The sequence below is a fragment of the Acinetobacter sp. YH12120 genome (assembly GCF_013418795.1).
GTDB lineage: Bacteria > Pseudomonadota > Gammaproteobacteria > Pseudomonadales > Moraxellaceae > Acinetobacter > Acinetobacter towneri.
Genome location: NZ_VPBI01000021.1, coordinates 1 through 43,267, shown reverse-complemented (window position 1 = coordinate 43,267; position 43,267 = coordinate 1). Strand labels below are relative to the sequence as shown.

General features: G+C 41.8%; 41 protein-coding genes and 1 pseudogene. 25 read left to right on the top strand and 17 right to left on the bottom strand.

Annotated elements, in window-relative coordinates; genetic code table 11:
* Positions 1 to 122: 122 nt before the first annotated feature.
* A complete protein-coding gene (locus FTU58_RS11800) occupies positions 123 to 1,055 on the bottom strand; it encodes an AEC family transporter (protein WP_167845805.1) in 933 nt (310 codons plus the stop codon).
* A gap of 123 nt (positions 1,056 to 1,178) precedes the next feature.
* Positions 1,179 to 2,315, bottom strand: coding sequence for an NADH:flavin oxidoreductase/NADH oxidase (locus FTU58_RS11795; protein ID WP_180062466.1), 1,137 nt, complete (start codon positions 2,313 to 2,315; stop codon positions 1,179 to 1,181).
* A gap of 288 nt (positions 2,316 to 2,603) precedes the next feature.
* Here FTU58_RS11795 and mutM point away from each other — a divergent pair, with 288 nt between their 5' ends.
* Positions 2,604 to 3,464 (top strand): bifunctional DNA-formamidopyrimidine glycosylase/DNA-(apurinic or apyrimidinic site) lyase, encoded by an 861-nt coding sequence (mutM, locus tag FTU58_RS11790; RefSeq protein WP_004972419.1) that lies wholly within the window; start codon positions 2,604 to 2,606, stop codon positions 3,462 to 3,464.
* Positions 3,461 to 3,739, top strand: coding sequence for a peptidylprolyl isomerase (locus tag FTU58_RS11785; RefSeq protein WP_004972420.1), 279 nt, complete (start codon positions 3,461 to 3,463; stop codon positions 3,737 to 3,739). Before mutM ends, FTU58_RS11785 begins: the two co-directional genes overlap by 4 nt.
* 91 nt (positions 3,740 to 3,830) lie before the next feature.
* Here the strand turns inward: FTU58_RS11785 and mscL are convergent, their stop codons facing one another.
* Positions 3,831 to 4,265 (bottom strand): large conductance mechanosensitive channel protein MscL, encoded by a 435-nt coding sequence (mscL, locus tag FTU58_RS11780; protein ID WP_004972423.1) that lies wholly within the window; start codon positions 4,263 to 4,265, stop codon positions 3,831 to 3,833.
* A gap of 199 nt (positions 4,266 to 4,464) precedes the next feature.
* Positions 4,465 to 6,303 (bottom strand): translational GTPase TypA, encoded by a 1,839-nt coding sequence (gene typA / locus FTU58_RS11775; protein WP_180051483.1) that lies wholly within the window; start codon positions 6,301 to 6,303, stop codon positions 4,465 to 4,467.
* 172 nt (positions 6,304 to 6,475) lie between these two features.
* Between typA and FTU58_RS11770 the strand changes: the two genes are divergently transcribed.
* The 3 genes from FTU58_RS11770 (at position 6,476) to FTU58_RS11760 (ending at position 10,409) form a co-directional block, all read left to right on the top strand.
* Complete coding sequence (locus FTU58_RS11770) at positions 6,476 to 7,846, top strand: uracil-xanthine permease family protein (RefSeq protein ID WP_004972426.1); 1,371 nt, start codon at positions 6,476 to 6,478, stop codon at positions 7,844 to 7,846.
* Between the two features lie 65 nt (positions 7,847 to 7,911).
* Positions 7,912 to 8,949, top strand: coding sequence for a methyltransferase (locus FTU58_RS11765; protein ID WP_131260729.1), 1,038 nt, complete (start codon positions 7,912 to 7,914; stop codon positions 8,947 to 8,949).
* Positions 8,946 to 10,409 carry an amino acid permease gene (locus tag FTU58_RS11760; RefSeq protein ID WP_131260730.1) on the top strand — a complete coding sequence of 488 codons (1,464 nt, stop codon included), beginning with the start codon at positions 8,946 to 8,948 and terminating at the stop codon, positions 10,407 to 10,409. The genes FTU58_RS11765 and FTU58_RS11760 overlap by 4 nt, the downstream gene beginning before the upstream one ends.
* 476 nt (positions 10,410 to 10,885) lie before the next feature.
* Here FTU58_RS11760 and omp38 read toward each other — a convergent pair whose 3' ends face one another.
* The gene (omp38, locus tag FTU58_RS11755) at positions 10,886 to 12,007 is read right to left on the bottom strand and encodes an outer membrane protein Omp38 (RefSeq protein ID WP_180062465.1); all 1,122 of its coding nucleotides are present in this window, start codon (positions 12,005 to 12,007) and stop codon (positions 10,886 to 10,888) included.
* A 375-nt stretch (positions 12,008 to 12,382) separates the two neighbouring features.
* Here omp38 and FTU58_RS11750 point away from each other — a divergent pair, with 375 nt between their 5' ends.
* Together FTU58_RS11750 and FTU58_RS11745 are read left to right on the top strand one after the other, a co-directional pair.
* Positions 12,383 to 12,901: a GspH/FimT family pseudopilin gene (locus FTU58_RS11750; protein WP_151836340.1), complete on the top strand. Its 519-nt coding sequence runs from the start codon at positions 12,383 to 12,385 to the stop codon at positions 12,899 to 12,901.
* Positions 12,902 to 13,028: 127 nt separating this feature from the next.
* Positions 13,029 to 14,204, top strand: a complete 1,176-nt coding sequence (locus FTU58_RS11745; RefSeq protein ID WP_180062464.1) for an acetyl-CoA C-acyltransferase — start codon at positions 13,029 to 13,031, stop codon at positions 14,202 to 14,204.
* A 129-nt stretch (positions 14,205 to 14,333) separates the two neighbouring features.
* Here the strand turns inward: FTU58_RS11745 and FTU58_RS11740 are convergent, their stop codons facing one another.
* From FTU58_RS11740 to FTU58_RS11725, 4 genes are all read right to left on the bottom strand, one after another.
* On the bottom strand, positions 14,334 to 15,320 hold the full coding sequence (locus FTU58_RS11740; protein WP_004972441.1) for a diaminopimelate dehydrogenase: 987 nt from the start codon (positions 15,318 to 15,320) through the stop codon (positions 14,334 to 14,336).
* Positions 15,321 to 15,627: 307 nt separating this feature from the next.
* Positions 15,628 to 16,113, bottom strand: a complete 486-nt coding sequence (locus FTU58_RS11735; RefSeq protein ID WP_004972443.1) for a DUF934 domain-containing protein — start codon at positions 16,111 to 16,113, stop codon at positions 15,628 to 15,630.
* Positions 16,106 to 17,749, bottom strand: a complete 1,644-nt coding sequence (locus tag FTU58_RS11730; RefSeq protein ID WP_004972445.1) for a nitrite/sulfite reductase — start codon at positions 17,747 to 17,749, stop codon at positions 16,106 to 16,108. Before FTU58_RS11730 ends, FTU58_RS11735 begins: the two co-directional genes overlap by 8 nt.
* A 237-nt stretch (positions 17,750 to 17,986) precedes the next feature.
* Positions 17,987 to 19,147: a CaiB/BaiF CoA-transferase family protein gene (locus FTU58_RS11725; protein ID WP_178319464.1), complete on the bottom strand. Its 1,161-nt coding sequence runs from the start codon at positions 19,145 to 19,147 to the stop codon at positions 17,987 to 17,989.
* A 210-nt stretch (positions 19,148 to 19,357) separates the two neighbouring features.
* Here FTU58_RS11725 and FTU58_RS11720 point away from each other — a divergent pair, with 210 nt between their 5' ends.
* The 4 genes from FTU58_RS11720 (at position 19,358) to FTU58_RS11705 (ending at position 24,454) form a co-directional block, all read left to right on the top strand.
* Complete coding sequence (locus tag FTU58_RS11720) at positions 19,358 to 20,368, top strand: AraC family transcriptional regulator (RefSeq protein WP_004972448.1); 1,011 nt, start codon at positions 19,358 to 19,360, stop codon at positions 20,366 to 20,368.
* A gap of 229 nt (positions 20,369 to 20,597) precedes the next feature.
* On the top strand, positions 20,598 to 21,803 hold the full coding sequence (locus FTU58_RS11715) for an acetyl-CoA C-acetyltransferase (RefSeq protein ID WP_096901568.1): 1,206 nt from the start codon (positions 20,598 to 20,600) through the stop codon (positions 21,801 to 21,803).
* A gap of 11 nt (positions 21,804 to 21,814) precedes the next feature.
* Complete coding sequence (locus tag FTU58_RS11710) at positions 21,815 to 23,950, top strand: 3-hydroxyacyl-CoA dehydrogenase NAD-binding domain-containing protein (RefSeq protein WP_180062463.1); 2,136 nt, start codon at positions 21,815 to 21,817, stop codon at positions 23,948 to 23,950.
* 171 nt (positions 23,951 to 24,121) lie between these two features.
* The gene (locus FTU58_RS11705; RefSeq protein WP_004972453.1) at positions 24,122 to 24,454 is read left to right on the top strand and encodes a hypothetical protein; all 333 of its coding nucleotides are present in this window, start codon (positions 24,122 to 24,124) and stop codon (positions 24,452 to 24,454) included.
* A 112-nt stretch (positions 24,455 to 24,566) separates the two neighbouring features.
* Here the strand turns inward: FTU58_RS11705 and FTU58_RS11700 are convergent, their stop codons facing one another.
* Complete coding sequence (locus FTU58_RS11700; protein WP_180062462.1) at positions 24,567 to 24,989, bottom strand: GNAT family N-acetyltransferase; 423 nt, start codon at positions 24,987 to 24,989, stop codon at positions 24,567 to 24,569.
* 23 nt (positions 24,990 to 25,012) lie between these two features.
* Positions 25,013 to 26,243 (bottom strand): annotated as a pseudogene (locus FTU58_RS11695) (SAM-dependent methyltransferase).
* Positions 26,244 to 26,350: 107 nt separating this feature from the next.
* Between FTU58_RS11695 and FTU58_RS11690 the strand changes: the two are divergent.
* Together FTU58_RS11690 and FTU58_RS11685 are read left to right on the top strand one after the other, a co-directional pair.
* Positions 26,351 to 26,998, top strand: coding sequence for a hemolysin III family protein (locus tag FTU58_RS11690; RefSeq protein ID WP_004972459.1), 648 nt, complete (start codon positions 26,351 to 26,353; stop codon positions 26,996 to 26,998).
* A 185-nt stretch (positions 26,999 to 27,183) separates the two neighbouring features.
* The gene (locus FTU58_RS11685) at positions 27,184 to 28,497 is read left to right on the top strand and encodes an MFS transporter (RefSeq protein WP_096901571.1); all 1,314 of its coding nucleotides are present in this window, start codon (positions 27,184 to 27,186) and stop codon (positions 28,495 to 28,497) included.
* A gap of 67 nt (positions 28,498 to 28,564) precedes the next feature.
* On the opposite strand, the gene FTU58_RS11680 is transcribed toward FTU58_RS11685, so the two are convergent.
* Positions 28,565 to 29,575: a metallophosphoesterase gene (locus tag FTU58_RS11680; protein ID WP_131260738.1), complete on the bottom strand. Its 1,011-nt coding sequence runs from the start codon at positions 29,573 to 29,575 to the stop codon at positions 28,565 to 28,567.
* A gap of 176 nt (positions 29,576 to 29,751) precedes the next feature.
* Between FTU58_RS11680 and FTU58_RS11675 the strand changes: the two genes are divergently transcribed.
* Positions 29,752 to 31,362, top strand: a complete 1,611-nt coding sequence (locus FTU58_RS11675; RefSeq protein WP_257222365.1) for a phospholipase D family protein — start codon at positions 29,752 to 29,754, stop codon at positions 31,360 to 31,362.
* Positions 31,363 to 31,459: 97 nt separating this feature from the next.
* On the opposite strand, the gene FTU58_RS11670 is transcribed toward FTU58_RS11675, so the two are convergent.
* Entirely contained in the window at positions 31,460 to 32,278 is an 819-nt protein-coding gene (locus FTU58_RS11670) for a 1-acyl-sn-glycerol-3-phosphate acyltransferase (RefSeq protein WP_096901584.1), read from the bottom strand.
* 292 nt (positions 32,279 to 32,570) lie between these two features.
* Here FTU58_RS11670 and hflX point away from each other — a divergent pair, with 292 nt between their 5' ends.
* The 6 genes from hflX to FTU58_RS11640 all read left to right on the top strand — a co-directional run bounded on the left by hflX (position 32,571) and on the right by FTU58_RS11640 (position 36,740).
* On the top strand, positions 32,571 to 33,911 hold the full coding sequence (gene hflX / locus FTU58_RS11665) for a ribosome rescue GTPase HflX (protein ID WP_131260739.1): 1,341 nt from the start codon (positions 32,571 to 32,573) through the stop codon (positions 33,909 to 33,911).
* Positions 33,912 to 33,946: 35 nt separating this feature from the next.
* Entirely contained in the window at positions 33,947 to 34,318 is a 372-nt protein-coding gene (locus FTU58_RS11660; protein WP_004972466.1) for a hypothetical protein, read from the top strand.
* A gap of 9 nt (positions 34,319 to 34,327) precedes the next feature.
* The gene (locus FTU58_RS11655; RefSeq protein WP_004972468.1) at positions 34,328 to 35,002 is read left to right on the top strand and encodes an LrgB family protein; all 675 of its coding nucleotides are present in this window, start codon (positions 34,328 to 34,330) and stop codon (positions 35,000 to 35,002) included.
* 86 nt (positions 35,003 to 35,088) lie between these two features.
* Positions 35,089 to 35,535: a DUF2147 domain-containing protein gene (locus FTU58_RS11650; RefSeq protein ID WP_104853073.1), complete on the top strand. Its 447-nt coding sequence runs from the start codon at positions 35,089 to 35,091 to the stop codon at positions 35,533 to 35,535.
* Between the two features lie 201 nt (positions 35,536 to 35,736).
* On the top strand, positions 35,737 to 36,183 hold the full coding sequence (locus tag FTU58_RS11645) for a DUF2147 domain-containing protein (protein ID WP_004972472.1): 447 nt from the start codon (positions 35,737 to 35,739) through the stop codon (positions 36,181 to 36,183).
* 104 nt (positions 36,184 to 36,287) lie between these two features.
* On the top strand, positions 36,288 to 36,740 hold the full coding sequence (locus tag FTU58_RS11640; protein ID WP_004972473.1) for a DUF2147 domain-containing protein: 453 nt from the start codon (positions 36,288 to 36,290) through the stop codon (positions 36,738 to 36,740).
* An 83-nt stretch (positions 36,741 to 36,823) separates the two neighbouring features.
* On the opposite strand, the gene FTU58_RS11635 is transcribed toward FTU58_RS11640, so the two are convergent.
* The 4 genes from FTU58_RS11635 to FTU58_RS11620 form a co-directional block, all read right to left on the bottom strand.
* Positions 36,824 to 37,672, bottom strand: a complete 849-nt coding sequence (locus tag FTU58_RS11635; RefSeq protein ID WP_096901578.1) for a symmetrical bis(5'-nucleosyl)-tetraphosphatase — start codon at positions 37,670 to 37,672, stop codon at positions 36,824 to 36,826.
* Positions 37,672 to 38,484 carry a 16S rRNA (adenine(1518)-N(6)/adenine(1519)-N(6))-dimethyltransferase RsmA gene (gene rsmA / locus FTU58_RS11630; protein ID WP_004972477.1) on the bottom strand — a complete coding sequence of 271 codons (813 nt, stop codon included), beginning with the start codon at positions 38,482 to 38,484 and terminating at the stop codon, positions 37,672 to 37,674. The genes FTU58_RS11635 and rsmA overlap by 1 nt, the downstream gene beginning before the upstream one ends.
* 19 nt (positions 38,485 to 38,503) lie before the next feature.
* Positions 38,504 to 39,472 (bottom strand): 4-hydroxythreonine-4-phosphate dehydrogenase PdxA, encoded by a 969-nt coding sequence (pdxA, locus tag FTU58_RS11625; RefSeq protein WP_180062461.1) that lies wholly within the window; start codon positions 39,470 to 39,472, stop codon positions 38,504 to 38,506.
* 62 nt (positions 39,473 to 39,534) lie between these two features.
* On the bottom strand, positions 39,535 to 39,945 hold the full coding sequence (locus FTU58_RS11620; protein ID WP_180062460.1) for a hypothetical protein: 411 nt from the start codon (positions 39,943 to 39,945) through the stop codon (positions 39,535 to 39,537).
* A 265-nt stretch (positions 39,946 to 40,210) separates the two neighbouring features.
* Here FTU58_RS11620 and rplM point away from each other — a divergent pair, with 265 nt between their 5' ends.
* The 5 genes from rplM (at position 40,211) to FTU58_RS11595 (ending at position 43,047) form a co-directional block, all read left to right on the top strand.
* A complete protein-coding gene (gene rplM, locus FTU58_RS11615) occupies positions 40,211 to 40,639 on the top strand; it encodes a 50S ribosomal protein L13 (RefSeq protein ID WP_004909012.1) in 429 nt (142 codons plus the stop codon).
* Between the two features lie 12 nt (positions 40,640 to 40,651).
* Entirely contained in the window at positions 40,652 to 41,038 is a 387-nt protein-coding gene (gene rpsI / locus FTU58_RS11610; RefSeq protein WP_004972483.1) for a 30S ribosomal protein S9, read from the top strand.
* A gap of 249 nt (positions 41,039 to 41,287) precedes the next feature.
* Complete coding sequence (locus tag FTU58_RS11605) at positions 41,288 to 41,941, top strand: glutathione S-transferase N-terminal domain-containing protein (RefSeq protein WP_096901581.1); 654 nt, start codon at positions 41,288 to 41,290, stop codon at positions 41,939 to 41,941.
* Positions 41,942 to 41,951: 10 nt separating this feature from the next.
* A complete protein-coding gene (locus tag FTU58_RS11600) occupies positions 41,952 to 42,380 on the top strand; it encodes a ClpXP protease specificity-enhancing factor (RefSeq protein WP_004972487.1) in 429 nt (142 codons plus the stop codon).
* Positions 42,381 to 42,396: 16 nt separating this feature from the next.
* A complete protein-coding gene (locus FTU58_RS11595) occupies positions 42,397 to 43,047 on the top strand; it encodes a hypothetical protein (RefSeq protein WP_004972488.1) in 651 nt (216 codons plus the stop codon).
* Positions 43,048 to 43,267 lie beyond the last annotated feature (220 nt).

Here is a 43,267-nt window from a genome sequence, read left to right as displayed (position 1 = left end):
GGGTGGATGCGGTAAAGGTCGCCCTAAGAAGCAGAAAGCAAGCGAAATCCGTGAGGAAGTCGCCTAAGAGCTTTGCTTTTAGAATCCCCCACTTGAGTGAAAACGAAAGTGGTGGGAGTATGTCAAAAATACTTACCCGATTGTGTCAATAAAATCGCCACCATCACAAAACCAAAAACTGTACTCAACACCAAGGGGGCTAAGGCTTTTTCATGTAAACCATAGTGCTGCCCGAAAATACCAAAGGCAATTGGCATTGGTAAAGCCGCAAGCAAAGTCCCGACAAATAGCATTTCTCGGTTCACATCTAATGCCCATAAAATTCCAAAAATCGTGAGTGGCATCAGCAATACTTTGAATGCAACCAAAACAATACTTTGCAAATTCACCGACTTGATTTGCATGCCGACCAAACTTCCACCTATCACAAATAAAGCCAAAGGTGAAGCAGTTTTGCCCAACATTTCCAGCACTTGTGCAATAGCTTGCGGCAGTTTGAAATTCAACAATACGCACAGCATACCCAATAAAATAGATAAAATTACTGGATTTTTCAGTAAGCGCTGCACAGTTTCGGCATACACCTGCCAACCTGATTTCGCTGAAGATTGTAGCCCTCGTTCTGCCAAAATCAGCATCAATGCCACAATAATTAAATTTTCGACAATTAAAGTTAAAGACAAATAAATTGCCGATTGACTGCCAATCAACAAAGTCAAAATAGCAGTGCCAATAAACCCTGTATTTGACATTGATGCACCCATTGCCAAGACACTGGCATGGGTTAAGTTTGAATTAAAATAATGCCGATACAGTAAAAAGGCAAAGATAAACAGCAGAATAGAACCGCCACCGTAACCTAAAAAATAAGCGGGATGCCAGATTTCTGACAAACTTTTACTGGCCAATGCCTGCAATAGAAATGCAGGCAACGCCACTTTCATGACAAATTGACCTAGAAACTGAATCGCACTGGTCTCAATAAATTGGCTTCTGACGGCAAAATATCCCAACAGTACTACGGTACAAATGGGAAATAAAATACTCAGTAACACCCTGACATCCTTTTTCAGTGTTGCCCATGATCGACATGGTTTTACTGATTTAGCTTACACCGAAGCTCCCGATAAAGCACGGCAAAATAGTGTAAGTTTCACTTATTTTAAGCAGATAAAATATTAGGATTCCACTTCCGTATCTGTTGATTTAAACGGCGCAAATAAAGTACGGAACCCATGCGGCTGACATCGTAAATATTGCGGGGCAATTTCAATTTTTTCGCCCAATTCTGCCGCAGCATGCCATGGCCAACGTGGGTCATATAAAATGGCACGTGCTATCGCAATTGCATCGGCCTGTTCATATTGCAAAATACCTTCTGCCTGCATCGCTTCGGTAATCAAACCCACCGCAATTACAGGAATTTTTACAGCTTGCTTAATGGCATGTGCAAATGGTGTTTGATAACCCGCATGTAAATCAATTTTTTGATCGACATGCAAACCACCGCTCGACACGTGAATATAAGCCGCACCTAAATGCTCCAGTGCTTTTGCCAAACCCACAGAAGATTCCACATTCCAGCCATCTGCATCATCCATCCAGTCTGTTGCAGAAATTCGCACCCCAATTGGATAGCCTTGTGGAACAGCATTTTGAATCGCTTGAAATACTTCCAATGTAAGGCGAATCCGATTTTCCAAACTGCCGCCATATTCATCTTGGCGGTGATTAGACAATGGCGACATAAATTGATGCAATAAATAGCCATGTGCGGCATGAATTTCGATTAAGTCAAAACCTGCATCCACCGCTCGTACTGCGGCGCTGGCAAAGTCTGCAATGACCTGTTGAATTTCATCTTGCGTTAAAGCATGCGGTGGATGTTCGTGCGATTGAAATGGCAACTCACTGGCCGATACCGTCTGCCAACCATGTTCTTCATTCGGTGCAAACTGTCCTTTGCCCTGCCACGGTTTATCGGTTGAAGCTTTACGACCCGCATGTGCCAACTGCACAGCAAATGGCATAGGCGATAAACTTTTAACTTTATGCAATAGTGCTTTCATCTGCGCACGCTGCATGTCATTCCATAAGCCTAAATCTGCATAACTAATACGTCCTTCTGCCTGCACTGCCGTGGCTTCTACTATACACATCCCTGCGCCGGACAAGGCATAATTGGCCCATTGCTGCTCATGCCAATAGCTCAATTCACCTTGTTCATTGGCAGAATATTGACACATCGGGGCGATAACAATTTTGTTGGCAAGTTGCAGTGATCCAAATTGAATCGGCTGAAAAAGTAATGTCACGCTGCAAGCCCTCATACAGTGCGATTCACCAAAAGCGAATCATTAAATAAAAAAGAAGTAATCACTCAGAATCTGCCATCTGTTTTAGATGGTTTTTCTATAATAGATGTTTAAAAATGATTTATTTATAACGTGTTGTATGGTTTTTGCAAAGCCTGCTTTTGTTTTACACAGAATAATTTTGCGACAGCACACTATGGCTTGTATTCTATGGATAATGCCCAATATTAAGCGCATTACTGTATGTCCTTGCCTGCTTAATTTCTAAAAGCGGATTGAATTTGTACCATGCCAGAATTACCAGAAGTTGAAACTACCAAAACTAGTCTATTGCCGCTACTTGATCAAAAAGTCCTGAATGTAGAAGTACGTCAAGCCAATTTACGCTGGCCCATTCCAGAAAACCTACATAAACTCACAGGACAAAAATTACTGCAATTGACCCGCAGATCCAAATACATTCTGGCGCAATTTGAACAGGACAGCATGTTGTGGCATTTAGGCATGTCGGGCAGTTTTCGTCTTTGCGATGCGCAGGAAGATTTACGCAAACACGACCATTTGATTATTCAGTTTGAAGATATACAATTGCGCTACCACGACCCACGTCGCTTTGGCTGTATTTTATGGCTAAATGAAAGCTCTCAACGCAAACTGATAGATCCACTTGGCCCTGAGCCGTTGAGTGATGCCTTTAACCCCGACTATCTTGCACAGAAGCTCAAAAACAAAAATGTTGGCATCAAAGTTGCAATTATGGATAACCATGTCGTGGTGGGTGTGGGCAATATTTATGCCACGGAAAGTCTGTTTAATTTAGGTATTCACCCTGCACAACCTGCATCATCACTCAGTTTGAAACAGATTGAAAAACTAGTGCTCGAAATCAAACGCATTTTAAAACAAGCGATTGATTTAGGCGGTTCGACCTTACGTGATTACAGCAATGCGATGGGCGAAAATGGCTATTTCCAACAAACCTTGTTGGCGTATGGACGTGCAGGTGAAATGTGTGTGAACTGTGAAACCACACTAGAAAATTTAAAACTGGGCCAACGTGCCTCGGTATTTTGTCCTGAATGTCAGCCTTTGAAAAAAGTACTCACTTCGACTAAAGCTGCAACAAGCAAACGAGGTAAAAAAGTATGAGAACCGCTATTGTGCGTCATATTTTAGTGAAAGATAAAGAAACCTGTGAACAACTGAAAAAGCGGATTCAATCAGGTGCTGATTTTGCCAAAATTGCCAAACAATTTTCGACCTGCCCTTCAGGAAAAAAAGGTGGGGAATTGGGTGAGGTCAAAAAAGGACAATTGGTACCCGTCATTGATAAATTAGTGTTTACCGCAGCAGAACGCGTACTACACGGACCTGTAAAAAGTCAGTTTGGTTTTCATTTGGTAGAAGTAAAGTTTCGGATGTAATTTTTATGCCTTCAGCGCCTCTCCATCCTAGAGAATAGGGTGCAAACAAACGGCGCATAAAGCGCTGTTTGTTTTGATTGCGTATTAAAAATTATTGACGTTTTTTCAATTCATCACGAATTTCACGTAGCAACGCGATATCTTCTGGCGTTGCTGCTGGTTCTGGCGCTGCTTCTTCTTGTTTACGGCGCATACGATTAATCATTTTCACCATTAAGAACACCACCCATGCCAAAATAATGAAGTTAATTAAAATCGTAAGGAAGTTACCATAGGTCAGGACATTTACACCTGCTTTGGTTAACTCATCTAAAGACTGTAAATTGTTTGGGTTATCGCCCAAAACAAAGAACTTTTGTGTGAAATCCACACCACCGCCAGTGATCACAGTAATCAATGGCATGATGATATCTTTCACTAATGAGTCAACAATTTTACCAAATGCCCCACCAATAATCACACCGACAGCCAAGTCGATCATGTTACCTTTTACCGCAAATTCGCGGAACTCTTGAATAATACTCATTTAAATCTCCAGTTTTTTTGACTTTAATTTATGTGACGAAGTATACATAAATTTTATAGCTTCATTTCCACGTAATTTACTCGGAAATCATCTGCTTTTATATATTGGTTTGCTAATTTTAAACAAAAAATGCCATCAATAAATTGATGGCATTTTTAAATTTTGCTGCCCCGCATGAGGACAACATCATTTTTAAAACTTATTTACCAGAACGGTTACGTTTACGTTCGTTTTCAGTCAAGTAACGCTTACGGATACGAATTGACTTTGGCGTTACTTCAACCAGCTCATCATCTTCAATAAATTCAAGCGCTTGTTCAAGCGTGAATTCAATTGCAGGTACCAGTGTCAACGCATCATCAGTACCAGAAGCACGTACGTTTGTTAACTGTTTCGCTTTGGTTGGGTTAACCACCATATCATCTGAACGAGAGTTAATACCAATGATCATACCTTCGTAAACTTCTAACTGAGGCTTGGCGAATAAACGACCACGGTCTTGCAAGCTGAACAATGCATAACCCAAGCACGTACCTTGAACCATAGAGATCAACACACCGTTTTGACGTTTGGCAACTTGACCTGCTTTCATTGGGCCATAGTGTGAGAAGCTTGACGTCATGATACCTGTACCTGAAGTCATGGTCATGAATTCAGAACGGAAACCAATTAAACCACGTGAAGGCACAGTGGCTTCAATACGGATACGGCCTTTACCGTCTACTTCCATATTGGTCATCTCACCTTTACGGTTACCCATTTGTTCCATCACAGCGCCTTGGTGCTGTTCTTCCACGTCAAAAGTCACGTTTTCGTATGGTTCTTGCATTTCGCCATCAATCTCTTTCAAGATGACTTGCGGACGAGATACACCCATTTCGAAGCCTTCACGGCGCATGTTTTCAATCAATACAGAAAGGTGAAGCTCACCACGACCAGATACTTTGAAACGGTCTGGACTGTCAGTATCTTCTACACGAAGTGCAACGTTATGAATCAATTCACGGTCAAGACGTTCACGGATGTTACGTGAAGTCACAAACTTACCTTCTTTACCCGCAAAAGGTGAGTTGTTAACTTGGAAAGTCATCGATACGGTTGGTTCGTCTACAGAAAGCGGCGGTAAAGCTTCTACATTTTTCGGATCACAAATCGTGTCAGAAATATGCAGTTCGTCCATACCTGTTACACATACGATGTCGCCTGCAGAAGCAGATTCAACATCAACACGCTCTAAACCATGGTAACCCATGATTTTTAAGATACGACCGTTACGTGTTTTACCTTCTTGGTCAATCACGGTTACAGGTGTATTTAATTTCACTGAACCACGTTGAATACGACCAACACCAATAACACCTACGAAGCTGTTATAGTCAAGTGAAGAGACTTGCATTTGGAATGGACCATCAACATCAACTGCTGGTGGCTCGACGATATCTACAATTGTTTGGAATAACGGTGTCATATCTTCCGCTAATTCGTCTGGTGCAGGACCAGCAACACCACGTAAGCCTGATGCATATACGATTGGGAAGTCTAATTGGTCATCAGTTGCACCCAAGTTATCAAACAAGTCAAATACTTGATCAATTACCCAGTCTGGACGTGCGTTTGGCTTATCTACCTTGTTGATGATCACGATTGGCTTCAAACCACGTGCAAAGGCTTTTTGCGTTACAAAGCGAGTTTGTGGCATTGGGCCTTCTTGAGAGTCTACAAGAAGTAATACGCAGTCAACCATCGACATTACACGTTCAACTTCGCCACCGAAGTCGGCGTGTCCCGGGGTGTCCACAATGTTAATGCGGTATTCAGTATCAGTACGTTTGTCTAACCATTTGATTGCAGTGTTTTTTGCAAGAATGGTAATACCACGTTCACTTTCAATAGCGCCTGAATCCATGACACGCTCAATCTCGCCCGCTCGTTCACCGAGTGCGCCCGATTGTTGTAAAAGTTTATCCACAAGAGTTGTTTTTCCGTGGTCAACGTGCGCAATAATTGCGATGTTGCGGAGAGTTTTAATATCAGACATTTAAATTCAATACGCTATAAATTTGAGGGCAAATTATACAGAAAAATACTAAAGTTTTATAGTGACACTTTATTGACACACACAATTTTTTTTGATGAGTGGCGTGCTTTGGGTTTTGTAAAGCTGTGTAACTCGATTAGAATAGCGCCACTTTTGCAATTTTTTATGACTCATGTCTGATTTAAACCACTCTCCCCACCCAAAAGACCAGCTCGATTTGGTCTATGGTCTGAATGACCGTCCAAAACCATTCATCGCTTTTTTAGCAGCTTTTCAGCATTTACTGGCAATTATTGTTCCAATTGTCACACCAGGTCTCTTAATTTGCTTGGCTTTAGGTGTTTCCAAACAAGATACCAACATGATCTTGTCAATGTCTTTGGTCATTTCAGGCATTGCAACCTTTTTACAATGTAAAAAAGTCGGCCCTTTTGGTGCAGGTTTGCTCATTGTGCAAGGCACCAGTTTTAACTTTATTGGCCCCATTATTGGGATCGGCTCTGCTATGGTCGCCGCAGGCACACCTGTTGAATCGGTCATGGCGGCAATTTTTGGCGTGGTCATTGCAGGTTCGTTTATTGAAATGGGCGTATCGCAAATTTTACCGTGGGTCAAAAAGCTGATTACCCCATTGGTCACTGGTATTGTGGTGCTGTTAATTGGTCTAACCCTTATTAAAGAAGGTTTAATTAGTATGGGCGGTGGCTATCAAGCCATGAGCAATAATACTTTTGCCAATACTGACAACCTGATTATGTCGTGCACAGTCTTGGCCATTATTATTATTTTAAACCGCATCAATATCACATGGATTAAAAGCTCTGCCATTTTAATTGCCTTGGTGATTGGATATGCAATGGCAGGCATGATGGGTCATCTTGACTTTTCAGGTCTGAAAGATGCGCCTCTGGTACAAGTTCCAACACCAATGCATTTTGGACTGGATTTCTCTTGGAGCTTATTCATTCCATTGGCATTTATTTATTTGGTGACTTCACTGGAAGCCATTGGTGATATTACCGCAACATCCAAACTTTCCAATCAACCTGTAGATGGCCCGCAATGGATGCAGCGTATCAAAGGCGGTGTATTGGTGAATGGCGCTAACTCATTCTTGGCAGGGATTTTCAACACCTTTCCAAGTTCGGTATTTGCCCAAAATAATGGCGTGATTCAACTTACAGGTGTTGCTAGCCGTTATGTCGGCATCTGGATTGCTGCCCTACTCATCATTTTAGGTTTACTTCCTGCAGTTGCAGGTGTGATTCAGGCTGTGCCTCAAGCCGTACTAGGTGGTGCTGTGATGGTGATGTTTGGTGCCGTTGCCGCTTCGGGAATCAATATTCTTTCAGGTGTCGCTTTAGATCGTCGTGCCTTGCTGATTATTGCAATTTCATTGGGCTTAGGCTTAGGTGTTGCACAAGTGCCACAAATTCTGGAACACTTACCTGAATTATTCCGTAATATTTTCAGTTCAGGCGTTGCAACAGGCGGTATTGCAGCACTCATTTTAAATATTGTGCTTCCTGAAACTAAAAAGTAATTGCATGTCCAAAAAACACTGTCTGAGCTGAACTTGGGCAGTGTTTTTCTATTGGAGAGAGAACCATGAACCCCCAAAGCGAAGTTTTACTCAGACAATACGACTATTTGTCTGGTCGCGTTCTACTGATCAATGCCCCGACCGATCAACTCCTCGCAGAATTAGGTGACTCAATCCAAGCTTCTGTTTGGACATGGAATTTTAACGACTATCAATACTTTCAAAATCAACAGGCGCAAGTGCATTTTGGTGCAGAATTGCCTGTCGGTGAATTTGATCAGGCTGTTATTTTTGTACCGAAATCTAAGGAACTGCTCAATTACCTGATTCACACCATTGCCGCACAACTCCCACAAGGCAGCAGCGTATTTTTAGTCGGTGAAAAGAAAGCAGGAATTGAACGGGCTGCAAAGCAATTACAACCTTATGGCAAAACACTCAAACTAGATAGCGCCCGCCACTGCCAACTATGGCAGCTGATTTTAGACTGCAAGGTTCAAACTAAAACCTTAGCAGATTGGGCGAAAAACTATACAGTTGCTACACCTAAAGGCGATTTACAGATTTGTGCCTTGCCGGGTGTATTTAGCCAAAAACACTTGGATGTTGGCACGGCTGTATTACTGCCTTACTTGAATCAGGTTACTGCTGGAAAAATTGCAGATTTTGGCTGTGGCGCGGGTGTGATCAGTGCTTACTTAGCCAAACTTAACCCTGAAAATCGTATTTTTGCTTTAGATGTCGATGCCTTTGCTTTAGCGTCAACGCTAATGACGTTTGAAAAAAATCAGCTCAATCCACAACAACTTGAAATTAAAGCCGTGACAGGCGTTGAAGATGCACCGCTATTTTTGCATGCCATCGTGAGTAATCCCCCGTTCCACCAAGGCATTCAAACACATTACGATGCCAGTGAAAACCTGTGTAAAACTTCACGTCGTCATCTGAAATCGGGTGGTGAACTTTGGATTGTGGCCAATCGCTTTTTGAATTATCCACTCTTAATTGAACAAAGTTTCGGTCAATGCACAATCAAGGCAGATCAACAAGGCTTTAAAGTGCTGTTTGCCAGCACGCAGAAAAATACAAAGGAAGTAGGATGAGCGACTCACACAACAGTAGAAAACTGCAGCGTAAGCTCGGTGCGCGTCATTTAAACATGATCGCCATTGGTGGCTCAATTGGTACAGGTTTATTCCTTGCTTCAGGTGCGACCATTGCCAATGCAGGTCCTGGTGGCGCCTTGCTTGCGTATGCCCTAATTGGCGTCATGATTTATTTTTTGATGACCAGTCTAGGCGAACTTGCAACGCATAATCCAACTTCAGGCGCGTTCTTTACCTATGGCAGTAAATATGTCGAAGGTGGTTTCGGTTTTGCACTAGGTTGGAACTATTGGTACAACTGGGCTATTACCGTGGCATTTGAATTGGTTGCGGTGCAATTCATCATGAAATTTTGGTTTCCTGATATTCCTGGCTTTTACTGGAGTGCATTATTTTTAGCGGTGGTTTTCGCAATTAACGCATTAACCGTCAAAGGTTTTGGTGAGTCTGAGTTCTTCTTTTCTTTGGTCAAAGTACTTGCGATTGTGGCATTCATCATTATCGGTATTTTTATGATTGTCAAAATCATGCTCAACCCTGATGTTGCTACATTTGCCAATTGGAGCAAAGGCGAAGCGCCATTTGTAGGTGGACTATCTGCCTTAATTGGTGTGGCGATGATTGCAGGATTCTCATTTCAAGGTACTGAAATGGTTGGCGTTGCAGCGGGTGAATCTAAAAATCCTAAGAAAACCATTCCTATTGCAATCAAACAAATCTTCTGGCGTATTTTGTTGTTTTATATCGTGTGTATTTTCATTATTGGCACGTTAATCGCCTATGATGACCCACGTTTACTTCAAGCAGCCGCCACCGATAACATTGCGCTCTCTCCGTTTACTTTATTATATGAGCAAGCAGGCTTTGCCTTTGCTGCAAGTGTCATGAATGCGGTGATTTTAACTGCGATTCTTTCTGCAGGGAACTCGGGCATGTATTCATCGACCCGTATGCTATTTGATATGGCACGCAAAGGCAGTGCACCAAAAGCTTTTGCCCGCTTAGATGCTCGTGGCGTCCCAATGAATGCACTGTATGCCACAACAGCAATCGCTGCACTATGTTTTTTAACAACATTTATTGGTGAAAAACAAGTATTTAACTGGCTTCTGAATATGTCAGGCATGTGTGGCTTTATCGTTTGGCTCGGAATTGCTGTATCGCATTATCGCTTCCGTAAAGGCTATTTGGCACAAGGCTACAAACTTGAAGATTTAGATTACCGCGCCAAATTCTTTCCTTTTGCGCCATGGTTTGCCTTTATTTTGTGTGCAATTGTCGTGTTAGGGCAAAACTACCAAGCAGTGCTTGAAGGTGAATGGGTCGCTGTTTTATCGACTTATATTGGTATTCTTTTGTTCTTGGTCATTTGGTTAGGCTATAAATGGAAACACAAAACCAAACTGATTGCATATCAGGATATGGATGTGAAACCACTACACCCTGATCATGACTAAAAAAGTTCTTCTTCTATTGCACTTCATTTAAGAAGCTAAGATTCAAAAAAACAGCCAATATTTGGCTGTTTTTTATGGTGTAAATTTACGTAAATTTTATTTAAAGCACTTTCGTTATTGATAATAAGGCGAGAGATCACGCCACAAACTGCTCAATGTTGATTTTATAATCGTTAAACAACGATTTGATCGACTGATAGACATCGAGTCCATGTTTTAAAAGTTTGATCTGCGACGACGCTTTAATTGACGATAAACTTGGTATAAAAATTCGACTAAGTTTACGAGTCAACAGACCGAAATATTAAGCACCATCAGCCTCTACCTTATTTACTCTTTATTCTAAAAATCATACTTTTACAATATTTTTTAAACGTATTGAATGTAAATCATTTCAGGCACTCTTTAGTCAATATTTCATAAAAATAAGCATAAAAAAACGACTCCGAAGAGTCGTTTTTTTAACTTAACTCAAATTATTGAGCTTGTTGTTCAACAGTCACTGTACGGCTGCCAGTGATCGTCGCGAATACACGACGGTTCATAGCACGACCTTCTTTAGTGTTGTTGTCAGCAATCGGTTGATCCCAAGCGAAACCTTGAGTAGACAAACGAGCTGGATCTACATTGTATTCATTTACAAGTGAAGATTTAACAGAGTTCGCACGAGCTAAAGATAAACGTTCGTTCAATGCACGTGGACCAGTGTTGTCAGTGTGACCTTCGATGCGAGCAGTAGCGTTTGGATATTCAACTAACTTCTCAGCAACTTTAGCGATTTCTGGCTTGTACTGATCTTTGATGTTTGATTTGTTTGTATCAAAGAACACACGAAGTTCCATGTTCAAGTCTTCAGTCAACTCTTGTGGAGCAGGTTGAACTGGAGCAACGGTTTCAACTGGAGCAACTTCTACCACTGGAGCAGCTGGTTTCAAACGGCCCCCTAGAACTACGTTAAGACCAGCAAGTGCTGTATAGTTCCAGAACTGTTCGTCGAAGTGATAAGTACCACGAGCTTCTGTACGGAGCGCCAATGCATCGTTAATGTGCCAGAATGCACCGATACCTGCATTACCTAGAGTACCTTCTTCAGTGTTACCACGGTTAATCGCATTTGCTGCATTTACAGAGTTCTCACGACCTACGCCATCAAATTTGTATTTGTAGTGACCGGCACCCGCTAATAGATAAGGCTTCACTTTGCTGTCATAGTTGCCAGTGATTAAATCAGAAGTAACATAGAAGTTACCATTAATTTGAGTTGATTTGTACTCAGCACCAGGTAGAACTTGTGTATCAGGACGTTGTTCACGATTACGCGAACCATTCATTTGGCTTACGTCGCCTTTCACTTGGTTATATTCAGCTTCGAAACCTAACCATGGAGTTAATTCAACACCAATCGCAGCACCAACGAACAAGTCGTCTTTCATTTCGCCTTGACCAAGTTTTGAAGATAACAACTGTGATTGACCATTATTGTGTTTAGTGTCTTGCCAAGTATAACCCAGCATTAATGGAGTAACAGTTACGCCCGCGTTTGCAGCAGCTAAAGGAGCAGCTACGAGCATTGCTAATGCAATACGACTCATTTTCATGGATTTATCCTCCAGAGATAACAATTGTTGTTCAAGCTCAAGCCTAAATTTTCGACTACCCTGAGATAGGCTTTCTTATACCCCAGTATTATTTTTAAGCTAGTCACTTTGAATCATACAAACACTTTTTTAATTTTCCAAGTGCTTGATAATTTTAATCAAGTAAATTATTGACAAAATTACTTACAATTTCCGTTGTAATTCGGTAACTTTCTACTCAATTATTTGTGGCGAATAGCCTATCTTTCTTACGGTTTATTCTAACACTTTCGCGAGAAGTTGTTCAGTAATTATTATACAATAAATAAAGCGCTATAAAACAACAAATTACTCAGATTAATCATAAAAAAACATAACAATAACAGGTAAAGACTTATGTCGAATGTAAGAAAAAACGGCTTCACGCTGTTTGAATTGATCGTCACGTTAGCGATTAGTGCGATTTTAGTCATGATTGCCCTGCCACATTTTCATCAACTGATGGCAGAACAAGAACTCAAACGAATTCAGTATTCATTACAGTCCAGCCTGAAAATAGCACGTTCTCATGCGTTCACTCATCACAGCAATGTGGTGATTTGTCCTACACAAAACTTTGTTCAATGTAGCAAGCAAAACTGGAATACTGGTTTTTTGATCTTTATGGATCGCAATCGAAACCGCCAAATTGACGATAGTGAATACATTCTTTATACAGAAAAAACTGCACTTAAATACGGAACCTTGGATTGGCGTGGAACTTTAAACATTCCTAGTGTGACTTTTAATGCTCAACAAGGTTTGCCGATCGGCTCAAATGGTAGCTTCTTTTACTGCTCCACTCACCTTACAAGCAAGCGCTTAGTACTCAGTAAAATGGGGCAAACCCGAGCTGAAGACATCAATATATGTTAACTCAGCAGTCTAAACGATCTTTACATTGTCACATTATTCTTATCTTTTTTTGCCTATACTGCTGAAGTGATCTATTCCTGCTTGGAATTCAATCTAAACAAAAGCACAAATAAATTGGGAGAATAAAATGATGGATATCGTGATTGTGAATGGCGCTCGTACTGCTATGGGTGGTTTTCAGGGTAGTTTAGCCAGACTAAGCGCACCTGAACTGGGTGCAGCAAGTATTCAAGCCGCTATTCAACGTGCAGGTCTGCAACCCACAGATATCGAAGAAGTCATTATGGGCTGTGTTTTACCTGCTGGCTTAAAACAAGGTCCTGCACGTCAAGCTATGCGTCAAGCAGGTTTACCAGATTCAACAGGTGCAGTGACCATCAATAAACTGTGTGGTTCGGGCATGAAAGCTGTCATGCAAGCTACCGATGCAATTAAAGCAGGTTCTGCTTCCATCATTGTTGCAGGTGGCATGGAGTCGATGAGCAATGCACCTTATATTCTGACTAAAGCACGTGCAGGTTACCGCATGGGACACGGTGATGTGAAAGATCACATGTTCTTAGATGGCTTAGAAGATGCAGAAACAGGGCGTTTAATGGGCTCATTCGCACAAGATATGGCCAATAGCAAAGGCTATACCCGTGAACAAATGGATGATTTTGCGATTCGCTCTCTCAAACGCGCGCAAACTGCCGTAAATGAAGGCTATTTTGTCGATGAAATTGTGCCTGTACATGTTTCAACACGTAAAGGTGACGTGGTTGTCGATAAAGACGAACAACCGTTTAATGCCAATATTGAAAAAATCCCAACCCTTCGTCCAGCTTTTGCCAAAGATGGCACGATTACCGCAGCCAATGCCAGCTCAATTTCAGATGGTGCTTCAGCCTTAGTCCTAACGTCTGCAGAAAATGCAGCAAATAAAGGTTTACAACCATTAGCAAAAATTGTGGCTTATGCCACCAATTCACAACACCCATCTGAGTTCACCATCGCCCCTGTTGCTGCGATTCAAAAAGTATTGGATAAAGCGGGTTGGCAAGTTGCAGATGTAGATTTATGGGAAATTAATGAAGCTTTTGCCATGGTCACCATGTGCCCAATGGATGAGTTCAAGCTTGATCCTGAAAAAGTGAATATCAACGGTGGTGCATGTGCACTTGGGCATCCTGTGGGTTCTACAGGTTCACGTATTATCCTGACTTTAATTCATGCGCTTAAACGCACAGGTGGCAAACGTGGCGTTGCTGCTCTCTGTATTGGTGGTGGTGAAGCAACTGCAGTTGCGATTGAATTGCTTTAATGCCTTGAAGCCCTATTTGTAAAACGGAATTAGGGCAGATGGGATACAGTCATTCCCTTACCCCTCTTTATTCAAAAAGCAAAAAGACGAATCAATGATTCGTCTTTTTGCTTACGGCTTGAAAAAGTCTTAGAGCAATTCTGCACGCAACTGTTCAGGCGATTTCATTGACAATAAGCCTGGCGCAACATCGTAAGCAGTTTTTGCACCATATTGCTGCATTTGGTTTAAACGATAACAAGCACGTGCGTAAGCCACCAAAATACTCGCGGTAAACTCAGGATTGCTGTCTAACTTCAATGAGAACTCAAGCACTTGTTTTTGTTCATCGCTGGTATTGCCACTGCGAATGACAAAACCGCCATGTGGCATGCGTTGGTGATCTTTGGCTAAAGTCGCTTCATCAATGAAATTTACGGTTGTGTTGTAGTCAGCGAAATAATCTGGCATGGTCACAATCGCTTGCTCTACCGCAGCAGCATCGGCACCTTCTGCAAGTACGACATAACATTCACGAGTATGTTTATCTTTGGTGCTTAATACAGGACGCGCACCGCTACGCACTTGTTCAATGGCATCATTCGATGGAATGGTATATTGCACACCTGCTTTTACACCATCAACACGACGAATGGCATCTGAGTGACCCTGACTTAAACCTTTACCCCAAAAAGTATAGGTTTCACCATCAGGTAACAACGCTTCACCAAATAAACGATTAATCGAGAACATGCCTGGATCCCAACCAATTGAGATGAGTGCAGTTTTCTTGTTCGCTGTCGCAGGTGCATCTACAGATGCATAATATTCAGGAATACGTGCATGCGTATCGAAACTATCGACAATATTAAATTGGCTCGCCAGTACTGGACCTTGTTGTGGCAAGTCGTCTTTTGAACCACCACATAAAATCAGCACATCAATTTTGTCTTGAAAATCTGACAATGAATCCATGTGAAACACTGCTGTTTCAGCAAAACATGGTGAAACGCTTTCAGGCGCACGACGGGTAAAAATACCCACCAATTGTAAATCTGGGTTTTTATGAATCGCCGTTTCAACACCACGACCTAAGTTGCCATAACCAGCAATACCAATACGGATAGAATTTTGCATAAAGACAAATCACTTCATCATGAAAAAATTGAAAAATAAATCAGAGGATAATCACATCAAATTATCGTCTTGATTGATTTTTGATAATGTAAAAATAACGCCTACATAAGACTGCGATGCTACATCAGCGTGCTTATACTACAGCACTTTGCGGTAAATTAAATCATTAAGAAGTGCGATAAAACAAGCCGTTTGATCATTTTAAGGCAAACAAAAAGCCTGCACATGGCAGGCTGTTTGTAAATGTGTGAACCGCGATATTTCGATAAAATCTATCTACATTTCGATGAAATCCATCATCAATATATTACGCACCTGTTTGATAATTTGGTTTTGGCACTGCGGTAGAAGCTTGATAAGGATGGGTAAAGTCCGCCAAACCTGCTGCAGCTTCTTGCACATCTTTACCTTCTTTAATCACGAAAGTATCGAAACCTGCACGTTTCATATAATTTAAGACGTCTTTAAAGACATCACCGACTGCGCGAAGTTCACCCTGAAAGCCTTGACGGCGTAACAATGCCGCAAAAGAATAACCACGGCCATCGTTAAAACCTGAAAATTCAATAAAAATTGCATCCAGTTCTGCCAATGGAAATTCATGGTTTTCAGGCGAAGCATCTACCGTTAAATATAGGGCTTTTTTACCTGAAATTTGTGCCAACTGATCAAGCTGTTCAACGCTGAGCACCACATCACCTTGCGGTAATGCTGCATCTTCAGCAATCACTTGATAAGTATTGTCTGCAATCGTGCCATCTTTTGCGAGCACAGGTAGTGCAGTATTAAGCATAAGCGCGCTCCTTAAATGGTTGAATGCCGACACGGCGATAAGTGTCGATGAAGTCTTCACCTTCACTACGCAAATCTAAGTAGGTATTTAAAATTTCTTCCACCACATCAGGAATCACTTCAGCAGCAAAAGATGGCCCTAAAATATCACCGATTGACGCATCATGGTCTGCATGCCCGCCCAAAGTGATTTGGTAGAATTCCGCGCCTTTTTTATCGACACCTAAAATCCCGATATTACCAACGTGGTGATGACCACAAGCGTTCATACAACCTGAAATATTTAAATCCAGTTTGCCAAGATTATAAATGGTATCCAAATCATCAAAACGGCGTGAAATGGCTTCTGAAATTGGAATAGATTTGGCATTGGCAAGTGAACAGAAATCACCACCCGGACAGCAAATAATATCGGTAATAAAGCCAATATGCGCGCGCGCCAAGTTATTGGCATCGAGCACTTGCCACAATGCAAACAGGTCTTTTTGTGGCACATCTACCAAAGCAATATTTTGCTCATGCGTGGTGCGCAATTCACCAAAGGTATATTGATCGGCTAAATCTGCAATCAGATTCATTTCTTCTGTCGTCATGTCACCTGGTGCAACACCTGCACGTTTCAATGAAATGGTGACAATACGATAGCCTTGTACTTTGTGCGCATTGGTGTTGATGTTGAACCATTGCTTGAATTTTGGATACTGTGCAAACAGCTCGCTAAAATCTTCATCGGCATAGTTTTGATAAGCAAATGGCGTGAAGTTTTCATCCATTTTTTGCAAAGTTTCTGCATCAATTTTTAAGGTTTTCACCGTATGTGCAAATTCAGCTTCAACTTTTTCTGCAAATACTGCAGGGGTTAAAGCTTTTACCAAAATTTTGATACGTGCTTTATATTTATTGTCGCGACGACCATGCAAGTTATAAACACGTAAAATAGCTTCTAAATAAGCAATCAAGTCTTCACGTGGCAAGAACTCACGAATAAAGCTACCGATAATTGGAGTACGACCTAAGCCACCACCGACTTTAATTTTATAGCCAATTTCGCCTGCTTCATTTTTGACAATATAGACACCAATGTCATGAAATGCAGTCGCAGCACGGTCAATTTCTTCCAGTGCAGACACCGCAATTTTGAATTTACGTGGCAAGAAGGCAAATTCAGGGTGGAAAGTTGACCACTGACGAATTAATTCACAGGTTGGACGTGGGTCAGCAATTTCGCCCGCCACGACACCTGCATATTGATCTGTAGTGGTATTACGAATACAGTTACCCGAAGTCTGAATTGCGTGCATTTGTACGGTTGCAAGCTCTGCCAACATGTCAGGCACATTTTCCAGTGCAGGCCAGTTAAACTGAATATTTTGACGTGTTGATACGTGCGCATAGCCACGGTCATAGTCTTTGGCAAGCTGCGCAACTTTACGCAATTGCTTAGAGTTCATCAGACCGTAAGGCACCGCAATACGCAACATTGGCGCATAGCGTTGTACATACAAACCATTTTGCAGACGCAATGGACGATATTCATCCTCAGTCAATTTGCCTGCTAAATAACGTTCCGTTTGGTCGCGGAACTGTGCAACACGTTCATTAATCAGTTGCTGATCGAAATCAGTATATAAATACATGGCGTACAGCTAGTCATTTCTATTATCACGGCTGACAGCATAGCGAGATTCAATCTATCAACAAAATGTGTTTTTTACATATTTCTTAGCGGTTTTATTGATAAGCCATCGCAACATCACAGCCTGTAAGCCTTTGCCAAAATTAACAGGCTTTTTATAGAGCTATCACGAAATAGTGCATGCTTTAGCACTTTTTCTGCTAAAGCATCTATTCGAACTTTTATTTAATACCTATGGTTATGACTTGGCTTCATCTTCATCCTGATTTTTAGTCTGAGATGACCACTGCCCTGCACCCAAAGCCTGCCCTATATAATCGTAACGCATTTGAGAACGTGAAAATTTAATTGGACACGCCAACTGAGTTTCAGTTTTTTCGGCATTCTGCTGAATAGGAACTTCTACTGTCCAACCGCGTTGCTGTGCCAAAGGTGAATGTAAGGCTTCATCTAAAGTGAATACAGGTTCAACGCAGACATCATATTGCGCGAATACCTGCTGCCATGTGGCAAAACTTTGTGTTTTAATTTTATCTTGAATAGCGTGTTTGACTTGCAAGCGCTCTTGCGGATCTAAAGATGCCCCTTTTTCCAAAAGTATCGGTAAGTTTAAAATCTGTGCCAAACCCTGCATAAACTGCGGCTCTAAACTACCGACTGAAAGATAACGGCCATCTGCTGTTTCATAATAGTCATAATAGGTGCCACCATTTAAGTAAGATTGCTCAGCATATTGAGGAACCTGTGCCGCCAAAACTGCTGAAGCGGCCATATTGTTTAAAGTCGCAGCGCAATCGGTCATCGAAATATCAATATACTGCCCTAAACCACTGCGCTGACGTTCTATCACTGCACTTAAAATCGCCACCAAAGCATGCAATGATCCACCTGCTACATCGGCCACTTGAATCCCGAGCGGTGGCGGCCCACCCGCTTGCCGTCCACTATGCCCCGCAATGCCAGACAAGGCTAAATAGTTGATGTCATGTCCTGCCCTTTGTTGATAATCGCCTGTTTGTCCATAACCTGTGATGGAACAATAGATCAGTCGCGGATTAATTTTTGCCAAGCTGGCATAGTCCAGCCCTAAACGCTGCATCACGCCTGGTCTAAACTGTTCCAATACAATATCGAATTCGGCAATTTTATCGTGAATAAGCTGAATACTTTCGGGGGATTTTAAATCCAAAGTAATTGACTGTTTATTCCGATTCAAATAACTGTGCGAAGTCGCTTGTCCATTGGCATAGGGCGGAAATAAACGAATTAAGTCAGGACGGGTTGCCGATTCAATATGAATCACCTCTGCACCCATATCCGCCAAATACAAACTGGCAAAAGGGCCGGGCAATAAGGTGGAAAAATCTAAAACTTTTAAACCGCTCAGTGCATGTGTCATTGTTGTGATTACTCGATTTTTACTGATTTTCCGTTCATCTTATAAACAGCAAAACTGTAACACAATGTCATGTTCAGCCATTTACCTTGATCATTTCGGCAATTTATTATGTAAAATAAGTAAAATTGGTATTGTAAATTGCCAATTTCAATTTTTTAGCGTCATTTAGGTCAAGCTTACGTGAATACAAAAGAGACTGAAGGATTTAACATGAGCAGAGATACCATTAGTATCCATTTTGTAAATGCAGCGCTCACGGGTGTTAAGCGACTCGGCATGGATGTCGAAACCTTATTATCTCATGTCGGTATTGAGGCAGAACTTCTGCGCCAACCGAAAGCACGTATTTCACCTGAACAATATACCCGCTTTATTAAAATGTTGTGGATGGTGACCCAAGACGAACACGTGGGTTTTGATTCTCAGCCACGTCGTTTGGGTACATTCGCGATCATGTGCCAATTGGTAATTCACGCCAAAACACTGGGCGATGCCTTAGAACTCTCTTCGCAATTCTACAAACTGTTTGGTGATGATTGGTCGGTTACCTTAGAACGTGATAAACACGAAGCACGTTTGGTACCATCTATTCCACAAGCTATGGATCCTGATCACTTTATTACTGAAAGTATGTTGATGATTTGGCACGGCTTGGCATCTTGGCTGATTGAACGTCGCCTGCCTTTGGAGCGCGTACATTTTGGCTATCCACGTCCTGCACATGCAGATGAATACGATGCGCTGTTCTTTGCGCCTGTCATGCAATTTGACATGCCACGCACCGAAATTACCTTTGCTGCCGACTACTTGGATTTACCAATTCGTCAAACCCAAGAAACCTTAGACGAATTCTTAAAAACCGCGCCTGCGCAATTGTTGGTGAAATTCAAAAACACCAATTCTTTAACTTCGCGTATTCGTGACGTGTTAAAGAGCCAAATTGGCGAAGAAATGCCAACCTTGAACGATGTTGCATCCATGCTGTACCTATCGCCACAAACCTTGCGTCGTCGTTTGGCTGCAGAAGGTAAAAGCTATCAAGGGGTAAAAGATGCATTACGCCGTGATGCCGCGATTCACCTATTGCTGAATCCTGAACTTACCCTTGAAGATGTGGCACAACAAGTTGGCTTTAGCGAAACCAGTACTTTCCACCGTGCTTTCAAAAAGTGGACTGGCGTCACACCTGGTTTATACCGTCAGTTGCACGGTTATCATTAATTTAGAATCGACAATTCACAATAACTCGTAATTCCAATCGATTGCCCTTGCACACCGCAAGGGCTTTTTTTATCGCTCTATTATAGTTTCAATCTTTCTGCCAAATTACTGCGTCATCCCAATTAGCAAAAAACCTCACTGACCTGTACCGTTCTCGTCATTGCACTTCAAAATTTTCAGATTACACTCAAAAGCAATCATAAAGAAAACTATCGACAAGGGATTGATTATGAGCGAGGCCTACATCATTGATGCTATTCGCACTCCGCGCGGCAAAGGAAAAAAAGATGGCGCATTACACGAAGTTAAACCCATTCGCCTACTCACAACCTTATTGAATGAATTGCAACAACGACACAACCTAGACACCTCACAAGTAGACGATATTGTTTTGGGTTGTGTCACACCAATTGGCGATCAGGGTGCAGATATTGCCAAAACCGCAGCGATTGCCGCAGGTTGGGACAATGATGTTGCTGGGGTACAAATCAACCGCTTTTGTGCCTCAGGTTTAGAAGCCGTGAACCTCGCAGCGCAAAAAGTTCGTTCGGGTTGGGAAGATTTAATCGTTGCAGGTGGTGTGGAATCTATGTCACGCGTGGCAATGGGTTCCGATGGTGGTGCTTGGGCATTCGACCCTGAAACCAATATGGCTTGTGATTTTATTCCACAAGGTATTGGCGCTGACTTAATTGCCACACTCGATGGCTATAGCCGTACAGAAGTCGATCAATTTGCAGCAGCATCACAGCACAAAGCCGCAGCAGCACAAGCACAGGGACATTTCGAGCGCTCGATTGTACCTGTCAAAGATCAGGCAGGTGTGGTGATTTTGGCACAAGATGAATTTATCAAACCACAGACCACGGCTGAAAGCTTGGCACAGCTCAAGCCGAGTTTTGCCAATATGGGACAAATGGGTTTTGATGCGATTGCCCTGCAAAAATATCCTGAAGCAGGACAAGTCAATCATGTGCATCATGCAGGCAATTCATCAGGTATTGTTGATGGCGCGGCATTGGTCTTGATTGCATCGGAACAAGCGGTACAACAACACAACTTAAAACCACGCGCCAAAGTGCTTGCTACCGCACTGGTTGGCACAGACCCTGCCATTATGCTCACAGGACCCGCGCCTGCAGCACGCAAAGCCTTAGCCAAAGCAGGACTGAACATTGAAGATATTGATCTGTTTGAAGTCAATGAAGCCTTTGCAGCCGTGGTTCTGCGTTTTATTACAGAACTTCAGGTTGATCCCGCCAAAGTCAATGTGAATGGTGGTGCTATTGCCTTGGGTCATCCACTTGGCGCTACAGGTGCCATGATTTTAGGCACCTTACTGGACGAGCTAGAACGACAAGATAAAAAACGCGGCATGGCTACATTATGTGTAGGTGGTGGGATGGGAATTGCCACCATTATTGAGCGAGTATAAGGAGTATAAAAATGAGCGCCATTCACTATCAAAAAAATGCCGATAATATTGTCACTCTAACCTTTGACTCACCAAATCAATCTGCCAATACCATGAATGCCGATTTTAGAGATGCATTAGCGCAAGTGGTGCAAAAGTTACAGGCAGACGAACAGGTGGCGGGAATCATTTTTACCTCTGCAAAAAAAACCTTTTTTGCAGGCGGTGACTTAGATGAGTTGATTCAAGTACAGCCTGAGCATGCCAGCTCATTTTTTCAGATGATTGAAAACCTAAAAGCACAGCTGCGTTATATTGAAACCCGTGGTATTCCTGTGGTAGCTGCCTTAAATGGCACGGCACTCGGCGGCGGATGGGAACTTGCTCTGTGCTGTCATCATCGTATTGCAATTCGTGATGCAAAAACCAAGTTTGGTTTACCCGAAGTGACTTTAGGTTTATTGCCTGGTGGCGGTGGTATTGTGCGGATGGTACGTTTATTGGGTTTACAAACTGCCCTGCCGCTGTTGATGGAAGGCAAACAGCTGAGTGTGGAAAAAGCACAAAGTTTAGGTTTAATCCATGATCTTGCTGAAAATGAAACAGAATTACTCAGCAAAGCCCAAGACTGGATTCTTGCACATCCTCAATCACAACAAGTATTTGATGTCAAAGACTATAAAATCCCTGGGGGAACACCATCTACACCTGCTGTCGCGCAAATGCTTTCCATTGCTCCTGCCATGCTACGCGACAAAACCAAAGGCTGTTACCCTGCGCCTGAAGCAATTTTGAGTGCAGCAGTAGAAGGTGCGCAGGTTGATGTCGATACAGCCTTACGCATTGAATCTCGCTATTTTACCCAGCTCGCAACAGGTCAAATTTCTAAAAATATGATTGGCACCTTTTGGCATGGGCTGAATGCGATTAAATCGGGCAGTGGCCGTCCGCAAGGCATTGCACCGCATCAAACTCAAAAAGTCGGCATTTTAGGTGCAGGCATGATGGGCGCAGGCATTGCTTATGCCACAGCAAGCAAAGGCATTGCGGTTGTTCTTAAAGATGTATCCATCGAACAAGCTGAAAAAGGCAAATCTTACAGTCAAAAACTACTCGATAAACAAGTATCGCAAGGTCGTATAAGTGCAGAGCGAGCAGCACAAGTCTTAGCCAAGATTCATCCAACGGCACAGGCTGCCGATTTACAAGGCTGTGATTTGATTATTGAGGCGGTATTTGAAAATCCTCAACTCAAGGCGCAAGTCACACAAGAAGCCGAAGTTTTTCTGGCAGAACAAGGTGTGATGGCATCCAATACCTCAACTTTGCCAATAAGCGGGCTTGCCCAAGCTGCGCAAGATCAACAGCGCTTTATTGGACTGCATTTCTTTAGTCCTGTCGATAAAATGCCGTTGGTAGAAATCATTAAAGGAAAAAACACCTCTGCCGATACTTTGACAAAGGCCTATGATTTTGTGCAACACATTGGTAAAACACCGATTGTGGTCAATGACAGCCGCGGCTTTTTTACCAGTCGGGTGTTTGGCACTTTTGTGCAGGAAGGCTTGCGCTTACTGGCAGAAGGCGTACATCCTGCCAAAATTGAAATGGCTGCTTTAAAAGCAGGTATGCCTGTTGGCCCACTTGCTATTCAGGATGAAGTATCTTTAACCTTATCTGAACACGTGGCACAGGAAGCACGTAAGGCGTTGCAAGCCGAAGGAAAAGACCGACCACTGTCGAGTGCAGATGAAGTCATTCAAACCATGATTCATCAATTCTCGCGTAAAGGCAAAGCTGCAGGTGCAGGCTTTTATGACTACCCTGAACAGGGTAAAAAACAGCTTTGGTCGGGGTTAAGTCATTGGTATAAAAATACCGAAATCGCTGAACAAGAGATGATAGATCGCTTTTTATTTGTGCAAGCACTGGACAGCTTACGTTGCTTAGAAGAAGGTGTTTTAGAATCTGTCATTGATGCCAATGTTGGTTCAATTTTTGGCATTGGCTTCCCTGCATGGACAGGTGGTGCTTTACAATTTTTGAATCAATATGGTTTAACACAGGCTTTGGCACGAGCACAGCAACTTACTGCTGAATATGGCGAGCGTTTTACCCCACCTAAAATCTTGCAAGATCGTGTTGCTGCAGGTGCTAAAAGCATTTAAAGCTAAACTTTAAATTTAAAGCAATCTGGGAGGGATATATCATCCCTCTTTTTATTTGCTCAAAATTACAATGAATATCCCTGCATAAATAGAATTTAATCCGTTTTTCATGCATTTTATGTTATAAAGTTACATAATTTTAAGATTTAGATTCAAATTGGGTAGATGCACATGACCGAACGCCTTACTCCTGAAAAATCACCTTGGGGTTGGAAAGCACTCTTTATTTTCTGTATTTTGGGTGGAATTTTCATGTTTATTTTCTGGTTAGCGGTCACGAATGAACCTGACTACATGCCTAGCCAGCAACAAAAGCAGAATACTCAGCAACACGCCTTTAAAAATGCGCCAGCTATGTCACAAGAAGCATTGGCAAAAGCACAAGCAGATCGTGAAGCACGTGAAGCTTTGGCTGCTGAAACTGCAGATGCACACGGTATGACTGAAACAGAACATGCCAATATGCCTGAAAACCATGAGCCAGCACCCGCACATGGACATTAATATGCGCTAGCGGCTCTGTTCATACAGTTTATAAAAAGAAATCGCCATGATCACATTCCATCATGGCGATTTTTATTTTGCACGATTAAAATCAGGACTATCGACAATTCGTTTAAAATATCAATCGCATATCTACATGCGAAATACCACAATCTAAATACGACTCACCCTCAACCTGAAAACTCAAACTTTGATAAAACGGAATCGCGTGTTCCTGCGCAGACAACTTGACCCACGGACGTTGCTGCTGCTTTGCCACCTGAATAATATGCTGCATTAAAACACGTCCCACACCTAAACCGCGCTGTGATTTCAACACTGCGACCCGTCCAATACTGTGATTTTCCAGTAAACGTGCTGTTGCAATCGCCTGTCCAGTTGCATAGACCACAAAATGCAAGGCAACTGCATCTTGTGCATCCCACTCATCTTCAGGCGCAATTCGCTGTTCCTGAATAAAGACTTGCTCACGAATAGATTTGGCCTCTGCAGCAAATTGTGTCCAAGTGCCCGATTGAATTTCATAATCTTGCATCTTTATATCCTGTTCCATCTTGCTTAGCACTTAGAACCAATGCCCTGTTGATCCCACTGATCGTTCAACAACAACTCCAAAGAATGTTTTTGAATACCGTACATGGTTTTTAAATCACGAATTTGTGCCAAAACTGCTTGATCAGGTTCACTCCAATTTTGACGTTTGGTTGCCAAAATCATTTTGTTTTTACTGGTGTGTTCTAAAGCGACAAACTCAAAAACTTTGGTGTCATAACCATAGGCTTTGAGCAATAAAGCGCGGATGGTATCGGTCAGCATTTCCGCCTGTTGCCCTGCATGAATGCCAAATTGCAGCATCGGTTGCAATACGCTTGGGCTTTGTAATTGCGGACGTAACTCTTTATGGCAACACGGCGCGCACATAATCATTTGTGCATTCAGGCGAATACCCGTATGAATTGCAAAATCGGTGGCGACATCACAGGCATGCAATGCAATGCAATGCAATCATCACATCTAAATGTTCTGGCTGATAGGTGCGCACATCGCCCTGAAAAAAATCTAGCTGCTGAAAGTCTGAAGCACTCGCCACCGACTGACAAAACTCAACCATTTTCGGGTTTAGTTCCACCCCAGTCACAAAGGGAATAAATTGCTGCTTTTGCAAATAGTCATAGAGCGCAAAAGTTAAATAGCCTTTGCCTGAACCAAAATCCACCACGCGCAAGGTATTTTCCGAAATTTTGATTTGCGCCAAGGCACCCGAAAAAATTTCAATAAATTTATTAATCTGTTTCCATTTCCGCGCCATGCTCGGAATAATTTGCGCTTTGGCATCGCTAATCCCCAAGTGTTGTAAAAATGGGCTGGATTGATCGACATAACGCTGCTTTTCTCGGTCATGTCCTTGTGGTTCTTTCGGTTTCGCTATAGTCGGTGCTGTTTTACTGATGCTAAGCATGGCTTTCTTTTTGTTCTTTTTTAGCTGAATTTCCTGATCTGTCGTGAATAAATTGGCCTGTTTACAATCTGCCAATAAGTGACTCAATTGTATCTGTGCTTCTGCCAAAGGATAGTTTTTGGTGATATCCTGCGTTTTATGGCGATACAAACAAGTTAAAACGGTGTCTTGATTTAGCTGAATCACCCGTAAGGTGATTTTTTCTAATTGTTCCAGTTCGCCTTTATATTGACTCAGCACCACACGATCAAGCTTTTGTGTATCAATGGCTTGCTGAAAAGCCTCTAAGAATTGTTGTTCCTGCACAGAGGGAGAAGCCAAAGTCGACATAATAAAAACCTGAAAAAATTACAATTCAAGTTTAATTGTTATTACCCTAAAAGCAAAATTGAATTACGATACAGTTGTATAATTAAAGAAATTAAAGCAGATTCGCCATGAAATTAAATGCCCCTTTAGTGCCTGATTATGACCTGCAAGAAGAACGGATTAACTATCTGAGCCATGGTGTTGGTGCGGCTTTGGCATTTATTGCAGGTATTCTTTTAATCATTAAAGGTGCGTATTTAAGTACGGGACAATGGCTAGGTTTGTGGGCCTATGCAATAAGCATGGTACTGCTTTTTTCTGCTTCAATGCTGTATCACATGGCAACCGCAGCAGACCGTCGTTATTTTTATAAAAAGTTAGATCACACCGCAATTTATTATTTAATTGCAGGGACTTATACCCCATTTTTATCCATCGCGATTCCTACTCAAAAAGCACAATATTTGTTAATTGCCCTGTGGATTATTGCCCTGATTGGCACCCTATTTAAACTGGTATTTATCAACCGTTTTCATAAAATTTCTTTAATTGCCTACTTGGTGATGGGTTGGTTAGCCGTTCTGGTCATGGACGATATGCAAGCCTATTTAAGCAGCCAAGCCCTGACCTTTTTGCTAATTGGCGGCATTGCCTACACCGTGGGTGCATTGTTTTATGCCTTAAAACGCGTAAGATATACCCACGCAATTTGGCATGTATTTGTCCTAATTGGTGCAGGCGCACACTTTCTGGCAATTTATCTGTATGTGATTTAACGCTGAATATCGCTCATGTCTTACAGATAAAACGATCAGATTTGAATGGTGTTCATGGATGCAGTTTTGTAACCGACTTCTTGTTCAAAAAAGTATAACTACAAGAAGTATCTACTATTTTTCTGCCAGTGCGGTCTGTGCCAAATTGCACTTTCATTTAAAATTCACTTTACATAAGGTCCTGTATGGCATCTTCATCTACTGCTGCCGCTGAACAGCCGACTCAAAATTCTAAATTTCGAGTACTGACTGCAAGCTTGGTCGGTACCACCATCGAGTTTTTTGACTTTTATATCTACGCCACTGCGGCAGTCATTATTTTCCCGTATCTGTTCTTTCCGACCAGTACTGACCCAATGACGGCAACCATTCAATCTCTCGCCACCTTTGCAATTGCCTTTATCGCCCGTCCAATTGGCGCAGCTTTATTTGGACATTTAGGAGATCGGATTGGACGCAAAGCCACTTTGGTCGCGGCATTATTGACCATGGGAATTTCTACAGTCTGTATTGGCTTACTGCCGACGTATGCACAAATTGGGATTATCGCGCCATTACTGTTGGCGTTGTGTCGCTTAGGGCAAGGTTTAGGCTTGGGCGGTGAATGGTCGGGAGCAGTACTGTTAGCCACAGAAAATGCCCCTGAAGGTAAACGTGCTTGGTATGGCATGTTCCCACAATTGGGCGCTCCGATTGGTTTTATTCTTGCCACAGGTTCATTCCTTATTTTAGGTGCGCTGATGTCTGAGCAAGACTTTATGACATGGGGCTGGCGCATCCCGTTTATTTCGAGTGCCTTATTGGTGATTGTCGGTTTATGGATTCGCTTAAAACTGCATGAAACGCCTGCCTTCCAAAAAGTGTTGAATAAACAAAAAGAAGTCAATGTGCCATTTATTCAGGTCTTTAAAAAACACGCTAAAATGTTAGTGCTCGGAACAATCGCTGCAATTTGTACCTTTGTGGTGTTTTATCTGACTACGGTATTTGCCTTGCAATGGGGCACCAAACAACTGGGTTATTCACGTGAAGAATTCTTAAAACTTCAACTACTAGCCACATTGTGTTTTGCTGCTTTTATTCCCCTCTCAGCCGTTTTAGCCGAAAAATTTGGACGTAAAACTACCTCTATTGCGGTGTGCATCGTCTCTGCAATTTTTGGCTTATTTTTTGCCGACATGCTTGCTTCAGGCAGCACGTGGATTGTATTTATTTTCCTGTGTATTGGCTTGGCAATTATGGGACTTACTTACGGGCCCATTGGTACAGTATTGTCTGAAATTTTCCCAACATCTGTACGCTATACAGGCTCCGCACTCACCTTTAACTTGGCGGGTATTTTTGGCGCATCGTTTGCCCCACTCATTGCCACCAAACTTGCCACCACTTATGGCTTGGCTGCAGTTGGTTATTATTTAAGTGCAGCATCCATCTTGTCTTTAATCGCATTTTTAATGATTCGAGAAACCAAGCATGATGATGTAAACAATCAAATTTAAGCGCAAAAATTGCATCAAAAAAACCAGCCTCGGCTGGTTTTTTTCATGTAGGCGATGGTGACGGTGCTTACAATAATTCAATAATATCAATCGTGGGCGGCACACCAAAACGAAAAGGAACACCGACCATTCCTGTCCCTACAGTCACAAATACATCGGCATGATCATGGCGATATAACCCCTTTTTATGCCCTAAAATAGATACTTTTTTCATCACATAATCGGTCAGCCACGGCAGTTCAACCTGCCCACCATGGGTATGTCCTGCCAACATCAACGGACGTGTCGGCAATTTTGGCACCATATCCACTGTATCGGGGTTATGTGATAACAACACCCACGGCTTATCCTGAGGTAAATCGGGCATATAGCGCATGTCGGTTTTACCTGCCCATAAATCGCCAATACCGAGCAAACGAAACTCATCAAACTCGACAATTCTACCTTCAATATCAATCACGTTATTTTGTTCTAAAGCCGTTTTTAACAGCTCTTGAATGGGCGGGCCAGGATACTGCTCATCATGATTACCATTTACCGAATATACAGGCGCACAAATTTCTTTTAATACCGCCAATTCTTCGACCAATTTATTTTCAGGCTCATAAGTCCAGTCGCCTGCTACAACGACAATATCGGGGTTTTGCAAATTGAGTTTTTTCACAATTTGCTTCAATTGACGCTCATGCCCAGAAAACAAGCCAATATGTAAATCTGCAATTAAAGCAATTTTGACAGGCTTTAATAAACGGCGATCTGCATGAATTTGATATTTGGTAGTTTTGACTTGAATCAAATGCGGTTCAATAAAACGCGCATAGCTCAACACAGCACTGACTAAAAATACAAAAATCGCTTCGTGGATGGAGTAATAGCCCTGAATACCCGCATAGACACTAAAAAAAACCAAAGGCGGCAACAGGTAAGACAAATAAAATACCAACAAATGCACAAAGGCCTTAAACGGGTGAATGGTTTCTGTATTGGCCTGACTGCGCCATGCTTGCGAAACTGCCCACAGCGCCAAAATTGCCATACCCATATAGAAATACAACACGACTGAATCGTTATCCCACATATTTATTCTCTATTACTTCATACTTCTGCTATTCAATGCTGCGCTAAACCCAGATGTCGCATTTAACCCACACACGTCATATATCTGTATTGTCATATTTATCTTTTCATAGCTGACAATTATACTCAAACCCTATTTTTAACTTATTTGCTCCTCGTGCTAAAAAGGAATTTAATTTGGCAAACCGCAGCTCATCCGCTCCATTTCAAAATATTCGGCACAACGTCTTGTGGCTGAGTTGCGCCTTCGTTTTGACACTCTCAGGCTGTAGCACGCTGCCCAAACAGATTGAACATCCGATCCAGATGGCGTTTGAAACCCCAACCGATCAAACCAGTTTGGCCAAAATTGTACTTCCGCTACGCGAAAAATATCCGCAGCTTACGGGTTATCATGTCCTGTATGATCCGCTCGAAGCCCTAGCAGCACGTATCTATCTGATTAATAAAGCAGAAAAATCTTTAGATTTACAATATTATATTTGGGATAACGATAAAATTGGCGCGCTTGCACTACACGCCATTATTCGTGCGGCAGATCGTGGGGTGAAAGTCCGCTTATTGGTCGATGATAACAATGCCAAAAAAATGGAAGGCATTTATCTCGCGCTCGATCAACACGTCAACATCGACATCAAACTGTATAATCCATATCGCTTTCGACATTATCGTGCCATGGACATGATTTTGGATTTGAAGCGTATTAACCGTCGTATGCACAACAAAAGCTTTATTGCCGATAACCAAATTTCTCTGATTGGTGGGCGCAATATGAGCAATCAATACTATAACGTCAGCGACAATTATCAATTTTCTGATGTCGATGTGATGTTAGTCGGCTCGGCTTCGGATGAAATTATTCACTCTTTTGATGAATACTGGAATGATGACTATGCTTATTCAGTCAAGCAATTGGTCAATCCACAACATTACACCTTGCGTTATGAAAGCTTAAAACAGCAATTAGAACAGCACGATCAAGAAGCCACCGTACAAAATTATTTAGATTTGGTGACTCGTTCTAAAGCGATTGAACAGTGGATGACGCATAGTATTAAGTTCGATTGGGTCAGTGCTGAAGTGGTCAAAGATGCGCCGAGTAAAATTAAAGACCGCGCCTCAAAAGAAGAACATCTCAACTTTCAATTGCTGACGCATTTAGAGAAGCCAAGCAGTAGTGTCGATATTATTTCTGCGTATTTTGTCCCCGAACAATCGGGGGCAGAAAAACTAAAAGACTTGGCGGATGATGGCGTTCAGGTACGCGTACTGACCAACTCCTTTAAAGCCAACGATGTTCCTGTGGTGCATGCTTTTTACGCCAAATATCGAGAAGATGTATTGGCAAATAACGTGCAGCTGTATGAGTTTTTGGCGCGACCTGAAATGGAAAACCTAAACACACATACGCACGAAATTTCCAAAAAAGCCAAAGTCAGTATGAAAGGTTTAAGCCGTTCTAGTTTACATGCCAAACTCATGGCATTGGATGAAAAACAGGTATTTATTGGTTCGTTTAATTTTGACCCACGCTCGGCATATTTAAATACTGAAATTGGGGTGATTTTAAACAGTCCGCCATTGGCTCGCGCAGTTCACCACACCATGGATGTCAATTTGTCCAAATATGCTTATAAACTGGTTTTGGATGCACAGCAAAACATTCAATGGCACATGAAAAATCCACAAGGCGAAACTCAAATTCTGAAAAAAGAACCAGGGATGAAATGGTATCAACGTGCGGCAATGAAAATTACCTCATGGCTGCCAATTGAAGGCTTTATGTAGCAACATAATATTGAAGCTGTTGGATGATGACCATTATTCTTAAAAAAATGTGATGTGCTTAGGCTATCTTTAACATGAAGATGCGCCTAAGCATGTTTTATGATGTCAGCACTTGTGGTTTTAATACCTGACGATGCAACTCAGCCAAACCTTCTGTCATGCGTTCCTGTACCACAGCAGTTAAAGATTCAATATCGTGCCCTTCTACCACAATTGCAGGTAACGCCATTAAATGCGCTGTCACTTTCGGCATTTCCAAAACATCTTTCACATGATCAACAAAGGTCATGTCATTAATAAACGGCGCAACAGTATCTAACTCACCTTGCTGATTCACATAACAAATCAGACAAATTTGCACAGGTCGTTTGGCTTCAATTGCTGCCCCTAAAATACGACCATGCACTTTTTTAATTTTGCTTCCATCTGACGTGGTCGCTTCAGGAAAAAATAATACAGGAATATCTTGTTTTAAAAATTGCGTGATTTGTTCACGAATTTTGACTGAATCGCCAGAGCCACGCTTAATAAATAGCGTCCCCCCACCTTTGGCTAACTTACCCAATAACGGCCATTTTTCAATTTCAGCTTTGGCCAGAAAAAATACCCGCGCACTAGAACCCAATACCGCTACATCTAACCACGAAATATGATTACTGACCCATAGCGCAGGGTCATGCGGAATTTCACCATGAATTTGCACTTCAATATTAAAAACTTTGCACAATTGACGGCAAAAATATTGCACATAGCGCGTATTGTTCGGGTTGTTGGTGTCTTTATACAATTGATGACGATAGACCAAATAAAACCCTTCACCAATCGCGCCAGCCGTTGCCAGAACTTTTTTGCTATACAAAGCAAGCTTTGCAAAACCATGAATTGGAGATGTGTGAGTTTCAACAGCTGGGTTCATAGGGTCATCACTAATTGTTAAACGCAAAACAACGTATAAAGGTCTATATTTTGCTCATTCTATACTGTTCAATCTGAACTTGCATTGATAATAAAAACCGAAACCTGCATGCAAACATGCGACTTTTGGCAAAATCTAAATAGATAAATTCTATATTGGGGTCATCCTTATAATTGAGTTTACATACGTTGATATAGCATCAAATCAGGGCGCAGGAAAAATCCAATCATCTATTTCCCTGCACAAACATTTTTTCTACTAGAATATAGCTTTAGCATGGAGATTGCGCTGAGTGGAAAATTTTGTGCCACCTCAAGATGGCGAGCGTGTTGTACTGGTCAGTGTCGCTGTCCAAATTTTAGAAGACCTAGATGCCGAAGAATTTCAGCTCTTGGCTGAATCTGCGGGTGCAGAAGTTTTACAACACGTCCACACTCAACGTAGTAAACCCGATGCCAAACTCTTTATTGGCTCAGGCAAAGCCGAAGAAATTGCCGCATTGGTCAAAGAACACGACGCCAATTTGGTCATTTTTGATCATGCACTCAGTCCTGCACAGGCACGTAATTTAGAAAAAGTGATGCAATGCCGTGTGGTTGACCGTACCGAACTCATTTTAGATATTTTTGCTCAACGCGCCCGCACTTACGAAGGTAAATTACAGGTCGAATTGGCACAATTACAACATTTATCTTCACGTTTGGTGCGTAGTCGCAGCAACTTAGACAGTCAAAAAGGTGGTATCGGCTTACGTGGTCCTGGGGAAACCTTGCTTGAAACTGACCGACGCTTATTGCGTATTCGCATGGGACAACTAAAAACCAAACTCGATAAAGTCCGTCAAACCCGTGCACAAGGTCGTGTGGCTCGGCAAAAAGCCGCCATTCCTACCGTTTCATTGGTCGGTTATACCAACGCAGGCAAATCGACCTTATTTAATATTTTGGCGCAAAGTGATGTCTATGCTGCTGACCAACTGTTTGCTACGCTTGACCCTACTTTACGGCGTTTAGAATGGGATGGCATCGGACGTCTGGTATTGGCAGACACCGTTGGCTTTGTAAGAAACCTATCTCACTCTTTGGTGGAATCTTTTAAAGCAACTTTGGAAGAAACCTTAGAAGCCAGTTTATTGCTGCATGTGATTGATTCAAGCAACCCCGATGTGTTGGAACAAATTGAAGCAGTCGAAGGTGTGCTAAAAGAAATTGGCGCAGATGTACCTATTTTGCGGGTTTACAATAAAATTGATGTCTCAGGCGAAACAGCCAAAATTATCTATGAAAAACCGCATCAACCTGACCGTGTCTATGTATCGGCACATTCAGGGCAAGGTTTAGACTTGTTAAAACAAGCCGTACATGAATGTTTGATGGGGCAAATTCAAAAGTTTGATCTTAAATTACAACCTGCTTATGGCAAACTGCGCAATCAACTGTATGCGCTCAATGTCATTCAGGCAGAACAGTACGATGATGAAGGTCAATTACATCTACAAGTCAGCATGGCACCACATAAACTGGAACAACTGATTAAACAGGCACATTTACCGATAGACGAAATTTTAGGTGCACAGGCAGAACAATTTAAACGTCCGCTTGAAGCATTTGAAATTGACGATCAGATCGGTTAAAACGTGATAAGTAAAATTTTAATGAAAGATCAAAAATGAGCAGGATAAAACATATCGATTGGCCAGCATGGATCGGCACACTCCTTTTGATTATTGTGTTTCGTGAAGCCTCTGTATGGATCATGACCCAATTTAATCACCCAGAATTAGGCAATTTAGTCGGTTTGCTCAGCCTGCTGGCGGTATTATTTACATGGCGCAAACTCAGTAAAATTCCTGCTCGTCTGGTCGATACCAACAACAAAATCATGAAAGAAAGTGCCTTTGCCTTTTTACCCATCAGCGCGGGTTCATTAATTATGCTCACGCACATGGGCAAACAAATTCCAATCTTCTTAATTGTGTTGTTTATCAGTACGCTGATCCCGCTTTGGCTGTATGCCAAAATGGCAAAACGCTGGCTTTAGGAGATTAAAATGCTGTCAATTCTATATGGTTTTTTAATCACTCTCGTTGCATATTTACTGGCAAAACCTTGCAACCAAAAAGTCCCGCAAATCCCTGTGATTGTCTTTGGCATGTGTTTTGTGTTGCTACTGTTGTATTTTTTCGGGATTCCATACGAAACTTACGTCGCACAAACCAACCCTTTGTTTAATCAATTATTGGGCTATGTGACAGTTGCACTCGCCATTCCTCTAGCAGCCATGCGTTATGACGATTTACCCCTCAAAGCGATTTTAGGTATTTTGTTCTTTGCCAGTCTTAGTGCTGTGGCGCTGCCGATGGGGCTTGCTTATGCGCTACATATGTCCAGTGCCGATATTATGGCATTTGCCACCCGTGCAGTGACCACGCCGATTGCGATTAATATCGCAACCTTATTAGAAGCACCGATTCAATTGGCAGTATTAATTGTAATTTTATCAGGTGTCGTGGGTGCTGCTTTTTCACCACTTATTTTAAGGCATATCAATGATGAACGTGCTTCAGGTTTGGCACTTGGCTTAGCTGCACATGCCATTGGTACTGCTCAAGCATGGCAACGTGGCAGTGTTGCAGGACGTTATGCTGCCTTTGGCATGGCAGTCAATGCAGTCTTTACCGCAGTTTGGCTGCCAACATTTATACTGTATTTACAAAGAATGTGACTGAGCAATCACTTTTAAAGATTGTGACCATTTCACTTTCTTTTTATTATGAAATATCCAGTTTGCGAAATGAAGGAACATTGAACATGGTCAAGATGAAACTCACCGTTGCCTTAATCTGCTCAGCCTTAGGTAGTTTTGCGCTGGCTCAAGATATTACAGGAACTTGGAAAAACATTGACGATAAAACGGGTTCATCTAAAGCCATTTTAGAAATTCGTCAGGAAAGCAATGGTAGCTATACCGCTAAAATCGTTAAAGTGACGCCACGCCCAGGTTACACACCAAGAGAAACCTGTGTCAACTGCCCTGCGCCTTATACCAACCAACCGATTTTAGGTATGGATGTACTCACTGGCTTAAAATATACAGGTAATTCCAATTTCACAGGCGGGAAAATTATTGACCCTTTAAGCGGCAATATTTACAGCACCAAAGCCAAATTGAGCAATAATGGTAAGCGTTTGACCATGCGCGGTTATGTCGGTGTATCGGCTTTAGGTCGCAGCCAAACTTGGATTAAAAGTGATTAATTTATAAGTTATTCCATCAACTTAATTAATTCACTTTTCACTTAAAATGCCACACGTTCGTGGCATTTTTCACATCTTTTCCAGCATTTTCCCTGCAAGTTTAAGATTAAAAATTTCCTCAAATCTCTTGACTCTTACCACAACTCGCTTTATATCTTGAATTAACCTCTGTAATAACTTTCGACAATCAAAGGAACTGATATGAAGAAAAATGTATTGATGGGTGTATTTGCAAGCTTAATCTTCAGTGGTTCAGCATTTGCTGCAGACCTAACAGGTATCTGGCAAAGTATTGATGACAAAACAGGTTCACCCAAAGCCCTGATTGAAATTACCCAAGCTGAAAATGGCAGCTTTACTGGTAAAATTATCAAAGTCACACCAAGACCGGGCTATACCCCAAAAACTATGTGTGTGAATTGCCCTGCACCTTATACCAACAAACCTTTGGTCGGTTTGGAAATTATTAGTGGCTTAAAGCATGTGGAAAATAACAACTATGCCGATGGGCGTATTTTAGATCCACTTACAGGCAAAATGTATAGCCTGAAAGGTCGTTTAGCATCTAATAATAAACGTCTCACTTTACGTGGTTACGTCGGAATTTCAGCCATTGGTCGGACACAAACGTGGATTCGCCAACAATAAGCGAGTAATTGTGTCTCATCGGTCATTTTTTCTGGATACTCGGGACTTTGTGTCCGTTAATTCACAGATTAGACTAGCCGCAAAGACCGAGTAAGGGAAATAAAATGATTCAGAAATTGGCTTTAGGAATAGCCGTCATCTTCGGCAGTCTAAGCACTTTGGCGATGGCACAAGATTTAGCAGGAACTTGGCAACAAATTGATGATAAAACAGGCTCACCCAAAGCTGTCATCGAAATTCGTAAAGAAGCCAATCAAACCTATACGGGTAAAATTGTGAAAGTAACCCCGCGTCCGGGTTATACCCCACGTGAACTTTGTAATAAATGCCCTGCGCCTTATACCGACCAACCTATTTTAGGGATGGATATTTTAAAAGGCTTACAACAAGTCAAAAACAGCAACAATTACGAAAAAGGACGCGTAATTGATCCATTGGCAGGTCGTATTTACGATGCAAAAATTCGCCTCAACTCAACAGGTAAACGTTTAACTTTACGTGCTTATATGGGTGTATCTACACTAGGTCGCAGTCAAACTTGGATTCGAATTCAATAAAATTCAAGATAAAAAATAGCCACCTCAATAGGTGGCTATTTTCATTTCATCATCACATTTTTAAATTTTAAAGATGAATGTTATTACCATTCTGCCAGCGGATTATCCACTGCAAACAATTGCTGATCTTCCAAACGATAAGCCACAAGCTGATTGCCCCACACACAACCGCCATCCACATTTTGAATATTGTCGGCTACCGTTTGTCCCTGCAATGCTGCCCAATGACCAAATACGATTTGATGTGTTTGCGCAGCTAAAGATGGATATTCAAACCACGGTTTAAAACCTTCTGGCATCGGATCATCTAAGGCATCTTTAAAGCTGAATTCCAAACCACCCTGTGCATTGGCTAAACGCATACGGGTCAAATAGTTGGTAATACAACGTAAACGCGCATGCCCCTCTAAATCATCCGACCAAACTGCAGGTTCTGCCCCATACATTTCCTTTAAGAATGCATCCACTACCTCAAAGTCCTCATGCCCAATCACCGCCTCAACTTCTTTTGCCAAAGCTGCGGTTTGTTCCGCATTCCAAATATGTGGAATACCTGCATGAGTTAAAATGGTGTTTTCATTAGGAAAAAGACACAATGGTTGTTTACGCAACCAATCAATCAAATCATCACTGTCAATTGCATCAATCACATCACGAGTGTTGTCTTGTGCTTTGATTTTCTTTAAGCCACGTGCGCCTGCCAACAAGGTTAAATCGTGATTGCCTAACACCGTTGCTGCAACGCCACGATCTACCAGTTTTTTAATAAAACGCAAAGCACCTACCGAGTTTTCACCCCGCGCGACTAAATCGCCTGCAAACCAAATAAAATCTTGATCGGGATCGAACTGTATTTCTTTTAATAACAGTTTCAAGGCTTCAAAGCAGCCCTGCACATCACCAATGACATAGTTGTATCGAATTGCTGCCATTAATTCACCATCTGATCTGCCAATGCGACAAATGCACTCAAACTTAAAGTTTCAGGACGTGCCATTGGGTCTACCCCTGCACGTTCAAACGCATCTTCAGCCAACATGCCTTTTAAGCTATTGCGCAATGTTTTACGACGTTGGGTAAATACATGCGCCACCAAACGTGCCAATGCTTTTTCATCTTTGGCAATAATCGGTTTAGTCACATAAGGCTCTAAACGGAATACTGCAGAAGTCACTTTAGGCGGTGGATTAAATGCGCCAGGCGGTACTTCAAACAAGAACGTTGGCTTACAGTAATACTGCATCATCACCGATAAACGCCCATATTCTTTGGTATTCGGTTCAGCCGTGATACGATCTACCACTTCTTTTTGCAGCATAAAGTGCATGTCTTTAACTTTGTCACCAAACTCTAAGAGATGAAACAAAAGCGGCGTCGAAATGTTATACGGCAAGTTTCCAACCACACGTAGCGGGCGCCCTTCCTGAAATAACTCGGTAAAGTCATATTTCAGCGCGTCACTTTCTACAATAGTTAAACGCTCAGGATGTGGCACACGTCCCGGTAAGCCTGCGGCCAAATCACGGTCTAATTCCACTACAGTCAAAGCATCACACTCACCAATTAAAGGTGAGGTCAATGCCGCTAAACCCGGTCCAATCTCGACAATATTATCGCCTGGACGTGGGTTTACTGAGCGGACAATTTTGGCAATCACGCGTTGATCATGCAAAAAGTTTTGACCAAAGCGTTTACGAGCCTGATGCCCTTCATCTTTTGGGTTTAGGGCATTAATTTGATACATAAAGATTTCCAAGCTGAAATTATGAACGTGCTAAATCCAGCGCTAAATCGACAGCAACATGCAAGCTAGAACTTTTCGCAAGTCCCGTACCTGCGAGGGAGAGCGCTGTGCCGTGATCGACTGAAGTGCGAATAAACGGTAAGCCTAAAGTAATATTGATTGCTTCACCAAAGCCCTGAGATTTTAACACAGGTAAACCCTGATCGTGATACATCGCTAAAACTGCATCGGCATCTTTTAAATTTTCTGGGGTAAATAAAGTATCTGCAGGTAAACTTAAACTGAGATTTTCACCGCGATTACGGTAATTTTGCAGCACAGGATTAATCACCTCAATTTCTTCCATGCCTAAATAACCATCTTCGCCCGCATGTGGGTTCAAACCACAGACCAATACTTTAGGATGTTCAATTTTAAACTTGCTTTTTAGATCGTGCAGCAAAATATCAATTACTTGTTCTAAACGTGTTTTGGTAATGGCATCTGCCACGGCACGTAAAGGTAAATGCGTGGTCGCCAAGGCAACGCGTAAGGTTTTGGTGGCTAACATCATCACCACACGCTCAACACCTGCAAACTCCTGATAATATTCAGTGTGCCCACTAAAAGAAATACCAGCTTCATTAATAATAGATTTTTGCACGGGTGCTGTCGCCACGCCCACACTCTTACCTGTCATTGCATAAGAAGCTGAGCGACGTAATTGCTCCAAAACGTAAGTTGCATTTTGTGCATTTAAATGCCCCAACTCAACATCTACAGCCAAAGGCACATGCTCAACATATAACTGCCCAAGCGCTGCAGGCTGTTGCTGACCTGAATATTCAATCAATTCGACTTGTTGCTTTAGAATTTCGGTGCGTTGTTGTAATAATTGATGATCTGCCAATACCACAATTGGACGCTCATCTTGTCGAGCTGCCAGACTTAGACAAATATCAGGTCCAATACCTGCAGGTTCACCACTGGTGACATATAAAGGGCGCATGCAGCTTCATCCACTATAGCTAGGTGTAGCTGAATTATAGCGCCATCCTGAGCAAAATTGTTTTATCTCCAATCTAATCTAAATCGGCTATCTAAGATGCCCATCTGATGCGCCCACTCTGAAATGCCAATCACGACCGCGCATAACAACAAACCTATAAATAGTATTTTGGGCGCTTGCTGAATAACTGCTCGATAGTTTTGATCAGATAGACTCAAAATGATGAAGCCTCCAATGCCATATAGCATAAAAGGGAGCAAGGTCATGTGCATAAATACAGAATAGATTAAGATAAAATCAAATACATCAGTACCATAAGCTGCACCTACCAACAAAAATGCCAGTTCATACAGACCAATCAATGTGATGAAAAAACCTGCTATAAATTTTAGCAGTTTATTTGGTTGCGGCTTTAATGCTTCTGTCGTTAATGCTTTTGTCGTTGTAGCGATGCGTTCTAAATCATCAGACATAGTGATCCGTCCTCATCATTATTATTTGCTGCGACCATACAGAAAAAGCTAAAACAGCACTAGATAAAGAAGATCAATACCTGATTTTTACTGTCGTGAAATGGTCGCTAGAGGTGATTTTGCTTTTATAACCAAACTTGATAAAATATAGCGCTTAAAATGTGACTTTTCCATTGTAGTTCTACCCATTCTCAGGTAGAATTCGGACTCCTTTTTGTTTGGACAGCTTCCATAGTCCAAACCAACTATAATAGGTAGTGGTTTAATGAAAACTCTCAGCGCTAAGCCAGCTGAAGTTCAACACGACTGGTACGTTGTTGATGCTTCTGGCAAAACTCTAGGTCGCCTTGCGACAGAAATCGCTCGTCGTTTACGCGGTAAGCACAAAACTTCTTATACTCCTCACGTTGACACTGGCGACTACATCGTTGTCATCAATGCTGAGCAAGTTCAAGTGACTGGTAACAAATCACTTGACAAGAAATACTATCGCCACACTGGTTTCCCTGGTGGTATCCGTGAAACTAATTTCGAGAAATTAGTTGCTCACAAACCAGAAGAAATCTTCCAACGCGCTGTAAAAGGCATGTTGCCAAAAGGTCCTCTTGGTTATGCTATGATCAAGAAAATGAAAGTGTACGCTGGTGCTGAGCATCCTCACACAGCTCAACAGCCACAAGTTTTGGACATCTAAGGGATACAGCACATGGCTACTAACTATGGTACAGGTCGCCGTAAGACCGCAACTGCACGTGTTTTCTTATCAGCTGGTACAGGTAAACTCGTAATTAACAACCGTACTCTTGAGCAATATTTCGGTCGTGAAACTGCTCGTATGATCGTACGTCAACCATTAGAGCTTCTTGAAGCTACTGAAAAATATGACCTTTACATCACTGTTGCTGGTGGTGGTATTGGTGGTCAAGCTGGTGCAATCCGTCACGGTATTACTCGTGCATTGATCGCATCTGACGACACTTTAAAACCTGCTCTTCGTCAAGCTGGTTTCGTTACTCGTGATGCTCGTGAAGTTGAACGTAAGAAACTTGGTTTACGTAAAGCTCGTAAACGTCCACAATTCTCTAAACGTTAATTCGTTTACCGAATCGGACACAAAAAAAGCCTTGGATTTTCCAAGGCTTTTTTTTTGCAAATCAACGAGCTGAGCATTTTAAGCCAGATAAACAATTCGGATTCACATACACCAAAAATCAAAATTCAATACAGTCCAAAAATTGAAAACCAATCAACAAATATCTCATACACTTTTATCAGCTTTGCTGGGTGATTTTAGTGGCTAAGTTTAGTATCCTATTCTATTCATTTGGTTTTATTTCGGATTATGTCAGTCGAGAACGCACCCTTACAAGGCATTACCCTCTACAGTCATGCGGACGACTTTCGCTCACATTGGATTCGTTACGTTCTGGCCGAAAAACAAATCAAATATCAACTGATTTTGGTCGATTATGAAGATGAAGACCTCGCAAGCCTGAATCCGTATAATCAACTTCCAATGCTGCTAGAAAACGATTTAAAACTCTTTAATACTGCGATTATTTCCGAATATCTGGATGATCGTTATCGACAAAATAAACTTTATGCCGATGCACCTATGCCACGTGCAGAACAACGTCAATATATTTGGCGCTTTGAACAAGACTGGTTCAAACTTGCCGATCAGATGCTACGTCATCCTGATAGCTTAGATTACACAACACAGCGCGCTGCACAAAAAAAATTACGTGATACACTCATTTCACTGACACCATTATTTCAGCATTATCCTTATTTCATGTCAGAAAATTTCAGTATTTTAGATTGCATGCTGGCATCCTTATTTATACGGCTAAAAGCCATGGGCATAGAATTACCTCAACAACACTGTCGTCCAATTTTCCTGTATTGTCAGCGGATTTTTTCACGCCCTGCCTTCACTCAAGCAATGACTTTGCAAGAAAAAAATCGCTATCAAGAATTTTTAATTCATACTTAAAGAGCATATTATGTCTGAATCTGAAATCAATTTAAGTCCAACCCGTCCTTATTTAGCCCGCGCAATTTATGAATGGATTTGTGATAACCAACTCACACCACATTTATTGGTCGATGCTACACAGCCGAATACGCTTGTTCCTGAACAATTTATTCAGGATGGTCAGATTGTCCTAAATATCGTTCCACATGCAGTGCATGCCTTACACATGAGCAATGATGCAATCACCTTCTCTGCACGCTTTGGTGGCGTATCACGCGACTTATATGTACCTATGAATGCCGTCGTAGGTATCTATGCAAGAGAGAATGGACAAGGCTTATTCTTTGATCCAAGTGAGTATGCACATATCCAAAATGATCAAGATGCTTTAGAATCAAAGACTGAAGAAAAAACCGAACAAACTAAGAAAAAACCAAGCCTTAGATTATTAGATTAAAACAATGGAGTAGTGAATGGCTTTTGATTTAGTACAATATTTTGCAGCGCAGATTAAACTTCAAAAGCCCTCGCTTTTGAAACAATATAATGCTGTTGATCGCGACCAATATATTCAAGAAATCAATGCGCTGAGCTTAGGCAAACTGGTCAGTCTGTGGCGAGAAGACAACCAAAAACTTTATCAAGAAATTGATCATCAAGATGAATTATATATTCAGGAAATTGCACGTCGACTCACCACATCTCCACACAATCAGTCACCTCTCTCCAAAACTGAGCTTGAACAGAATATTAGTGAAGTCTTAGCCTTACAACTCACAGAGCTCAAGCAATTGGATCAAACCGGTAATTTTGGCAATAAAGGTCTAGGTGAATTATTGCTAGGTCAAATTGAACATTTATCTGGTCAAGCGGATGATTGGGTTTGGTCAACAAACGATCTAATAGAGTTAAAAGGTTCTAAACCAATTCCTCAAGAAGAGCTATCATTAGAGGCATCAATGAAGGAGTTTAATCAAATGGTACAACAACATACCCACGATGATCATCAAAATATTGAGCCTGTAGAAGCAATTGTACCCACTTGGTCTAAAGTACTAGAACCTATCGTTGCGATTGCGATTTTAGCAATTCTATGGTGTTCCGTTACTCAATTATTCGCTTAAATCAATCTTCTATCTAAGCCGTAATAAAACCATCATCATCTGATGGTTTTATTTTGCCTTCACTTTTTATAGTTTTTAATATTTTCTTTTCTACATAAAAAAACACCCCCAACGCTAGTTGAGGGTGTTTGAATAATGAGCTGGCGATGACTTACTCTCACATGGGTAACCCCACACTACCATCAGCGCGAAGAGGTTTCACTTCTGAGTTCGGGAAGGG

Coding starts and splice junctions, on each gene's coding strand:
- FTU58_RS11735 (WP_004972443.1), bottom strand. CDS start 16,113: ATGCTTAATACTGCACTACCTGTGCTCGCAAAAGATGGCACGATTGCA.
- FTU58_RS11720 (WP_004972448.1), top strand. CDS start 19,358: ATGAGCAGAGATACCATTAGTATCCATTTTGTAAATGCAGCGCTCACG.
- FTU58_RS11685 (WP_096901571.1), top strand. CDS start 27,184: ATGGCATCTTCATCTACTGCTGCCGCTGAACAGCCGACTCAAAATTCT.
- FTU58_RS11670 (WP_096901584.1), bottom strand. CDS start 32,278: ATGAACCCAGCTGTTGAAACTCACACATCTCCAATTCATGGTTTTGCA.
- FTU58_RS11605 (WP_096901581.1), top strand. CDS start 41,288: ATGTCAGTCGAGAACGCACCCTTACAAGGCATTACCCTCTACAGTCAT.
- FTU58_RS11650 (WP_104853073.1), top strand. CDS start 35,089: ATGGTCAAGATGAAACTCACCGTTGCCTTAATCTGCTCAGCCTTAGGT.
- FTU58_RS11620 (WP_180062460.1), bottom strand. CDS start 39,945: ATGTCTGATGATTTAGAACGCATCGCTACAACGACAAAAGCATTAACG.
- pdxA (WP_180062461.1), bottom strand. CDS start 39,472: ATGCGCCCTTTATATGTCACCAGTGGTGAACCTGCAGGTATTGGACCT.
- typA (WP_180051483.1), bottom strand. CDS start 6,303: ATGTCTGATATTAAAACTCTCCGCAACATCGCAATTATTGCGCACGTT.
- FTU58_RS11635 (WP_096901578.1), bottom strand. CDS start 37,672: ATGGCAGCAATTCGATACAACTATGTCATTGGTGATGTGCAGGGCTGC.
- FTU58_RS11645 (WP_004972472.1), top strand. CDS start 35,737: ATGAAGAAAAATGTATTGATGGGTGTATTTGCAAGCTTAATCTTCAGT.
- FTU58_RS11765 (WP_131260729.1), top strand. CDS start 7,912: ATGAACCCCCAAAGCGAAGTTTTACTCAGACAATACGACTATTTGTCT.
- FTU58_RS11705 (WP_004972453.1), top strand. CDS start 24,122: ATGACCGAACGCCTTACTCCTGAAAAATCACCTTGGGGTTGGAAAGCA.
- FTU58_RS11595 (WP_004972488.1), top strand. CDS start 42,397: ATGGCTTTTGATTTAGTACAATATTTTGCAGCGCAGATTAAACTTCAA.
- FTU58_RS11730 (WP_004972445.1), bottom strand. CDS start 17,749: ATGTATTTATATACTGATTTCGATCAGCAACTGATTAATGAACGTGTT.
- FTU58_RS11690 (WP_004972459.1), top strand. CDS start 26,351: ATGAAATTAAATGCCCCTTTAGTGCCTGATTATGACCTGCAAGAAGAA.
- FTU58_RS11680 (WP_131260738.1), bottom strand. CDS start 29,575: ATGTGGGATAACGATTCAGTCGTGTTGTATTTCTATATGGGTATGGCA.
- FTU58_RS11770 (WP_004972426.1), top strand. CDS start 6,476: ATGTCTGATTTAAACCACTCTCCCCACCCAAAAGACCAGCTCGATTTG.
- omp38 (WP_180062465.1), bottom strand. CDS start 12,007: ATGAAAATGAGTCGTATTGCATTAGCAATGCTCGTAGCTGCTCCTTTA.
- mutM (WP_004972419.1), top strand. CDS start 2,604: ATGCCAGAATTACCAGAAGTTGAAACTACCAAAACTAGTCTATTGCCG.
- rplM (WP_004909012.1), top strand. CDS start 40,211: ATGAAAACTCTCAGCGCTAAGCCAGCTGAAGTTCAACACGACTGGTAC.
- FTU58_RS11660 (WP_004972466.1), top strand. CDS start 33,947: ATGAGCAGGATAAAACATATCGATTGGCCAGCATGGATCGGCACACTC.
- FTU58_RS11750 (WP_151836340.1), top strand. CDS start 12,383: ATGTCGAATGTAAGAAAAAACGGCTTCACGCTGTTTGAATTGATCGTC.
- rpsI (WP_004972483.1), top strand. CDS start 40,652: ATGGCTACTAACTATGGTACAGGTCGCCGTAAGACCGCAACTGCACGT.
- FTU58_RS11710 (WP_180062463.1), top strand. CDS start 21,815: ATGAGCGCCATTCACTATCAAAAAAATGCCGATAATATTGTCACTCTA.
- rsmA (WP_004972477.1), bottom strand. CDS start 38,484: ATGTATCAAATTAATGCCCTAAACCCAAAAGATGAAGGGCATCAGGCT.
- FTU58_RS11785 (WP_004972420.1), top strand. CDS start 3,461: ATGAGAACCGCTATTGTGCGTCATATTTTAGTGAAAGATAAAGAAACC.
- FTU58_RS11600 (WP_004972487.1), top strand. CDS start 41,952: ATGTCTGAATCTGAAATCAATTTAAGTCCAACCCGTCCTTATTTAGCC.
- FTU58_RS11745 (WP_180062464.1), top strand. CDS start 13,029: ATGATGGATATCGTGATTGTGAATGGCGCTCGTACTGCTATGGGTGGT.
- mscL (WP_004972423.1), bottom strand. CDS start 4,265: ATGAGTATTATTCAAGAGTTCCGCGAATTTGCGGTAAAAGGTAACATG.
- FTU58_RS11740 (WP_004972441.1), bottom strand. CDS start 15,320: ATGCAAAATTCTATCCGTATTGGTATTGCTGGTTATGGCAACTTAGGT.
- FTU58_RS11760 (WP_131260730.1), top strand. CDS start 8,946: ATGAGCGACTCACACAACAGTAGAAAACTGCAGCGTAAGCTCGGTGCG.
- FTU58_RS11700 (WP_180062462.1), bottom strand. CDS start 24,989: ATGCAAGATTATGAAATTCAATCGGGCACTTGGACACAATTTGCTGCA.
- FTU58_RS11655 (WP_004972468.1), top strand. CDS start 34,328: ATGCTGTCAATTCTATATGGTTTTTTAATCACTCTCGTTGCATATTTA.
- FTU58_RS11725 (WP_178319464.1), bottom strand. CDS start 19,147: ATGACACATGCACTGAGCGGTTTAAAAGTTTTAGATTTTTCCACCTTA.
- FTU58_RS11715 (WP_096901568.1), top strand. CDS start 20,598: ATGAGCGAGGCCTACATCATTGATGCTATTCGCACTCCGCGCGGCAAA.
- FTU58_RS11640 (WP_004972473.1), top strand. CDS start 36,288: ATGATTCAGAAATTGGCTTTAGGAATAGCCGTCATCTTCGGCAGTCTA.